Here is a 57,142-nt window from a genome sequence, read left to right as displayed (position 1 = left end):
TGACGCTCGATCCGTCAGACCCCCGTCAGGTTCTGGCCCGCATCCGCCTGAGCGATAGCGCACCGGTAACCCAGGACACCAAGGCCAGATTGACCTTTACCGGCATCACCGGCAACTCGGTCATCGAATTGGTACCCGGCGACCCGCAAAGCCCGCGTCTGGAAAGCAGTGAAGGAGAAGAGCCGCGCATCTATTCGGTACCCTCCCCCATCTCCAGCCTGCTGGCCAACGGCGAAGACCTGATGACCAACATCAATCAACTGGTGATCAGCGCACGCAATATGCTGTCGGATGAAAACGCCGAACGTATTGCCAGCACACTGGAGTCCATCGAGCTCGCCGCCGGCAGCCTGTCGAGCCAGGGCGATGATGTGAAGGCGCTGGTCGGCGAATTGACCCTCGCCAGTCAGCAGGCCAGCGAGCTGATGGGTAACATCAATACTCTGGTCAATGATCAGGGCAGTCAGACCTTGAACAGCGCCGAACAGACATTGGAGTCCATCGCCCGCGCCAGCGAGACGCTGGAAAACATGCTGCAGGACAACAGTGAAGCCTTTACCAATGGCATGCAGGGACTCGGCCAACTGGAGCCCGCCATCAATGAGCTGCGCGGCAGCCTGGGTGCTCTGCGCTCGATCACCCGCCGGCTGGAAGACAATCCCGCGCGTTTCCTGCTGGGCCGCGATACCTTCGAGGAGTATGAGCCATGACCCGATTGATTCTGGCCAGCAGCATGCTCGCCGGCCTGCTCACCTTGAGTGCATGTACGCTGATTCCCGAATCAGAGGCGCTGGCGGTCTATCAATTTCCGCAACCGACGCGACCAACCAGTACCCGCATCGAGCAGCCGCCGTCAGTATCACTACGGGTCGATACGCCGCAAGCCGGCTATGCCTACAGCGGCCCGCGGCTCATGGTACAGACGGAGGCTAACCAACTGCTCAGTTACAAGGGCGTGCGCTGGAGCGACCCTACACCGACGTTACTGCGGGAATATCTGGCGCTCGCGTTCCAGCGCCAGGGCGCAATGAGCACGGTTACCACTGATGAGAACGCGCTATATGCCGACGTGCACCTGGGCAGCGACCTGCGACGCTTTCAGGTGGTCGACAGCAACGAACCCCATATCCTGATCGAGTTACAGGCCCGCCTGATCAATCCCGAAAGCCGCCGCGTCTATGTCAGCCACCATTTTATCGTGCGACAACCGATCAGCAGCACCAGCATCCAGCAGGTGACCGAGGGCTATGAGCAAGCCAGCGCAGAGCTGGCGACACAGCTACTGGATTGGGCGGTACCGCAGCTGGCAGCGATGTCGAGAAACTGATCATCTGGATACAGAGTCGGCTGAGGGCTGAGCCGGAATCACCACCGGCTCGCCCACCGCTGGCCACGCAGGAAAACGCCTGATCAGCAGGGTCAAGCCAAACCCCGCCGTCGGCCCCACCAAGGTAAAGCCGAACGCGGCGTTAAACCCCCAATGGATTCGCTCAGCCAACCGGCAATAGCTGGGCCGGAATTGGCCGGCAGCAAGGACAGGTTCACAGCAGCAGATAAAGCCAGACAGGCAAGAACACCATCGCCAGCAACGTCTGCAAAGTGATGATGCCCGCCATCAGCTGCCCGTCTCCACCTAACTGGCGGGTCAACACATAGGCCGTCGGCGCGCAGGGCAAGGCGAAGAACAGTACCAGAATGGCGGCTTCCATCGCGGGCATTCCCAGCAAGCTGATCAGTAACCAGGCACAGGCAGGTACCACCAGCAGGCGCACCAGACTGTTGACCAGCAAGGTACCGGTTTCACCCAACAGATTCCGTGGCTCCAGCGCCGCACCCACGCATAACAGACCCAAGGGCAGACTGGCCGCAGCGAGCAAGCCGAGCAAGCTGTCCAGACCGCCACCCAGACTGCCGCCCGCCAGGTTGAAGGCACCACCCAGCAAACAGGCAAGGATCAGCGGATTTTTCAACAGGGCAACCAGCCAGGAACGGACCGATACCGCGCCCTGAGCCGTGAGTGCGTGCACCGACAGGATATTTACCAGGGGTACACTGAGGGCCAGCAGCACGGCAAACAGTGCCAATCCTTCACTACCGAAGATCGCTGCCACGGTGGCCAGCCCGATATAGGTATTGAATCTCAGACTGCCCTGCACCAGCACACCGAAACGTGACGCCGGCCAGCCGCGCAGTCGCCGCAGCACCAACAGCAGCAGCCATGCTGCGGTATACACCAGGCCCAGCACAAGCATCACTCGGGGCAAGGCCGCACTGTCCAGCGGCGCATTGGCCAGACTGGTGAACAGCAACGCCGGAAAAAGAGTGAAATAGTTCAGCCGCTCCGCACCCGGCCAGAATTCAATACTGGGAAAGCTCCAGCGACGCAACACATGACCAGCGAGGATCAAAGCAAAAAGCGGCCATAAGGAGGCAAGGAGTTGGCTCATAGGGCGTCCATTTCGAAAAGGCAGCAGCAGATTACCCCGCTTGCCCTGCCGCCGGCCAGCCTGACATTCCGCATGGCCGCTCGGTACAGGTTCACCCACGACGTTGCGCACGCTCCCGAGCAGGACCATCAACCCTCAACAGGTTATGTGCGGTATTGATCAATCCGATATGCGAAAACGCCTGGGGGAAGTTGCCCAGCATCCGCCCTGCGAGGGTGTCATATTCCTCCGATAACAGCCCCAGATCGTTACGCAACGCCAGCAGCCGTTCGAAGATGTCTACCGCCTTGTCGCGCTGGCCGCACAGCACATAAGCATCGGCAAGCCAGAAGCTGCAAACGAGAAACGCCCCTTCAACGCCGTCCATCCCATCCTCGGTATCCTCGGTGGAGTAACGCAGCACCAGGCCATCCTGCAACAGCTCATCCTCGATGGCAGCAATGGTGCCCAGTACCCGTGGATCATCCGGTGGCAGAAAACCGGTCTGCGGCATCAGCAACAGACTGGCATCAAGTGTCTTGCCGCCATAGTACTGGACGAAGCTGTTTTTCTGCCGGTCGAAGGCGTTCTCGCAGATATCGTCGTGAATCGTGGTGCGCAGCTGCTTCCATTCATCAATCGGACATTCAAGTTGAAACCGTTCCGCGGCTGCAATCGCTCGGTCAAACGCCACCCAGACCATCATCCGCGAATGGGTGAACGCCCGTGCCGGGCCACGAACTTCCCAGATTCCCCGATCGGGCGTCTGCCATTTCTTCGCCAGGGTGGTGAGCAAGACCTTCTGCAGTGACCAGGCTTCGTCATGTTGCTGCAGCTCAGCCAAACGCGCCCCGTGCAAGGTGTCGAACAGCTCACCATAGACATCAAGCTGCATCTGGCTCGCCGCCGCATTGCCGATGCGCACCGGTTTGCTCTGCTCGAACCCCGGCAGCCACGGCACCTCCAGTTCGGGCAGCCATCGCTCACCGGCAATGCCGTACATGATCTGCAACTGGTCGGGGTCACCGGCGACAGCGCGGAGCAGCCATTGCCGCCAGGCTTCCGCCTCCTCGCGATACCCGGTCTGAAGCAGCGCCAGCAGCGTGAGCGCGGAATCTCTCAGCCAACAGTACCGATAGTCCCAGTTTCGCTGCCCACCGATCCGTTCGGGCAGCGATGTCGTGGGGGCAGCGATGATGGCGCCCGTGGGTTCAAACGTCAGCAATTTCAGAGTGATCAACGAGCGCCCTAAAGCCTGCTGCCAATACTCCGGTCCGTCCGGGCATCGTCCTCGCTTGGTCCATTCGCGCCACCAGTTGATAGTCTGCTGCAAGCTCTCCTGACTGTCGGGAACAAAGCTCGGGGTGAGCGTGGAGGCATGGTATGAGAGCGTCACGGAGATACGTTCGCCTTCGTGAATAGTGAAACGGGAGCGGGTTGTCATACCTTCTCCCTTCAGCGGCAGCCTGGTATGCAAGTGCACGGTATCGGGGCCGGCGACAGCACTCAATCCATAGTCTCGGCGCTGCACCCACGGCACGGCCTGGCCATAGGAAAAGCGCAGAACCAGCTCCATCTCCATCTCGATATGACCGGCCTCACCGTGGATGATGCGAACCAGATTGGTTTTCCCCGTCTCCGCCGACCGCGGCATGAAATCAGTTATCGTGACGACCCCGGTAGCGGTCTCGAATCGTGTCTCCAGGACCGCGGTGTCGTCAAGGTACCGCCGGGAGCTCCTGATGCTTTCGTCGCGCGGCGCGATCTTCCATCGTCCATTGTCAGCTGTGCCAAGCAGGGCGGCAAAGGCGGCAGGAGAATCGAAACGCGGCAGGCACAGCCAATCGATCGAGCCGTCTTTGCCAACCAGCGCCGCGGTCAGCATATTGCCGATGATGCCGTAGTCCTCGATGTTCCGGTGGCAAGTGCCTCCGATGACATCAGGACACGGCTCCTTAGCCGCCATGGGCAAAAGCGGGATAGTCGGTCATCCCCCCGTCCACGTAGATGGTGGTGCCGGTCATATAGGCGGCCAAGTCGGATGCAAGAAACACGGCGACGCCCGCCACGTCTTCGGGCTGACCAATACGTCCCATGGGGATTTTCTGGAGCAGGTCCTCACAACCCTGAGGATCGCTCCAGACCGCCTCGTTGATCGGCGTCTGGATTGCGCCCGGAGCGATGCAGAGGATACGTACCCCGTATGGCGCAGCCTCGAGCGCCATGGTTTTGGCCATCATCGACAAGCCTGCCTTGCTGGCCGCATAGGCGCTGTAGCCGCCCCACGGGATGCGTTCATGTACGCTGGTAATATTAAGCACCACGCCACGGCGCAGAGCGATCATCCGCTGCAAAGCCTGGCGCGCACAGAGGTAGGCGCCGGTCAGGTTGATATCAACAACCTCTTTCCATCCCGCCACTTGCCCCTCCCACGCCGGAGCACGTGCACCATCAATACCGGCATTGTTGACCAGGATATCGATCCCGCCCCAGACGGCATCCGTCTGATCGAACATGGCCTCCACGGCCGCCGGATTGGAGACGTCGGCCTGCAGGGCGATTGCCTTGCCCCCGTCACCCCGAATCCTGTTGACGAGCGCGTTGGCATCCTCCTCGTCACCGCGATAATTTATTGCGACCTGCGCGCCACACGCCGCGAAAGCCAGGCACATCGCACGCCCGAGCCCCGCACTCGCGCCTGTCACAAGAACCCGCCGATCGTGGAGATCTATCTTCATCACCTTCACCTCCCACATAGCTGCTGTCGGCCTGATGCAGGCCGACAGCATAATGGTCAGTGTAGCGGCAATAATTGCCCATGATGGGTCCCTGATACCTGCGCATCAGGTTGCGCGCCCTCGTCGAGGGCTTCTTCCATTGACGCCATAGGGCACAGCGAAGCGTGTGACCCACCAGGCTCGTCGAGCAGGATATTAGACAGCAGCGGCAAGAGGGGCCCGCCCGACATGCCCCCGCTTCAACCTTCCGTTCTCCGTGAGATGTCGCCTATCGCGCTACGCGGGCTTCATCGCTTCCGCGATGAGTTCCACCGAACGCAATCGCGCCTGATGCTCGTAGATATCGGAGACGATCATCACCTCGTCGACCCCGGTCTCGGCAATGAACGCCTGCAACCCTGCACGCACCGTTGCGACAGAGCCAACAACGGAACGCTCCAGCATGTGCAGGGCCTGGACCTTTTCACGTCCTGCCCAATAGGTCTCGATATCGTCGATCGGCGGCCTGCTCAGCCCGCGCCGTCCGCTGACCAGGTCGGCAAAGGACATCTGCTGGGTGGTGGCCAGCCGCCTTGCCTGAGCATCGGTATCGGCGGCGATGACGTTGATGCCGGCAACCGCATAGGGCTCGGCCAGCTGCCTGGAGGGTTTGAAGCGACTGCGGTAGATCTCGAGGGCCGGTATCAGCATATCCGGCGCAAAATGCGAAGCGAAGGCATAAGGCAGCCCGAGTTCAGCCGCCAACGTCGCCCCGAAGCTGCTGGACCCCAGTATCCACAGGGGCACGTTAGTACCGGTAGCCGGCACGGCCAGGATACGCTGATCGGGCGTAGCCGGGCCGAGAAATGCCTGGAGTTCCAGTACATCCTGTGGGAAATGGTCCGACGCGTTGGGCGCACGCCGCATGGCCCGCACGGCTACCTGATCGGTACCCGGTGCACGCCCGAGCCCAAGATCGATGCGCCCGGGATACAGCCGCTCCAGGGTGCCGAACTGCTCGGCGATGATGTAGGGCGCATGGTTGGGCAGCATGATGCCGCCGGCACCGACCCGGATCGTCTTCGTCCCCCCGGCGATGTGGGCAATCACGATGGACGTCGCGGCACTGGCAATGCCTTCCATGTTGTGATGTTCGGCCACCCAGATGCGCTCGTAGTCCCAGCGTTCGGCATGGGCAGCCAGATCGCGCGCATTATGGAGAGCAGCCCCGGCGTCGGTATCCTCCGTGACGCGAACCAGTTCAAGGATGGAAAGTGCGGTCATTACAGATCACTCCTGTCAGCTAACGTTTGATCGTATCGAGTATCTCGTACAGTGCAAGCGCGTCGCACAAAAAAGCCCGCAGTTATGAACTGTGGGGTTGGTGCGGTCAGCTGCTCGTACAGTGTCCCGTGATCCAGCACCCTGCCCTCTTCGTCCATGACCCGCAGCGCATCCGCCGAGACCTCGTCGATGACTACGTCCTCGCAGGTGACGTCGTCCTTGAAGACGGGGTATATCAAGTCGGCAACTCCAACATCGAAACAAGCGAATTCAGTTGCATGCAATTAAATTGCGTACAATAACTATCTGGAGCCCCACTGGGGGCCACACGCTAACTGCTAATTTTTAGGAGCAATCATGAAAGCGTATCGTATCCCGCACGGTGGGACTATTGATGGTCTGCAGCTGGAGAGCCTTGTCGAGCGCCCTCTCGCCCCATACGAAGTACGGATCGAGGTGAGAGCCGTGGCGTTGAACTACCGCGATCTCATGGTTGCCAATGGTGCGTACCCTGTAAAAATAGATATTCCGATCATTCCCTGCTCCGACGGTGCCGGAGACGTGGTTGCTGTCGGCTCCATGGTCACCCGTGTTCAACCTGGTGATCGGGTCGCAGCCTCCTTCTTCCCGCACTGGCTCGAAGGCCAGGCCGACCAAGCCAAGGTCCGCAGCGCACTCGGCGGTGATACCGATGGAATGCTTGCCGAGGCAGTCGTACTGCATGAAGACACGCTTGTGAAAATCCCTGAGCAATTGAGCTACGTGGCGGCATCCACGCTTCCGTGTGCAGGCGTCACAGCGTGGAATGGCATCTTCGAGTCATCTGACGTAAAGCCGGGCGACACCGTTCTCCTGCTTGGCACTGGCGGCGTTTCGATCCTGGGCCTGCAAATGGCAAAGGCGGCGGGCCTGCGAGCGATCATCACATCATCCAGCGATGAAAAATTGAAGCGCGCTCGCGGCCTTGGTGCCGACGAGACAATCAATTACCGTGCAAACCCGGAGTGGCAGGACGAAGTACTGCGCATGACCGACGGCAAGGGGGTCGATGCAGTGCTGGAAGTCGGTGGGGAAGGAACCATCACTCGCTCTGTTACTGCTACAGCCGTGGGCGGCACCATTGCTACCATCGGCGGTGTCAGTGGTTTTGGTGGTGGGGTCAACCCGAGCACCCTTGCCATCGGTGCCAAGCGACTGATCGGCATCTACGTCGGTAGTCGGGCGATGCTTGAGCAAGCAGCCACACTTGCTGCTGGCGCTGGCATAGCGCCGGTGATTGACCGCGTGTTCCCATTTGCCAAGGCAAAAGAAGCCTACCGTTACCTTGAGTCAGGCGCGCATTTCGGTAAGGTCGTGATCGACCTGACGCAATAGTTGCAGCAACTTTTCGAGACAAAAAATCAGATGCCAAAGAGTAAAGCACCTCCGACATATGACGAACTCATGTCGCTCGACCAACAAGTGTGTTTCAGTCTCTATGCGGCATCCAACCTCGTCATCCGTCAATACCGGCCGTTGCTGGCAGAGCTCGGGCTCACGTTCCCGCAGTATTTGGTGATGCTGGTGCTGTGGGAATCCGAACCTCAAACCGTTAGCGCTATCGGTGAACGCCTCCACCTGGACAGCGGCACACTGACACCGCTTCTCAAACGTTTGGAAACTAACGGATTTGTGGTGCGGCGACGTGATGACGCCGATGAGCGACGGGTGTTGATCTCCCTCACGACGCACGGGCACGCGCTACGCGCGCCCGCACGCCAGATTGCTGAAACTTTCCGGGAAGGAGTCTCCTTCTCAGCGGCTGAGACTGAAACCCTCGCCAGCAGTTTGGCTCAACTCATCTCGGCGCTTGAACGCTGAGGCGCGCATAACAGCATTCGGGAATGCCGTATTTTCAAAGTCCACAAAAAAGCCCGCAGTTATGAACTGCGGGCTTCATGGGGTTGATGCTGTCAGCTGTGCCCCAGCACCCTAGCGGATCAACTGTTCGTACAGCGTACCGTGTTCCAGCACCTTGCCTTCGCCGTCCATGACCCGCATCGCATCCGCCGAGACCTCGTCGATGACCACGACCTCGCCGTCGACAAAGCCGATTTCGATCTTCATGTCGATCAGGATGAGGCCCTTGTCACGCAGGTCGGCTTCGACGATGCGACACACCCGGCGGGTGAGGTCCTTGGCCTGCTCAAGGTGCTGCTGGGTAAGCAGGCCGAGGGCAACGATGGTGTCGTCGTTGATAAGGGGATCACCGCGTTCGTCGTCCTTGATGGTGATCTCGACGAGGTAGTCGAACGTACTCGCGGTGTCGCCGATGTAGTTCTGGTAACGACGCTGGAAGCTGCCCCAGGGCCGGGTGCGGCAGATGAACTCGAGGCCGCCCTTGCCGCTGATATCCTTGCCCAGGGGCTCGGCGCGACGAACTTCCATGCTGGCCTGTTCGAGGTCGAGACGCACCAGGTGGGTGGGGATGCCGGCGGCGTGAAGGCACTTGAAGAAATGGTCGGTCATGGCGAGGGACTTTCGGCCCTTGCCTTCGACCTGGCCGATGACGGTGTTGGCACCCGGGTCGATGACGCCATCTTCACCACCGGTGACGTCGTCCTTGAAGACGAGGAGGATGTTGTCACTCGGCAGGGCGTACAGGTCCTTGGTCTTGCCGGAATAGATCTTTTCGCTGGTGTTCATCGGTTTACTCGCTGGTAGTTCCAATATCCCCTTCGGGGGCAAAGACGGGGCACCAGAGCGCCCCTCTGCTGCAACTCACTCCCACTCAATCGTCGCCGGCGGCTTGCTGGAGATATCGTAGGTCACCCGTGAAACACCACTTATTTCATTGATGATCCGGTTGGAGACCTTCTCCAGGAACTCGTAGGGCAGGTGCGCCCAGCGGGCGGTCATGAAGTCGATGGTTTCCACGGCGCGCAGGGCGATGACCCATTCGTAACGGCGGGCATCGCCGACCACGCCAACAGACTTGATCGGCAGGAAGACGGCAAAGGCCTGGCTGGTCTTGTGGTACAGATCAGCCTTGCGCAGCTCTTCGATGAAAATATGGTCAGCGCGGCGCAGGATGTCGGCGTACTCCTTGCGTACTTCGGCGAGGATACGCACACCCAGGCCCGGGCCGGGGAAGGGATGACGATAGACCATGTCGTAGGGCAGCCCCAGTTCCAGACCGATCTTGCGCACTTCGTCCTTGAACAGTTCACGCAGCGGCTCGACCAGCTCGAAGGCCATGTCTTCCGGCAGGCCGCCCACGTTGTGGTGCGACTTGATCACGTGCGCCTTGCCGTTCTTGGTGCCGGCAGACTCGATCACGTCGGGGTAGATAGTGCCCTGGGCAAGGAATTTGACGTCCTGCAGCTTGGTGGCTTCCTCATCGAAGACTTCGATGAAGGTGCGACCGATGACCTTGCGCTTGGCTTCGGGGTCAGTGACACCGAGCAAACGCGAGAGGAACTTCTCCTGAGCGTCAGCGCGGATCACCTTGACGCCCATGTTCTCGGCGAACATGGCCATGACCTGCTCCCCTTCGTGCAGGCGCAGCAGGCCATTATCGACGAATACGCAGGTCAGCTGGTCACCGATGGCACGGTGCAGCAGCGCAGCGACCACCGAAGAGTCGACACCGCCGGACAAGCCCAGCAACACCTTGGCATCACCGACCTGTGCACGCACAGTGGCGATGGCATCTTCAACGATTTTTGCGGGAGTCCACAGCGCCTCGCAGCCGCACAGCTCAAGAATGAAGCGCGACAGAATCCGCTGGCCCTGCTTGGTGTGGGTTACTTCCGGGTGGAACTGGACCCCATAGAAGCCGCGTGCTTCATCACCCATGGCGGCGATCGCACAGCTCGGAGTGCTGGCCAGCACCTGGAAGCCTGTCGGCAGCTCGATAACCTTATCGCCGTGGCTCATCCACACGTCCAGGGCCATTACGCCGTCATCCGCCACAGTATCCTCGATACCGTCCAGGAAGCTGCTTTTGCCGACCAGGTCAACGCAGGCATACCCGAACTCGCGCTCTTCGCTGCCCTGCACCTTACCCCCCAGCTGGGCGGCCATGGTCTGCATGCCGTAGCAAACACCCAGTACCGGGACGCCCAGTTCGAATACCAGTTCCGGCGCACGCGGACTGCCGTGCTCGGTTACCGACTCCGGGCCGCCGGCCAGAATAATACCCTTGGGCGCAAAATTGCGGATCGCCTCCGGCTCCATGTCCCATGCGTGAATTTCGCAGTAGACGCCGATCTCACGTACCCGCCGTGCAATCAGTTGGGTGTACTGGGAACCGAAATCCAGGATCAGGATGCGGTGAGCGTGAATGTCATGGGACATGGTGTGTTCTCAGTAATAGTGGGAGCTGCAAGCCGCAAGCGGCGCTGGATGGGGCGCCGCCTGCAGCATATGGCTTATGGCTGAACCGGATCAGCTGACCCGGTAGTTCGGCGCCTCTTTGGTGATCTGCACGTCATGCACGTGGGATTCACTCATGCCGGCACCGGTAATACGTACAAACTCCGGCTTAGTGCGCATTTCATCGATATCAGCGCAACCGGTATACCCCATGGCTGCGCGCAGACCTCCCATCAACTGATGAATGATCGCTGCCAGAGCGCCCTTGTAAGGTACGCGGCCTTCGATACCTTCGGGTACCAGCTTCTCGGCACCGCTGGATGTGTCCTGGAAGTAGCGGTCAGCTGAACCACCACCGGCGTTGGCCATGGCACCCAGTGAGCCCATACCACGGTAGGCCTTGTAGGAGCGGCCCTGGAACAGCTCGATTTCACCCGGTGCCTCTTCGGTGCCGGCAAACATCGAGCCCATCATCACGACCGAAGCGCCAGCGGCAATAGCCTTGGCCAGATCACCGGAGAAACGAATGCCGCCATCCGCGATCAGCGGTACGCCAGTATCTTTCAACGCCGCGGCCACGTCGGCAATCGCGGACATCTGCGGCACACCGACACCGGCAACAATACGCGTAGTGCAAATGGAGCCGGGGCCAATACCCACCTTGACCGCATCAGCACCGGCAGCCACCAACGCCAGCGCTGCTGCGCCAGTGGCAATATTGCCGCCGACCACCTGAATGTGCGGGTAGGTGTCCTTGACCCAGCGTACCCGATCAACCACGCCTTTGGAGTGACCATGGGCAGTATCGACGATGATCACGTCCACGCCGGCCTTGACCAGTGCGGTAACCCGCTCTTCGGTTTCGGCACCGGTGCCCACGGCAGCGCCCACGCGCAGACGGCCATGCTCGTCCTTGCTGGACAGCGGATAGGCCTTGGCCTTTTCGATGTCATTGACGGTCATCATGCCCTTCAGGCGGAAGGCATCGTCCACCACCAGTACCCGCTCGATGCGGTGCTTGTGCAACAACTTGCGCACTTCGCCGGTAGAGGAGCCTTCCTTGACCGTCACCAGACGTTCCTTGGGGGTCATGACATCACGTACACGGGCGTCCAGACGGGTTTCAAAGCGGATATCCCGTGAGGTGACAATACCCACGAGATCGCCGTTATACAGCACTGGCACACCGGAAATGTTGTTCTGGTGAGTCAGGTCGAACAGTTCGGCAACCGAGGCATCAGCCTCGATGGTGATCGGGTCCTTGACCACACCCGCCTCGAACTTCTTGACCTTGCGAACTTCATTGGCCTGTTGTTCGATGGTCATGTTCTTGTGGATGATGCCGATGCCACCTTCCTGCGCCATGGAAATGGCCAGGCGGGCTTCGGTCACGGTATCCATGGCGGCTGACACCAGCGGCATGCTCAGCTCGATCCCACGGGTCAGACGCGTGTTGAGACAGACATCCTTGGGCAGCACCTCGGAATAACCGGGCACCAGAAGGATGTCATCAAAAGTAAGGGCTTCTTGGCGAATACGCAGCATAGCGGGAGCTCCCGAGCGGGAAAAATGGAAGCGCGTCATTATACCCATGCCGCCAGCAGTACTCAATTGGAATCATCGAAGAGCCAAGGAATTATTCTGCCGGTCATGAACTGGTAAGATGCGCGCATGAACAATGATGACGCTATTTTTCAACGTTTAAGCACAGAACGCGATGTGCTCACTGTCAGTCAGCTTAACGCACGGGCACGCAGCCTGCTGGAGGAAGTCTTCCCGCGGGTGTGGGTGGAGGGCGAGCTGTCCAACCTGGCACGCCCCTCCTCCGGTCACTTGTACTTCACGCTAAAGGACAGCGGGGCCCAGGTGCGCTGCGCGCTGTTCCGGCAGAATGCAGCCCGCATCAGACTCGATCTGCGCGACGGCTTGCTGGTGCAGGCACGGGGTCGGGTGAGCCTCTACGAAGGCCGCGGCGATTATCAGATGATCATCGACAGCCTTGAGCCGGCCGGTGATGGTGCTCTGCGCCAGGCTTTTGAAGCTCTCAAGGCGAAACTGCAGGGCGAAGGACTCTTTGCAGCGGAACGTAAGCGCCCCTTGCCTTCGCACGCAACCCGTATCGGTGTGATCACCTCACCCAGCGGCGCTGCAGTAAGGGACATCATCAGCGTATTCGGCCGTCGCGCGCCCTTCATCGAGCTGGTCATCAGTCCGACCGCCGTGCAGGGCCGCGAGGCGGCACCGCAAATTGTGCGAGCATTGGAGCGCGCTGACCGCGCGGGCTTTGACGCATTGATTCTGGCGCGCGGCGGCGGCTCCCTGGAAGACCTCTGGCCTTTCAACGAGGAGATGGTCGCCCGCGCAATCGCCGCCTGCCAGACACCCATCATCAGCGCTGTAGGTCACGAGACGGATGTCTCGATCAGTGACTTCGTTGCCGATCTGCGGGCGCCCACGCCCTCGGCAGCAGCTGAGCTGCTGAGTCCGGACACTCAGGCGATGCTGGCCCAGCTGCAGCGCAGCCACCGGCAACTGCAACAGTGCATGAAAGTACGTCTGGCTCGCGAAAACCTGCGCCTGGACAACCTGCGCCGCCGGTTACGCCATCCAGGTGAACGCCTGGCGCAACAGAGCCAGCATCTGGATGAGCTGGACATGCGTCTGCAGCGCGCGTGGCGACATCGGCTGGAACAGCGTCAGCAGCAGTTGATCAATTTGCGGGGACGGCTCCAGCATCAACATCCAGAGCGTCTGTTACGCGTGCTCCACGAACGCCTCGAACAGCTACGCCAACGCCTGCCCCGCGCGATGAACCTGCAAGTGCAACAGCGCCGACAGCGCCTAGAGAGCGCCGCGCAGGGTCTGCACCTGATCAGCCCGCTGGCCACGCTGGGGCGCGGCTATAGCATTCTGCTGGACCAGCAGGGCAAGGCCATTCGCAGCCAGCAAGACACCCAACCCGGTCAGCAACTGCAAGCGCACCTCGCTGAAGGACAGCTGACACTGCGGGTGGAGTCAGAGCAGCCCCATACATTGCCGTTGCTGGACTAGGCTCTGCTGTCGTTTCATCACGCAACGGATCACGAACACCGTAACTGAAATGCCCACCGCTCTTTGTTAGGATGGGCCCGCGCCCCGCCTGGGGCGCCGCCATTCACCAACCATTCTGGATAGTCATGGAAGCGCAATACAACGACGTCATCAATTGGCTGGAGAATTATCCCCAGCTGCACACTCTCATCGCGCTCTGCCTGCTGGTCATCGGCGCCTGGCTTGCTAACTGGGTCGTCAAACGCCTTCTGGTGCGTGGTCTCGTTCGCCTCCTGCAAGCTACTTCCGTCGGCAAAGGTCAACTGCTGCATGACTCAAAAGTCATCTCTCGCTTGGCCAATATCGTCCCGGCGCTGATTCTGTCCGGCGGTATCGGGCTGATCCCGGGCCTGCCAGAAACCGTCATCATCATAGTACGCAACGTCTGCGGCGCTTTTATCATCCTCACTGTCGCGCTGGCCATCACCCATGCCCTGATGCTGGCCAACAGCGTTTATGAGCGACGCCCCAAGGCTCGCCACAAGCCGATCAAAGGCTACATCCAGCTGGCGAATATCGTTATTTATTCGATAGCCGCGATTCTCATCATTGCCACCCTGATCGACCGTTCACCGCTGATCCTGCTATCCGGTCTGGGTGCCATGGCTGCGGTACTGATGTTGATCTTCCAGGACACCTTACTGTCACTGGTAGCCAGCGTGCAGATCAACTCCAACGATATCGTCCGCGTTGGCGACTGGGTGGAGATGCCCGCCTTGAGCGCAGATGGTGATGTCATCGATATCTCGCTGCACACCGTCAAGGTACAGAACTGGGACAAGACCATCACCACCATCCCCACCAAGCGCCTGATCAGTGATCCGTTCAAGAACTGGCGTGGCATGCAGGAGTCCGGGGGCCGGCGAATCAAGCGCAGCATCATGCTGGATCAGCAGAGCGTGCATTTTCTCGACGATGAAGAATGCCAGCACTTGCACCGTTTCCGCTTGCTGGATGACTACCTGAAGGAAAAGCAGACAGATATTGACAAGTGGAACAAGCAGCTAAAGCAACAGGGCCAGGAGCCGGTGAATACCCGCAGGATCACCAATATCGGTACATTCCGTGCCTATGTGGATCGTTATCTGCGCAGCCATCCAGGCATTCATCAACAGATGACGCTGATGGTCCGCCAACTCAACCCAACCGCCGATGGCCTGCCAATGGAGCTGTACTGTTTCACCAATACCGTGGCTTGGGTCGAATATGAAGGCATCCAGGGGGATATCTTCGACCACTTGCTGGCGATCCTGCCGGAATTCGGACTGCGTGTATTCCAGCACCCAAGCGGCAATGACCTGCGGCAGATGAACCTGCCAGGCCAGGCCAAATCAGAGCCTGGCGTCAGCTCACTGGGCTAATCTTCATCGGCGCGCCTGCTCGGGCGCGCCGCATTCTGCTGTCAACCTTGGAAAAACCGCCTTACTTGGCAATAAAACACCAATCAGCCCCAACCTTACGAACATATATTGCTTTTCCATAAGACATATTGCGCATTAAGCGCGAAATATCTAAAGTTGAAGCATGAAAACACTTCAAACACAGATCACCCTCCGACAGCATGCCTGTCTCTGCCTGGTAAGCCAGCGACTGCGTCACTGACGCCCTTCTTTCGTCTGCCCGATATTCCCGGCCCACAAGGCCACCCAGAATACAGAACAGGATTTTCGCCATGACCATGCTCACCAACCCGTCCAGCAAGTACCGTCCTTTCACTTCGATCGCCCTGCCCGACCGCACCTGGCCGGACAAGATCATCGACCGCGCACCGATCTGGCTGTCCACCGACCTCCGCGACGGCAACCAGTCGCTGATCGAGCCGATGGATGCGGAAAAGAAAATGCGTTTCTTCAAGTGCCTGGTTGCCGTGGGCCTCAAGGAAATCGAAGTCGGCTTTCCTTCTGCTTCGCAGACCGATTTCGACTTCGTCCGCGAGCTGATCGAAGGCGGCCATATTCCCGATGACGTCACCATCCAGGTGCTGACCCAGGCCCGCGATGATCTGATCGAGCGCACTTTCGAGTCTATCAAAGGCGCGAAACAGGCCATCGTGCATTACTACAATGCCTGCGCGCCGGCCTTCCGCCGGATCGTCTTCGATCAGGACCAGGCCGGGGTGAAAGCCATTGCCGTGGCGGCGGGCAAGACCATCCGCCGGCTGGCCGAGGCCACCCCGGAAACCCAGTGGCGCTTCGAGTACTCCCCTGAAGTGTTCAGCTCGACCGAGACCGACTTTGCCGTGGACGTGTGCAACGCGGTGATCGGCGTGTTCGAGCCGACCCCGGACAACAAGCTGATCCTCAACCTGCCAGCCACCATCGAGTGCGCCACGCCGAACAACTATGCCGACCAGATCGAGTGGTTCGGTCGGCATATCGATCGGCGTGACAGTGTATTGATCAGTGTGCATACCCATAACGACCGCGGCACCGGCGTAGCCGCCTCGGAGCTGGCGGTAATGGCCGGTGCCGATCGTGTTGAAGGCTGCCTGTTCGGCAATGGCGAGCGCACCGGCAACGTCTGCCTGGTCACCCTGGCACTGAACCTCTACACCCAGGGCGTGGATCCACAGCTGGACTTCTCGGACATCGATGCCGTGCGCAAGGTAGTCGAGGATTGCAACCAGCTGCCGGTACACCCGCGCCACCCCTATGCCGGTGATCTGGTACATACCGCCTTCTCCGGCTCGCACCAGGATGCAATTCGCAAGGGCTTTACCCAGCAGGACCGAAACGGCGTCTGGGAAGTACCTTATCTGCCCATCGACCCAGCGGACATCGGTCGCAGCTACGAGGCAGTGATTCGGGTCAATAGCCAATCCGGCAAGGGTGGCATCAGCTACCTGCTGGAGCAGGAATACGGCATCAGCCTGCCGCGCCGTCTGCAGATCGAGTTCAGCCAGGTGGTACAGGGTGAGACCGACCGTCTGGGCCTGGAAATGACCGCCAGCCAGATCCATCAGTTGCTCGACCGCGAGTACCTGCAGGCCACCAGCCCATACGCCCTGATCCGTCATCGCCTGCAGGAAGAGAATGGCACCAGCGCGGTGGATGTCGAGGTGCTCAATGCCGGCATCACCCAACACTGGCGCGGCGTGGGCCGTGGCCCGCTGGAAGCGCTGGTCGCCGGCTTGCCGGAAACCCTGGAGATCATGGATTACCATGAGCATGCGATCGGTTCGGGCAGTGACGCCAAGGCCGCCGCCTATATCGAAATCCGCCTGGACAATGGGCGTCCGCTGCACGGTATCGGTATTGATGAGAACCTGACCGCAGCCAGCTTCCGCGCTCTGTTCAGCGCCCTGAACCGGGCACGGCGTCAGGCCGAAGCCCAGGCTGCCTGAACAGGCATAACGCCTCCGACCGCCGGCTTTGCGCTCCGCCGGCGGCAGGTTAGAATCAGCGCATGTCCATTCAACATGCGCTGCTTACTTCACTTCTGGAACGCCCCTCCTCCGGCTACGAGCTGGCCAACCGGTTCGATCACTCGATCGGTTATTTCTGGCAGGCAACCCATCAGCAGATCTACCGCGAACTGGGACGCATGACGTCAGCCGGCTGGCTGCTGGTCGAGCATGACACGGCCAGCACCGGGCGCCGGAAGAAGACTTACCACGTGCTGGAGGCCGGCCGACAGGAACTGGCCCGCTGGGTAGCCGAGCCTGGCAGCACCGGCAGTAACGATCAGGCCCTATTGATCAAGCTGCGCGCCGAAGCGGTCATGGGGCCTTTGGGTGCGGGTGAGGAATTGCGCCGATTGATCGAACAACACCAGCAGCGCCTGCAGATGTACCGTGACATCGAGCAGCGTGATTTTTCTGTTGCGGATAGGGACCATACGCAGAAGTTGCGTCATGCCGTGTTGCGCAAGGGCATCATGACTGAAGAGAACTGGCTGGCCTGGGCAAAGGAAACCTTGCCGCTGATGGAGTGACCGGCCTAGGACCTGTGGAGGGCCGGGACCCACCCCGGCTCTCCACTATTGAAACAGACTACAGAGCAGCCACGCGCTCGCGTGCAGCCTGATATTCGCTCTGCAGACGCTTGATCAGCTCCGCTGCAGACACTACCTGCTTCACCGCACCCACCCCCTGCCCCGCACCCCAGATATCCCGCCAGGCCTTGGCTTTATTACTCCCGCCGGAACCAAAATTCATTTTTGATGGATCGGACTCGGGAAGAGCCTCCGGATCCAAGCCACTGTTGATGACGCTCTTGGTCAGATAGTTACCGTGAACGCCGGTAAACAGGTTGGAGTAGAGAATATCCGACGCGGTGCTGTCGACAATCATGCTCTTGTAGGCTTCATCGGCATTGGCCTCATGGGTCGCAATGAAGGCCGAGCCTATATAAGCCAGATCTGCCCCCGCCGCCTGCGCCGCAAGAATGGCATTACCGTTGGAAATGGCACCGGACAGGAGCAAGGGCCCATCGAACCACTCGCGGATCTCATGAATCAGCGCAAATGGCGATAGCGTGCCTGCATGGCCACCTGCACCCGCCGCCACGGCGATAAGCCCGTCGGCACCTTTCTCAATCGCCTTCTTCGCATAGAAATTGTTGATCACATCATGCAATACAATGCCACCATAGGAATGCACCGCTTCGTTCACGTCTTCGCGCGCACCCAGCGATGTAATGACAATCGGCACCTTGTATTTGACGCACAGCTCCAGATCCTGCTCAAGGCGATCATTGGACTTGTGCACTATCTGGTTGACGGCAAAGGGCGCTGCCGGCTTTTCGGGATGCTGGGCGTTGTACTCAGCCAACTCGCTGGTAATGCGTTGCAACCACTCTTCGAAAACCTCGATCGGGCGCGCGTTCAGTGACGGAAAGGCACCTACTACCCCTGCTTTGCACTGGGCTATGACCAAGTCTGGATTGGAGATGATGAACAGCGGTGAGGCAACCACCGGTATGGACAAACAGCCCTTGAGAATAGCGGGTAAAGCCATGGAAACGCTCCTGAAGATAAAGTCCGGAAAAATAGGGTTCGTGTAGCCAATCAGACGTTCGAGGCAGGCCCACCCTGCAGCACTGCTGCATAGGGAGCCATCCGCTTGCCCATCTCCTCAGCCAATGCCTGCAGACCGCTGAGCGGTCGAACCATGACCTCGAACTCAAGGATCTTGCCCTGGGCATCAAAGCGCAGCATATCAATACCCTTGAGCTGCTTGCCGTTGACCTTGGCGCTGAATTCCAACACTACGCTGCTGCCGTCTTCACTGACGAAACTGCGGTAATAGGTGAAATCCTCAAATACCGTGTTGACCGTTTTGAGGACCAGCTTGATAGCGGCTTTGCCGGGATAGGGCCTGTGGGCTACAGGCGAGCGGAACACGATGTCATCTGCGAGCAAGGGATCCAGTTCTTCCATGGCGTTGCGCTGGAGAATCTCATGCCAGGCGGCCAGAGTATGCCGCGCAGCAGAAGACAGTTGTCGTACTTGCATGATTATTTCCTTTATTGGGCAAGATGATGCGACCACCTGCTCGATGACACAGGTCGTCCTGCAATCCAATACCAGAAACTAGCAAACCCCATGCTAAGTATGCAACTGGTTGCATACCAATAACGGCATAAAAAACCCGCCGAATGGCGGGTTTTTTATTACGACAGGGTTGCGCCTGAAGGCAGAACAGCCGGACTCAACGCTTGTCTCGGCGCTTCTTCTCGGCTTTCTTGTGGTGACTCATGAGTCGACGCTTCTTGTTCACCTGACGCTCGGACAGCTTGTTCTTCTGGTCCGCGAAAGGATTGTCGCCACTCTTGTATTCCACACGAACCGGCGTACCGGACAGTTTCAACACCTTGCGGAACACGTTCTCCAGATAGCGCGTATAAGAACGCGGCACGGCGTCCAGCTGATTACCGTGAACGACAATAATTGGCGGGTTGGAACCACCCAGGTGGGCGTAACGCATCTTGATCCGTCGACCGTTGACCATAGGCGGCTGGTGTTCGGACACTGCGGCTTCGAGGATCTCGGTCATGCGCTTGGTCGGGACCTTGGTCATGGCACTTTCATAGGCCTGGTCCACAGACTTGTAGAGCGACCCGACACCGCTGCCGTGCAGAGCAGATATGAAATGCTGATCGGCGAACTCAGTGAAGATCAGGCGGCGTTTCAGCTCGGTCTTGACGTAGTCCTTCTCCCCTTGCTCCATGCCATCCCACTTGTTGATGGCAATCACCAGTGCACGGCCTGCTTCCAGCGCAAAGCCCAGTAGATGCAGATCCTGCTCGACGATGCCGTCGCGGGCATCGACGACGAAGATCACCACGTTGGCATCCTGAATAGCCTGCAGCGTCTTGATCACCGAAAACTTTTCAATCGCCTCGAACACTTTACCGCGGCGCCGCACACCGGCGGTGTCGATCAAGGTGTAGGGCTTGTCATGCCGCTCATAGGGTATATAAATACTGTCCCGCGTCGTGCCGGCCTGGTCGAATACCACCACCCGGTCTTCACCCAGCATGCGATTGACCAGCGTGGATTTGCCGACGTTGGGACGACCGATGACGGCGATCTTGGTGCCGATCGGCTCAACCTGCAGCCGCTCGATGATTTCACCGTTCTCGTCCCGCTCTTCGGTCTCGATGTTGCCTTCGCCCAGTACCGCCTGCAGCATCGGGTTGATGTTGCGACCATGCGCGGCCGCAATACCGATCGGCTGACCCAGACCCAACGCGGCGAACTCGCCGACGATGGAATCCTGATCGGCACCATCGAGCTTGTTGGCAATCAGAAAAACGTGCTTATCGCGCTTACGCAGATGCTCGGCGATCATTTCATCACCGGCGGTGCGGCCGGAACGCGCGTCCACCAGAAACAGTACCGCATCGGCTTCTTCGATGGCTTGCAGCGACTGGCCAGCCATGATGTTGTCGATACCGTGCTCATCACCGGTCAGACCACCGGTATCGACGACAATATAGGGCTGCCCTTGCCAGACCGCCTCGCCGTATTGGCGATCGCGCGTAAGCCCCGCCACATCAGCGACTATGGCATCACGACTTTTGGTCAGACGGTTGAACAGTGTGGATTTACCGACATTCGGTCGGCCCACCAGGGCAATGACAGGAACCATGATTACTCCGCGCACCTTATCGGTGCCAAACAAAAACAAAAAGGCCGCTGCTCCGTCAGTGGGCAGCGGCCAAGAAAGTATAACCTGTTTCGGCTTCAGCGCAGCTGATAGGCCGCCAGATCGCCGCTGTTACCGTATATATACAGCGTATCGCCCTGCACGATAGGCGCGACGCGAACACCTTTGCTGTCAGCACGAACGCGGCCCACCAGACGACCGTCAGTCTGCGCCAGCAGATGAACATAGCCTTCGAAGTCGGCTACCGCCACGTAGCTGCTGAATGCAACCGGGCCGGTCAGTTGGCGGCGCTGCAGGCTGTCGTTGGTCCACAGTGGCGTTGCGCGGCCCTGATCATAGGCTTCAAGCGTACCGCCGGCCTGGCTCAGGTATACGCTACCGAAACCGACCGCCGGACCTGCATGACTGGAAGTAGGACGCTGCCAACGGATATTGCCGGTTTCACTGTCCAGAGCGACCAGATTGCCTTGGTAGGTAGCGGCATACAATGTCTGACCATCCAGCAGCAATCTGCCATCGATATCCACCATGCGCTCCAGCTCCGAGCGACCCTGAGGCTGGGCGATGCGCTGCTCCCACTGTGGAATGCCATTCTGTGCATCCAGTGCCACCACGCGACCGCTGGCCAGACCGGCGTATACGCGATGCAAGGTGACCACCGGCGCACTGTGTCCACGCACGGTCAATACCGGCAAACTGGACTCATAGATCCAGCGCTGCTCGCCGGTCCCGATATCCAGTGCCACCAACTTATCATCCTGGGTCTGCACGACCACCACATCGCCGTTGGTCTGCGGAGGAGCCAGCACTTCGCTGGATACCTGCGCGCGCCACAGTTCGCTGCCGTCGCTTTCATCAAGGACGATCACGTTGCCGTTCAGCGTACCCAGCATGACCCGTCCACCGCCCGCGCCAACCGCGCCGGACAGCGGCTCCTTGAGCTTGACCTGCCAATGGACCGAGCCGGTGTCACGATCCATCGCGACCACACGACCCTTGGCATCGGCGGCGTACAAGGTCAGTCCATCGACCGTCGGCTTCAGCTTATTGAACAAATCACCTTGGCCAACACCGATATTGCGTTTCCAGCTACGCTCGAGTTGCACTTCGGCATCAAACTTTTCCAATTCCGCCGGTGGCAGCTCCTTCTTGCCGGAACCGCTGCAGCCAGCCAGTAACAGGGCAGCAAGCCCGGCAACCAGAGTTCGGGACATCAGCTTCAAGAGGCTTCCTCCGCCAGGTCGTCCAGTTTCAGTTGCAGCTGCGGACGCGCGCGCGGGTCGCTGGTGGCGTCAAGCGCAGCTTGATAGGCCAGACGAGCATCTTCCACTCGTCCGAGGGTCAACAGCAGATCGCCACGCACTTCCTCGCGACCAGCCAGCAGTTCGCCGGATACGGGGGAACTGAACAATTCAAGTCCCTCTTCAGCACGCTCCAGCTGCGCCAGTACCCGCGCCAAGCGCTGACGGGCCACTTCCTGCAGAGCCTCGTCGCTGCCATCCTCGGCAACATCACGCAGGAGGGTCTCCGCTGCGGCAAAGTCCTCGGCCTCCACTGCCAGACGCGCCTGCATCAACGCAGCGAAACTGGCGTAACGAGTACCTGGATAATCCTTGCGCAGGGTCTCAGCCAATTCGGCGCCACGCGTGCGACCCGCTTCGCTATCATCCTGCAGCACGCTTTCAAGCATATTCTGGTATACGGCAGACGCGTTGGCGGCCTTGGTTTCCTGGAAGTTGGTCCAGCCATTCCAGCCAAACACACCCGCCAGCGCCAATACCACGCCAGTCAGCACGGGCACACCATGGCGGTGCCAGACTTCCTTGATCTTTTCTATCTGCTCATCTTCTGTCTGGTAACTCACCCTGCTCTCCTTATACCGCATCCAATCAATTGGTCGTTGTGACGAAACTTACAGCAATATCTTGCGCAGTTGCTCTGGTACTGCATTCCATGCCAGATTCAGCTGTTCGCCATCTCCGCGCAGAGGTTTGAGGCCAACCTGCCCCGCTGCCGCTTCCTCTTCACCGAGGATCAACGCACACAGCGCACCGGACTTGTCGGCCTTCTTGAACTGGCTCTTGAAACTGCCGCCGCCACAATGCACTACCAAGCGTATTCCGGGCAAGGCATCACGCAATTGTTCAGCCAGACGGATGGCAGCTTGCTGCGTCCCCGTCCCCAAGGCGACCAAATAGACATCAACCTGCCGGGACAGTTCGGCGGGCACTTTGCCGAGGGTTTCGATCAGCAGCAGCAGACGCTCCACACCCATGGCAAAACCGACTGCCGGAGCCGGCTTGCCGCCCAACTGCTCAACCAGTCCGTCATAACGACCACCGGCACATACAGTGCCCTGGGCGCCGAGCTTATCAGTCACCCATTCGAACACCGTCAAGCCGTAATAGTCCAGCCCACGCACCAGGCGCGGATTGATCACATAGGGAATACCGGCGACATCCAACAGCGTCTTCAGACCGTCGAAATGGGCACGGGCTTCATCATTCAGGTAATCGGCCAGCGCCGGCGCGGCGGCCAGCAAGGCCTGGGTGTCCGGGTTCTTGCTGTCGAGTACGCGCAACGGGTTGCTGTCCAGCCGACGCTGACTGTCTTCATCCAGCTGCTCGAAACGCTCGCGCAGATAAGCCACCAGATCGTCACGGTAGCGGGCCCGGTCAGCGCTGGAGCCAAGGCTGTTCAGTTCAAGAGTGACCGCGTCATCCAGCCCCAGCTGCTGCCACAGGCGCCAGCTGAGAATGATCAGTTCGGCATCGATGTCCGGGCCAGTCAGATTGAAAGTTTCCACCCCCACCTGATGGAACTGGCGATAGCGGCCCTTCTGCGGCCGTTCGTGGCGGAACATCGGCCCGGTATACCAGACCTTGTGGCTGACGCCACCACCCAGCAGGCCGTGCTCGAGCATGGCGCGCACGCAACCGGCAGTGCCTTCGGGGCGCAACGTCAGAGAGTCGCCGTTACGATCGGCAAAGGTGTACATTTCCTTCTCGACGATATCGGTCACTTCGCCAATGGAACGTTTGAACAACTCGGTAGACTCGACGATCGGCAGGCGGATCTGCTGATAACCGTAACCGGCCAGGACCTTGGCGACGGTACTTTCGAGGTATTGCCACAACGCGCTGTCGGCGGGCAGGATATCGTTCATGCCGCGCACGGCTTGCAGGTTCTTCAAAATCGTCTTTCCTTAATCTGCCGCTTATCCGCGGACGATGGTGTTGTCGTCCAGCGCCTGTTTGGCGGCGACTTTTTCGCGAATCATTTTTTCCAGGCGGTCTACCATGCCTTCATTGGTGATTTTCTGGCTCGGCGCGCCATCCACATACAACAGGTTGTTCGGTGAGCCGCCGGCCAGGCCGATATCAGCCTCCTTGGCTTCACCCGGGCCATTGACCACGCAGCCGATCACCGCCACATCCAGCGGCACCAGTACATCGTCCAGACGCTCTTCCAGCTCGTTCATGGTCTTGACTACGTCGAAGTTCTGTCGCGAGCAGCTCGGGCAGGCAATGAAGTTGATGCCACGGGAACGCAGCCGCAGGGACTTGAGGATATCGAAACCAACCTTGATCTCCTGGACCGGATCGGCCGCCAGGGAAATGCGGATGGTGTCACCGATACCCTCGGCCAGCAGCATGCCCAGACCGACCGAGGATTTCACGGTACCCGAGCGCAAACCACCTGCTTCGGTAATACCCAGATGCAACGGCTGTTCGATCTGCGCGGCCAGCAGACGGTAGGCGCCTACGGCCATGAACACATCGGAGGCTTTCACGCTGACCTTGAAGTCCTGGAAATCCAGCTTGTCGAAGTGGTCGACATGGCGCAGAGCCGATTCCAGCAGCGCTGCGGGTGTCGGCTCGCCGTATTTCTTCTGCAGATCCTTTTCCAGCGACCCGGCGTTGACGCCAATGCGGATCGGGATGCCATGATGACGGGCAGCATCGACCACAGCGCGGACTCGGTCCTCGCGGCCGATATTACCCGGATTGATACGCAGGCAGTCCACGCCCAGCTCGGCGACGCGCAGGGCGATCTTGTAATCGAAATGAATGTCCGCCACCAGCGGCATACTCACCTGCTTGCGGATTTTGCCAAAGGCTTCGGCCGCTTCCATACTCGGCACCGATACCCGGACGATATCCGCGCCCACTGCTTCCAGTTGCCGAATCTGCGCCACCGTTGCTGCGACATCACAGGTTTCGGTATTGGTCATGCTCTGCACCGAAATCGGCGCATCGCCACCCACCAGGACCGAACCCACACGTATCTGGCGGGATTTTCTGCGCTTGACTGGAGATTGCTGATGCATTGCGTTACCTCTTGGGGCCCGTTGACACTATTGACCCAGACGAAGCCGTGCAACACCCGACTGGCTGTTGACCTTGAGCTCCACTGGTTGCCCGTTGTATTCAATTCTGCTGACGGCGCCGGCTGCGCCGATCACCAGATCCAACGGTCCCTGCTGATCGATATTCAGGGTTTGTCCTTGCTGCATCTGACTGCTGTGCAGCACCCTGCCACCGGGAACACTGACCTGCACCCAACAGTTATCCGAGAATGCCATTACCAACCCACTCTGACTTGTTACCGCCTGGGCGTCTGAAGCTGCTTCGGGCTGTGGCTGCGCTGTCGTAACGGGTAGGTCGTTATCCGCGGCTTCCGCAGCGGGAGCAACAGACTCCACCGCGGCGTCCGGCTCAATGACACCCGCTTCGGTCTCGACCGGCTCGGCGGTGGCCTCTGCGGTATCCGGCGCAGGCACCGTCTCCGCGTCCGGATTGCTGAAGCTCTCCGGCAACGCCATTGCGTCTACTTGAACATCGTCCATGGCACCGGTTTCTGCAGCCTGGCTCGGCGCCTCGCGACTCACGTTCCACCACCACAGACCCAACGACACCATGATGGCAATGACCAGTATGGTGGTCAGCGTCATGACTGCTCGCGCGCCGCGCTTGGGCGCAACCACGACCTTGTCGATGGTATGAACCTGGCTTTCGCGCTTCTCGACGCCAACATAGCGATCATAGTCCTGCACCAACCGGTTCGGATCCAGTTTGAGCAGACGTGCATAGGCACGTACGTAGCCGCGGGCAAAGGTATCGCCTGGCAGGCGGTCAAACCGGCCGGCTTCCAGAAAGCCCAGCGTGGCCCGGCTCAGTCGTAGATGGGTGGCGACTTCCTCGGCGGTGAATCCGACCCTCACCCGCTCGTCATGCAGCAGTTGACCCGGATTGATGCGACCGGCGTCTTTGCCGGCGTCTGTTACCCGTTCCTCGACCATCAGGACTGCTCCGACTCAAGCAGGGCACGCGTCTCCGGCGTTGCCGGATACAGCCGGCGCAGCTGTAATGCGTAGCTGGCCGCCCTGTTGTGATCATTAAAGCGGCGCGCCAACTGCACACCCAGCCACAGGCTGGAGGCGTTCTGTGCGGAGCTCTGGCTGAAATTCAGATAATGGTTCCAGGCGGGCACATAGTTCTGTTCGCTGAACTCCATGCGCGCCAGTTCCAGCAGCGCCAACGGCTGGCGGCTACTCAGTCGCAGAGCGCGCTCGAAACTGACCTTGGCTTCCTCAGATTTGCCCAGCTTTTTATAGGCCAGGCCGAGGTTTTCGAAAACCCGCGAGCGCTCATGATAGAAGGTGTCTTCCGACGCCTTCTGGAAATAACCCAGCGCTTCGCTGTAACGCTTCTGTTCCATCAGGAACGCGCCGTAGTTGTTCAATATGCGAGCACTGCTCGGTGCGCTGGCCAAAGCGGCGCGAAAATGCTTGTCCGCCGATGCCGCTTCGCCTTCCTGCTGGAATACCAGCGCCAGGGCGACGTTTGCGGATTCGGAACGCGGATCGATTTTCAGCGCTTCGCTCAAGGGCGCCTTGGCGCGCTCGGTCTCACCATTCTGCAGATACCCCAACCCGAGCTGAACATAGGCGTCCCGCGCCTCGTTCGGATCAGTTTTGCGGGTCGGCTGATCGGAGGTGGTCACACAGCCACTGAGCACCAGACTCAATAACCAGATCACGACAATTTGCTTGTTCATCACAATCGTTCCTCGGCTGGATGTTATCGGCGATTTGTCGACGGCGTTACTTCAGCCTGCTCATCGGCAAGCTGGCGTACCGCGATGTAGCGTTCACTGCGCCGGGTCTTATCCATGACCTGGCCGACCAGCTGTCCGCATGCTGCGTCTATATCCTCTCCCCTGGGAGTGCGCACCGTGACGTTGTAGTCAGCGTTGTGCAACATGTCCTGGAAACGGCGGATGGCATTATTACTCGGCCGCTCGTAACCGGAATGGGGGAAAGGGTTGAAGGGAATCAGGTTGATCTTGCACGGCGTTTCACGCAGCAACTCGATCAGTTGTCGAGCGTGTTCCGGCTGATCATTCACATCCTTGAGCAAGGTGTACTCGATGGTCAGAAAACGCTTCTCGCCCAGCCCGGCAATGTATTTATTGCAGGCTTCCAGCAAGACCGACAGGGGGTATTTCTTGTTCAGGGGTACCAACTGGCTGCGCAGTTCGTCGTTCGGTGCATGCAACGACAGAGCCAGCGCCACGTCCGTGACTTGCCCCAGTTTCTCGATCATCGGCACCACGCCCGAGGTGGACAAGGTCACCTTGCGCTTGGATATGCCGTAACCCAGATCGTCCATCATCAACGTCATGGAATCGACCACATTGTCGAAGTTGAGCAGTGGCTCACCCATGCCCATCATCACCACATTGGTGATGGCGCGGTCGACTCTGGCCGGCACGGTACCGAAGGATTTGTTGGCAATCCACACCTGGCCGATGATTTCGGCGGCAGTCAGGTCGCTATTGAAGCCCTGTTTGCCAGTGGAGCAGAAGCTGCAGTCCAGCGCGCATCCGGCCTGGGACGATACGCACAGCGTACCGCGGCCATTCTGCGGGATGTATACCGTTTCGACGCAGCTGCCAGACGCCACACGCACCACCCACTTGCGCGTGCCATCTGTGGAAATATCTTCGCTGACCACTTCCGGGCCGCGAATTTCAGCACGGGCCTTGAGCTTGTCGCGCAGGACCTTACTGACATTACTCATGTCATCAAAATTGTCGACACCAAAGTGATGGATCCATTTCATGACCTGCCCGGCACGAAAGCGCTTCTCTCCAAGCTCTTCGAAAAAAGCTTCCAGTTTCGGCTGTGTCAGGCCCAGCAGGTTGATCTTGCCGGTGGTCTCAGTCATTGCAATCCATCACTCAGTTGGTGTCTGTAGCAGGGCTCAGCGGGTACGCTGGCACAGCTCGGTTTCGGCGAAGAAATAGCCGATTTCACGGGCAGCGGAAGCAGCGGAATCAGAACCGTGAACCGCGTTGGCATCGATTGATTCGGCGAAGTCAGCACGGATGGTACCGGCAGCCGCTTCTTTCGGGTTGGTAGCGCCCATCAGGTCGCGGTTCTTCAGTATTGCGCCTTCGCCTTCCAGAACCTGTACCACAACCGGGCCGGAAATCATGAAGCTGACCAGATCCTTGAAGAAGGGACGCTCTTTGTGCTCAGCATAGAAACCTTCAGCATCAGTCTGGGACAGTTGAACCATCTTGGCCGCGGCAATGCTCAGACCAGCCTGCTCGAAGCGGCTCAGGATCTGACCAACAACGTTCTTGGCAACGGCATCGGGCTTGATAATGGACAGGGTGCGTTCTACGGCCATGAAACTCTCCAGACGAAGTAAAAAATTGACAGGTAACAGGAATTGTTAACCCGCAGATTATACGCAGGTTGACTGCAAATACGTAACAGGCGCAACAATCAAGTTGAAACGCCTTATTACCCGGCTTTCCGCAGCTTCAGCACCGCATTGCAGAGCACTTCAGCCGCCTGCTGTATATCAACCTCCGTGGTGAAACGCCCCAGGGACAGACGAATGGAGCTGTGCGCCAGCTCATCCGACAAGCCGATAGCACGCAACACGTAGGATGGCTCGACCGAGGCCGAAGTGCAGGCAGACCCGGTGGATAGTGCCAGATCACGCAGGGCCAGTAACAAAAGCTCGCCGTCCACGCCGGCAAACGCCAGATTCAGGTTATGCGGCACGCGGCGCTCCGTTGAGCCGTTGACGAAGACGCCGTCCAGATTCGCCAGCCCCTCCAACAGCTGCCCATGCAGTGCGACCATGCGTTGATTTTCCGCCGCCATCTCTGCACCGGCCAAAGCAAAGGCTTCGCCCATGCCAACCAACTGGTGAGGCGCCAGTGTCCCTGAGCGCATGCCTCGCTCGTGTCCGCCGCCGTGGATCAATGCCTCGACACGTACATCCGGCGAGCGCCGCACATAGAGAGCCCCAACGCCCTTGGGACCATAGGTCTTATGGGCGCTGAAGGACATCAGGTCGACCGGCAACTGTTTGACATTAATCGCCAGCTTGCCGGTGGACTGCGCTGCATCAACATGGAACAACACGCCATGCTCCCGGGCCACTGCGCCCAGCGCAGCGATATCGTTGATCACGCCAATCTCGTTGTTGACCTGCATCAGCGACACCAGAATGGTGTCTTCGCGCAGCGCCGCCTGCAATTGCGGCACACTGATCAGTCCATCCGCCCCCGGCTTCAGATAAGTGACCTCGAAGCCCTCACGTTCCAGCTGACGGCAACTGTCAATGACCGCCTTATGCTCGATCTGCGAGGTAATGATATGCCGACCCCGCTCGGCAAACGCACGGGCAGCTCCTTTGATCGCCAGATTGTCAGACTCGGTGGCACCTGACGTCCAGACGATCTCGCGGGGGTCTGCACCCACCAGGTCAGCCACTTGACGCCGCGCCAGTTCGACGGCTTCCTCAGCCTGCCAGCCGTACAGGTGTGAACGCGAAGCCGGATTGGCAAAGTTGCCATCCATGGTCAGACAGGCGCACATTTTCTCCGCCACACGGGGGTCAACCGGTGTAGTGGCAGCATAATCCAGATAGATCGGCAATTTCATGGCACCCCCTCAGCGTGGCGCGGAAACGTCGGCGTCCGGGTCGGACGACTCGACATCCGTATCATCCCTGAGCGATTCAAAATCCTCGGTATCCAATTTCGGCAGATCCCGTGCGCAGTAATCACTACCCAGCTCGTTCAACGCCTCGCACATACCTTCGATTCGGCCATCCACCGCATGCATGTGATCCAGCATGAGACCGATGGCGCGGGCGACCGGGTCGGGCATGTCGCGGGTTTCACCGTAGGCATCAAAACCGATCTTCTCGGCCATGGCCTGGCGCTTGATGTGCTGCTCATCGACCACTTCCTCCTTGACGATGATACGACCGGGAATACCCACCGCTGTAGCCCCCGCCGGAACCGCCTTGGTCACCACCGCATTGGAGCCGATCTTGGCGCCCTTGCCCACAGTGAACGGACCCAGCACCTTGGCGCCAGCCCCCACCACCACACCGTCTTCGAGGGTCGGATGACGCTTGCCCTTGTTCCAGCTGGTGCCGCCCAGGGTCACGCCCTGATACAGAGTCACATCGTCACCAATCTCGGCAGTTTCGCCGATCACCACGCCCATGCCATGGTCGATGAAGAAGCGCCGCCCGACCTTGGCACCGGGGTGAAGCTCGATACCGGTCAGCCAGCGTCCCAGGTTGGATACCATACGTGCCAGCAGACGGGCATCGCGTACCCACAGACAATGCGCCAGACGGTGAAACCAGATCGCATGCAGACCGGGATAGCAAAACAACACTTCCAGCTTGTTGCGGGCAGCAGGATCACGATGGAATACGCTGGCGATATCTTCTTTCACTCGGTCGAACATGCTTAACGTCTCCGCGCACCGGACGCTTGCACGCCGATGGTTTTCTGAGTTTCTGTCAAGATGCCGCGCAGGATGTTCATCTCGACGACGTTGGGATGGATGCGCCCGAATAGGCGGCGCAAACGGGGCATCAGCTTTCTTGGGTGCTGTGGATCAAGGAAACCGATTTCAACCAGCACCTGCTGCAAATGTGCATAGAACTGCTCCATCTGCTCGGCGGTAGCGGGCACTTCGTTATCCAGCGCGGTGGTTTCAAGCTTCTGCATCTTGGTCGGCTGCCCTTGGCGCTGCAGGCTCTGCATGCGCAATTCATAGGCTAACACCTGGACCGCGGTGGCCAGATTCAGTGAGCTGAAGTCCGGATCCGAAGGGATATGCACGTGGAACTGACAGCGCTGCAGCTCATCACTGGTCAGACCCGAGTCCTCGCGACCGAACACCAGGGCCACCGGACCAGCGGCGGGGCCTTCAAGTTGGTCCAGCACTTTATCGGCCGCTTCCCGCGGATCGACTACCGGCCAGGGAATACGCCGATCCCGGGCACTGGTGCCAAGCACCAACACACAATCGGCGAGTGCCTCTTCCAGAGTAGCAACCACCCGCGCGTTGGCCAGTACATCATCAGCACCGGAAGCGCGGGAATTGGCCTCGGGATCAGGAAAGCGTTGCGGATCGACCAGTACCAACTGGTTCAAGCCCATGTTTTTCATGGCCCGCGCTGCGCCACCGATATTGCCGGGATGACTGGTATTGACCAGAACCACGCGAATTTTGTCGAACACGGACACTCCAGGGTTGCGCTACGGGCAGAAGAGCCCTGCATCTTACTAAAATCCACCCCCCACTGACTACGACGCTTTTTTTCATGTCGATAGACAAGTCTGCTATAATTTCCGGCTTTTCGTACCTATATCAGAGATGCCCCCGTATGCAGCCCATGTTGAACATCGCCCTGCGCGCTGCGCGCAGCGCCGGAGAATTGATCTATCGCTCCATGGAAAGGCTGGATGTCCTGACCGTCAGCGAGAAGGAAGCTAACGATTATGTCAGCGAAGTGGACCGGGCTGCGGAACAGGCCATCATCCAGCAACTCCGCAAAACCTACCCCGACCACGGTATTCATGCCGAAGAGTCCGGCTTCCAGCCTGGCCATGGCGAAGGCGCCGACATCGTCTGGATCATCGATCCGCTGGACGGCACCACCAACTTCCTGCGCGGCGTTCCGCATTTCGCAGTAAGCATCGCCTGCCGCATCAAGGGCCGCATCGAACATGCAGTGATCCTCGATCCGGTACGCCAGGAAGAGTTCACCGCCAGCCGCGGCCGTGGCGCCGCCCTGAACGGCAAGCGCCTGCGTGTCAGTGGCCGCAAGAGCCTCGACGGCGCTCTACTCGGCACCGGATTCCCGTTCCGGGAAGACCAGGTCGATGCACTGGACAACTATCTGGGCATGTTCCGTAGCCTGGTCGGCCAGACTGCCGGCATCCGCCGCTGCGGTGCTGCCAGCCTGGATCTGGCCTACGTTGCCGCCGGTCGTTATGACGCCTTCTGGGAGTTTGGTCTGGCCGAGTGGGATATGGCGGCGGGCAGCCTGCTGATCCAGGAAGCTGGCGGACTGGTGAGCGACTTTACTGGCGCCAACCACTTCCTGGAAAAAGGCCATGTGGTAGCCGGCAACCCGAAGTGCTTCAAGGCCGTGCTCACTGCTATCCAGCCGCACCTGACCCCAGCCATGAAGCGCTGATCGACGGCATAAGGGCGAAAGACCAACATCTGGCCTGGCTGGTTAACAGCTTGGCCGGTTGTCCGTTAGGCTGACGCCAGAAACTCCACCAGCGCAGCGTTGAATCGGCTCGGGTCTTCCAGGTAAGGCGCATGCCCCAGCCCGGACAGCGCGAGATGGCGCACATCGGGAATCGACGCCAGCAGCGGCTGAGCCTTGACCAATGGGGCAACCGTATCCTGATCACAGGTGATCACCAGCGTAGGCGCCTGGATACGCACCAGTTCCGGCTTGAGGTCGACCGTCTGGATCGCCCAAGCCGCTGCCGAGACGCCCTCCAGGCGCGATTCGGCAGCAATTTCGGCAACGCGCTGGAAGACTGCCGCAGCGGTGCCGGCCGGTAACATGCCTTTGGCCCGGCGCTGGCCGTATTCCTCCGGCGGCAGATTGCTCAGCTCATCCAGACGACGCTTGTAGCGCTCGCCGGCCTCGCCTTGACGGCTCAAGGCATGGCCAGGATGGGTGCAGGACAACACCAGACGCTTGACCAGCGACGGTGCCAGAATCGCCACCTTCATCGCCACCAGCCCGCCCATGGAGTGTCCCACCAGCGTAACCGGGACCACCGATACCCGACGAATAAAGGCAATCGCTGCGCGGGCCAGATCGGTGAGATCGTCACCGACCACATCCGAGCCACCGTAACCGGGCGCATCCCAGGCGATCACGCGCCCGCTGGCCGAGAAAGCTTCCAGTTGCGGCTCCCAACTGCTGGCATTGCCATTGATGCCATGCAGCAGCACCATGGGCTCGCCGTCGCCGCGTCCAAGATAAGTGATGCGGCCATGCTCGAGCATGACGCTGGAGCGCGCCGCCGGGTTGCTGACCTTGCTCGTTTGATTCATGTATGACTTCCTTACTGACGATGTTCTACCGACCTGGCATCGAGCCGGTTAACAATTCACAGTTGTTTGCAGGGTTTTGGAATGAAACGCCTACTGCTCTCGGCATTCCGCTGTAGTACTAATGGGTCGAGATCAACGCACGTTCGCGCTTACCCGCCAACAGCAGACGCGCCCCTGCCGGCGCCATGCGCCGCGCATCGTGACCGACGTCGTAGACGGTCTCGACCTCCCAATTGAACTCGGTGCCAAGTTCCTCGGCCTTGGCCTTGGAAACGGCGTAGAAGCGTTTGCCTCGCGCCAAGCGATGCGACCCCTGAGCCATCGCTACATCCGTGCGATTGAGAATGCGGTGATGGGGGTCGTCATCGGCCGTACCCAACATGATTACCAGACGCTGAGCGTAGGAACGCGCCAGGCTCTGGTCATCGATACCGGTGTTCTGCAGGCCGTAGCGCAGCGGCAGGCTGTCATCGGGAAAGGTGTAGTTACCGGCGTTGGCGGCCACCGCCGTGCGGATACGCGCTTCCGGCCAGAGCATCACCATCCGGTGAACGAACTGTGCACCACCACCGTGGCCGTAGATATCGTATTGCTCAGCCTCCAGGCCGAATTCCTGACGTACCTGATCGAAGGCGCGCTCCACCGCAGCAAAGGAGGATTGCTCGCGCGGAATTCGCTGGCCCTTGGACGCATCCAGCGATGACGAATCGTGGGTAACCCAGTTACCCGCCTGGTAGCCCCAACCCGTGGGAAAGTCCTGTTCCGAGATTTCCGGGGCCACCACCAGCACGTCATATTGCGTCGCGTAACGGGACCAGATATCGCGGTACACTTTCGCGTCGCGACGGCCGCCATGCATGACGATCACCACCGGCGTATCCGGGCGCATTTGCCGCGGCTGCGAATAGAAGACGCGCATGGTCACCGGCTTGTCCGGGGTACCCGCCGCCACCTCAATGGAGCCGTTACGATCACCGAAACTCAGCGGAACATAGGGTGTATTGATCGAGACCGACGAACAACCGGCCAGCAGGGAAAGAATACCAACGAACAACAAGGCGCGCATTTTCATGACAGGGGTCCTTTGTATTATTGTTTGATCACGCTGTGGGACAGTCACTGGAGGGCCGCGCCTTCCAGCATCTGACCAGGCTGCTACCGATGATTTCCGGTGCTGGCGTACGCTCGCGGCAGACCTGTTCGGCTATCGGGCAGCGCGGATTGAAGGCGCAGCCGGTAGGCCGATTCATCGGGTTGGGAAAGTCACCGGACAGGCCCAGGTCGGGCACTATCTCGCCCGGGGCAATACTCAGGGCCGAATCCATCAGGGCGCGGGTGTAGGGATGCCGCGGATTAAGCATCACATCATCGCGATTGCCGCACTCGACGATTTCACCCAGGTACATCACCGCCACCCGGTCAGCCATGTGCTGCACCACGGAGAGGTTGTGGGTGACGAACAGATAGGTCAGGTCCAGCTCATCACGCAGGTCGAGCAGCAGGTTGAGAATCTGCGCCTGCACCGACACGTCTAGCGCCGAAGTCGGCTCGTCGCAAATCACCACCTCCGGCCGCATGATCAGCGCCCGACCAATCGCTGCGCGCTGCCGCTGGCCGCCGGACAGCTGGTTCGGATAACTGTTGAATACCCGGCGCGGCAGGCCGACCAGCTCCATCATGCTGTAGGTCTTCGCCAGTTGCTCCTGGCGGCTGCCGAGCTTATGCACCGCCAGCGGTTTGCCGATGATCTCGCCAATTGTCTTGCGCGGATTCAGCGACGAATAAGGGTCCTGAAAGATCGGCTGAATCATCCGCGCCCGCTGCATCGCCGGCAGGCTTTCAATGCGCTGGCCATTGAGGATCACCGACCCGGTATCCGGCTGCTGCAAGCCCATGATGGTACGGGTCAGGGTGGTCTTGCCGCAGCCAGATTCGCCAACCAGCGCCAGCACCTCACCCTTGTTGACCTGCAGACTGATGTCATTCATCGCGCGCAGCGGTATGCGCTTGCCGAATATGCCGCGGCGTACCGAAAAGGTGCAACTGACCGAGTCCACAGACAGGATCGGCGTCCGACTCTGGCTCGGCGACACCAGGACGTCCTGGTTCGTGGGCACAACCGGACTGGGCTGCCAGCCGCGTGTTTCCTGCGGGTCGTGGCAGACGTACATGCGCTGCGGGCCGATTTCCTGACTAGGCGGCGTTTGCGTCCTGCAGGACTCCACCACACGCGGGCAGCGCGAGGCAAAAGCGCAGCCCTGAATGGTACCGGTCATCGAGGGCACGATACCAGGGATGGAGCCGAGGCGTTTCAACGCGCCATTGCGGTAACCGGGCACGCATTCCAGCAGCCCCTGGGTATAGGGATGGCGAGGGTTCAACAGCACCTCCTGCGTGGTACCGGTCTCGACGATATCACCCGCGTACATCACCGCAATCTTGTCCGCCGCCCGCGACACCACGCCCAGATCATGGGTGATCAGGATCATCGACATGCCCAGCTCCTGCTGCAGGTCGCGAAGCAGGCGTAGGATCTGCGCCTGGATGGTCACGTCCAGCGCCGTGGTTGGCTCGTCGGCGATCAGCAGCTCAGGTTCGTTCATCAGCGCCATGGCGATCATCACGCGCTGACGCTGGCCACCGGAGAGCTCATGCGGATACTGCTTGAGGCGACTGGCCGGGTCGGGCAGCCCGACCTTTTCCAGCAGATAAACCGCCCGCGCCTCGGCCTCGGACTCCGAGACCTTGCGGTGCAACGTCATGGTTTCCTTCAACTGCCGGCCAATGCTGTAGACCGGGTTCAGGCTGGTCATCGGCTCCTGGAAGATCATGCCGATGCGCTGCCCGCGTACCTGCACGGCAAAGTCATGCTCGCTGGCCTGCATCAGGTCCGCGCCATCGAAATTGATGCAAGCCGCAGAGCGCCGGGCCGCCGGGGGCAAGAGGCTCATCATGGCCAGCGCGGTCATCGACTTGCCCGAACCAGACTCGCCGACGATACCCAGGGTTTCGCCGCGCTTGAGCTCCAGATCGACACCCCGGACCGCCTTCAGCGTGCTCGATTCAGTCGGAATCTCGACCGACAGATTGCGGATATCCAACAGTGATTGCGTGTTCATATTAGTTTCTCCGGTCCGTGACAGTGACGTCGCGCACGCCATCACCGAGCAAATTGACTGCAATCACCAGCATGAACAGCGCCAGGCCAGGCAGCACCACCAGCCAGGGCTGGAAGAACATCGAGGTCTTGCCCTCGGCGATCATCAAGCCCCAGGACGGCATCGGTGAGGGAATGCCCAGACCGAGGAAGGACAGGGTCGCTTCGCTCAGAATCGCGATGGCCACTTCCAGGGTAAAGATCACCATGATCTGATTGGACAGGTTCGGCAGCACCTCACGCACCGCCACCTGAAAACGGCTGCAGCCCATCGACCGCGCGGCGGCAACGAAGTCCATCTCCCGCAACCGCAACGTCGCCGAACGCGTCACCACCAGATAGAACACCCAGTGCGTGGCGCCAATCACGAAGATCACCACGGTGATCGATTGGCCGATCACGAATACCAGCGCCATGATCAGCAGCAGGCTGGGAATTGCCAGTTGGCAGGTCACCAGAAAGTTGACCGCCTGGTCCAGCCAGCCGCCGAAGTAACCGGCCAGCAGGCCGAGTGTCACGCCGATGATGGCGCCCACGGTGGCCGCGCCCACACCAATAGCCAGGGAAATGCGGGCGCCGTAGATGATGCGGCTCAGGTAGTCGCGGCCCAGGTGGTCGGTACCGAACAGGTAGCGCCACTCGCCGCCCTCGACCCAGGCCGGCGGTAAAAGACGCATCGGCAGGTTCTGTACGTAGGGGTCATGCGGCGCCAGCCAGGGCGCGAACAGCGCCAGGAAGACCATGAGCAGAATGATCCCGAAACCGATCTTCAGTCCGGTGTGGCCGCGGGCGCGCTTGAGCGCCGCTTTGGCTGGGCTCAGACCCAGGCCGGTATCGACCTGCTCGCCGTCGGTCTGCGACTCGGCCATGAAACGCGGATTCTTCACTGTGTTAGTTGTCGTCATCATTCACCCCATCCGGATCCGCGGGTCAAGCCAGGCGTTGATCAGGTCAGCCGCCAGCGTGAGCAGTACAAAGGTCAGTACAAAGATCAGAATCAACGATTGCACTGTCGGAATGTCCGAATTGAAAATCGATTCCACTGCCAGGCGCCCCAGTCCGTTCATGCTGAACACCGACTCGGTCACCACCGAGCCACCCAGCTTGTGGCCAAGCTGTACCGCGAGCACGCTGACCACCGGTAACAGCGCGTTGCGCAGCGCCTGACGGAAGATCAACTGATAGCCCATGAAGCCCTTGGCCCGGGCCGTGCGAATGTAGTCGGCGCCCAATACCTCGAGCAGGCCGGTGCGGGTCAGGCGCATGACCGCCGGCACCGAGCTGGCGCCCAGCACCAGAGCTGGCAGCACGTAATGGCGCCAGGTCGCATCACCCGAGACCGGGAAGATCGGAAACATCACCGCGAACAGGATGATGACCATCAGGCCTAGCCAGAAATTGGGAATGGCCTGGGCCGAGACCGCCGTCGAGAGTGCGAACCTGTCCACCCAGCTGTTGGGTCTGAGCGCCGCACCAATGCCCAACGGCAGCGCGATCAGAGTGGTCACCATCAGCGAGGACAGGGCCAGAATGATGGTCACTCCGGCATGCTCGCGGATCAGCTCACCGACCGGCTGCTTCCAGAAGTAGCTTTCACCGAAATCGCCCCTGAACACGCCACCCAGCCAGGCCACGTACTGCACCGACACCGGGCGGTCGAAGCCGTACTCCTGACGGATTTCCTCCACCATTTCCGGCGGGGCATCCTCACCGGCAATCGTCTGTGCCGGATCGGTAGCGAAATAGAACAGCGCGAAGGTACCGAAGGACACCACCAGCGCTACCAGCAGAGCGAGCAAGCCCCTGCGAAGGATATAACTCGCCATAATCAATTACTCCAACGGGCCTGCCAGAGACGGGGAACACCGTCCCTGGGGACCGACAGGTCGAGGCCGGGCGCCAGCAGGAAATTCTGGCTGTAAGAAAACATCGGTACCCAGTAGGCCTGATCGGCAATGCGATCCAGGGCCTGACGGTACAGTTCACGACGCCGCTCGGGATCGATGGTGCGCTCGGCGGCCAGCACGGTGGCGGCCAGCTCCTCGTCGCCGGAATAGTTGCGTGGGGTATTGGCCACGAAGTGCACGCCGGTGATCGCTGACGCATCGGCGGTGCCGCCACCGCCGTAGGAGGCGAAGAAGGCCGACATATCGCGGTCGTTACGGACCTTGGAGAACACGTTCAACTTCACGTAGCGCAGGTTCGCGTTGATGCCCACGGCCCGCAGATCGTTGACGATGGCCTCACCTATGACCTTGTCGCGGTAGGCCCACAGATCGAAGCTGAAGCCATTCGGATAACCGGCTTCAGTCAGCAGTGCGCGGGCCTTGTCCGGGTCGTAGGCATAGGCCGGGCCAGTACCTTCGCAGCCAAACTGCAGCGGATGGCAGGCGAAGTCCAGAGCCTGGGCACTGCCGCGCACCAGATACTGGGTAATGGCCTGACGGTTGATCGCATGATTGAGTGCACGGCGCACCCGCACGTCCTTGAACGGCGTATTGGGATCGGAGTAGCCGGCCGCATCCAGGGTGATGTAGCCGATACGAATGTCATCCCCTTCCAGGCGCTCGACATTCGGTAGATGACGCACGTTATCCGCGATATCTGGCGGCACGTCCAGCATCAGGTCGATGCCGCCGCTGAGCAGCTCCGCCTGCTGCGTACCCTGGTCGGGGATGACCCGGAACCGCATGTACTTGATCGCCGGATTGGCCTTGGGGCTGGCCTGATAGTAATCCTCGAAACGGGTCAGCTCGATCTCGCGTCCGGCGCGAAAGCCAGTGACCCGGTAAGGGCCGATGCCGTTGAGCTGCTGCTCGACTGCCCGGGTGCCGGTATGGGCATAGGTGCCCTGCTTGCGCAACGGCACGCTCACGGCCATGTCGCGCAGCGCCATCGGGTAAGGCACCTTGAGGTGGAAGGACACGCGGTGTTCGTCGATCTTCTCGACCCGATCCAGCCAGCCACGGATAACCGGGCCACGGCTGGTACCCGAGTCGCGAGCCAGTACCCAGTCAAATGTGTAGACCACATCATCGGCGGTCAGCGGGCTGCCGTCGTGAAACGTCACATCGTCACGCAGCACGACGTCCAGACGCGTCTCGCCAACCCACTCATAGGAGGCGGCCGCCAGCGGGACGAATTCCAGGGTATCGGGATCCACATGAAACAGGCCGTCATCGGTCAATTGGGCCAGGACCAGTCCTTCGCGCTGTACAGAATAGAGCCGGTCGACGGTCGTCAGCGGCATGGCCAGAGCAACGATCAGTGAATCGCTGCGGGCATCGGCATGGGCAAACAGCGACAGTGCCCAGGCGGCGAGCAGACTCGCCAAGCCGATACCAACCCGGCGTGGGTGGTTGATCCTCATTTCCCCTCCTGTTGTAATTATTGGGAGATCAAGCAATGAGCAGAGTGTAGGGAGGAGAAATGCTTTTTAAAATTGCATATAGTCGATAGACATATGCAATTAACGCACGCATTGGCGCGAGCGCTTCATTCGCCGCCAGTCATGGTCGCGTGATCGCCCAGGGCGGCCATGACCTCGTCCCGCAGGCAGCGTACCAGGCTGGTGGTCGCGGGCGTCTCTTCGAAACCCGGAGGGAACAGCAACACGAACTGCAGGCGATAGCGTGGCGCCAGAGGCCGCAGGCAGAATCGTGAGGTATCGACCGCCAGCGCGGTCAGGCGGTCGATGATGGTCACGCCCAACCCTTCAGCGACCATCTGGCAGGCCAGTACGCTGGAGGTGGTTTCGATCTTGCTGTTGAGCTCCACGCCGGCCGCCTGGAATATCTCCTCCATCTGCAGGCGCGGTCGCAACCCCGACGCCAGTGCAATGATGTCGTGCTCTGCCATCTGCCGGGCGGAAACCGCATCGGCTGCCTCCAGCGGATGGCCTCTGGGGATCATCGCCATCGCATCGGTATCGAAAAACGGCCGCTGGATGACCGCGGGATGGTTGCAGGGTTTGGTCAGCGCCACGGCGATATCGTAGTGCCGGCCGGCGACCCATTGTTCGATGTCCCGATGCCCGCGTACATCCACACTGAAGCGCTGGCCGGGATGCTCCTTCACAAAGCGCGCCAGCGCCGGTGACACCAGACTGTTGGCCAACCTGGCCAGCGCCACGATGCGCAGGGTGCGGGTGCCGCCCTCCTTGATCTCGCGCACGATGCGCGGCAGATCTTCCAGGTTGGAGAGGATCTTTTCCGTCTCGCGGTAGAACTCCTTGCCCTCGGGCGTGAGTACCAGACGCCGCTTCTCGCGCTTGAACAGCTTCAGCTTCAGCTCGTCCTCCAGGGTGGAGATCAAGCGGCTGGTCGCGGGCTGGCTCAAGTTCATGATCGAGGCCGCCGCGACCAACGAGCCATGTATCACCACTGCCCTGAAGCACCTCAACTTTTTGATATTCAAGTAATTATCCCAATTACATGCAGAAAACGCATATATCTATCCAATGTTTCGAATTTACATAACCACCTATACTAGCCGATAAATTGTGCCAGGAAAGCCTCTTTCCCCATGCATTCGCCTGAAGCGAAAGCGCCAAAAATAAGAAACCGGAGGGAATATGGAACTGTCGAAAGCAGGGCTCCTGTCGAGCATCATCAGCCTGTCGGCGCTGTCGGTCACGCCGGCGATGGCACTCGATATCAAGGTCGGTGGTCAAATCAACCGTGCGTTCATGCATGTTGACGACGGATACAGTGAAAACAGCAGGGGTCTGGGTTCAAGTTCAGAGTATTACCACGTCGACAACAGAAACAGCCCGACCCAGATACACCTGAGCGTCACTCAGAAACTCCTGGAAGGCTGGACCGCCGGTGCCTATATTGAGCGCGGATTTTACGAAGACCCCTCAACAGAGGTATCACCCGACGACAAAAGCATTGCAGGCGAACTGGATCAACGTATCACCGAAGGTTTTGTCGATTCACCCTTTGGCAAACTTACTGTCGGGCGTGGCGAAGGCGCCGCTTATGGAGCCGGCAGGGCGGACTATTCTGGTACCGGCGTCATCAGCTTTCGCCACCCCGCGCTGATCGGCGGCGGAATGTATTTCAACGAAACCAGAAAATCGCTGGTCACCAGTACCAACCGCGCAGGCGCTATTACCAGCATCGAAGCGCCGGCGCCCGACAGCAACCCGAACAAAGTGTCCATTGTTGGCAGCATCCGCGACTTCAACTTCGAAGGCCGTCACGATCGCATCCGCTACGACAGTCCCCGTATCGGGCCCGTGACGCTGTCCGCGAGTGCGGGCAAGGGCACTGACGACGCGAGCAAAGACGACATTTACGAAATCGGAGCCAGATCAGGCTTGCGCACGCCGGGTGGCAGAGCGCTGGTCCGCATCGGCTACTCCCTCGCGAAAAGAGACCTGGAAGGCCCGAACGCGCCCCGTGATACCGATGTGAGCAACTACGGTGGTTCGATCTCCTGGCTTGCCGATAACGGGATCAACGTCACCTTCGCCGCCGTCAACCGGGTAGAGAAGCAGAGTGAAGCGTCCAAGACCGCCAACCTCACGCACAACCGCTCGGAGCTGGCCAAGTTCCGCTACGTGAAACTGGGCTACCGCCCCAGTCGCCAGCATGCCTTCGACGTGCACTGGGGTGTCACCAAGGACAGGAACAAGGTGGGCGACGTGGGCACCGTAATCGGGGCAGGCTATGTCTGGAGCCCGAAGCAAATGCTTGATATCTACGCCGGCGCGAAGATCCACAGCTTCGAGCGCAAGAACTGGGCTACCTTCAGCGGTCGTACCTCCTATGACCTGAAATACGATGACATCACCATCGTGACCACGGGTGTCAGACTCAAGTTTTAAATAAGGTTCGTCGTACTTTACGGGGAAACGCTGCTTTGATCTTGTGGAAGAAGTCAGGCAGATCAGCCCTCATGGCAACGGTGGCAGTTGGGTCAGATGGGTGTTGTGGTAACCAAAACTTAACACCAGTCTGACCGCCATCCCTACCCTCTCACGCTAATCCGCGCTGAACCTTTTGGTTACACTCCAACTCCATGCAGCCATTAAAAAACCCGACACACGCGAACGTGGTCGGGTTTTTCAGCTCCGGCTGTCGACTCAGGGCCGGTCGTCGACCTCTTCGAGCTGCGTCGGGATCAGGTCTTCCCGGGTCAGCTTGAGATTGATCAGCAGACCGTTGGAGACGTAGATGGACGAATAGGTACCGACAACGATACCGACGATCAACGCCAGGGCGAAGCCGCGAATGCTTTCGCCGCCGAACCAGTACAGCGCCGACAACACCAGCAAGGTAGTGACAGATGTCGCCAGGGTACGGGCCAGAGTCTGGGTGGTGGACACGTTGATGACGTGCTCCAGATCCGCATTGCGCATCAGCCGCAGATTCTCACGCACCCGGTCAAACACCACGATGGTGTCGTTCAACGAATAACCGATGACCGCCAGCACCGCCGCCAGCACCGTGAGATCGAACGGCAGACCCAACAGGGAAAAGAACCCCAGTACGAAGATCACATCGTGCAACAACGCAGCGAGCGCACCCACGGCAAATTTCAACTGGAAACGCAAACCGACGTAAACCAGAATCCCCGCCATCGCCAGCAACATACCCAGGCCGCCTTGGTCGCGCAGTTCTTCACCGACCTGCGGGCCGATGAACTCGACCCGCTTGACCGATACCTCGCTGCCGTCCTGCTGCTTCACTACGCGAGCGATCTCGTTGCCCAGTTCGGAATCGTCACTGGACAGGCGGATAATCACATCGGTGCTGGCACCGAAGTTCTGCACAATGGCATCATCCCAGCCGCCCTCACGCAGGGTGGTACGCACCGAATCCAGATCAGCCGGCTCACTGTAATTGAGCTCAACCAGCGCACCGCCGGTGAAGTCCAATCCGAAATTGAGCTGCTTGACTGCCAGCGACGCAATGGAGCCGATCATCAGGATGGCGGCCAGGACGTAGGACGCCTTGCGGAGCCGCATGAAATTGATGGTTTTAAGATTGATCATGATCTGCTCCTCACAGCCATAGCTTCCAGGACTTCTTGAGGTCGCGCCCGCCGACGGACAGGTTGACCAGTGCGCGAGTGACCATGATGGCGCTGAACATGGAGGTGACAATACCCAGCGACAGGGTGACCGCGAAGCCTTTGATCGGCCCGGTGCCCATGGCGAACAGGATCACACCCACCAGCAAGGTGGTCAGGTTACCATCGAGAATGGCCGAGAAGGCCTTATCGAAACCTTCATGCACCGCTCGCTGGATGGAGGCACCATTGGCGATTTCTTCACGAATCCGCGAGAAGATCAGCACGTTGGCATCCACCGCCATACCCAGGGTCAACACGATACCGGCGATACCCGGCAGCGTCAGAGTCGCGCCCAGCAAGGACATCAGAGCCAGCAGCAGAATCAGGTTGAAGCTCAACGCGATGCTTGCCAGCACGCCGAAGCCGCGATACACCACCACCATAAAAGCAACCACCAGCAGGAAGCCGATCTGCGTTGCAGTGACACCGCTGCTGATGTTCTCCGCACCCAGACTTGGCCCAATGGTGCGCTCTTCCGCGAAGTACATGGGGGCCGCCAGACCACCGGCGCGCAACAGCAACGCCAGCTCAGACGCTTCAGCGGGCGAATTCAAACCCGTGATGCGGAACTGATTGCCCAGCGTGCTCTGAATAGTAGCCAGACTGATGATCGACTTTTCTTCAACGAAGGTCGGGGTAGTGACTTCCTGCATCACACCGTCGACTTCCTGCATGACAGTTCTGGGCACCTCACGCTGCTCGATGAACAATACCGCCATGCCACGACCAACGTTATTACGCGTGGCACGCGTCATCAGCTCGCCGCCATGGCCATCCAGACGGATGTTCACCTGCGGACTGCCATTTTCATCGAAGTTGGACTGGGCGTCAGTCACCTGGTCGCCAGTGAGGATGATGCTGCGCTCCACATCGGCTGCCGGACGGCCCAGGCCATCACGAAACTCGAAGGACTCGACCGTTGCGCGTGCGGCATTCGGCTCAGCAGCCAGGCGGAACTCCAGGTTGGCGGTCTTGCCCAGAATCCGCTTGGCTTCGGCAGTGTCCTGCACACCAGGCAGCTCCACGACAATGCGGTTGGCACCCTGGCGCTGAACCAACGGCTCGGCGACGCCCAGCTCGTTGACCCGGTTGCGGACCGTAGTCAGGTTCTGGCTCACCGAGTACTCGCGAATTTCGCTCATCTTGGCATCAGTCAATGCCAGACGCAGCACATTCATATTGTCGCGACGTACCGTATCGATCTGGAATTCGTTGTATCTACTGGAGATCAAGCGCTGCGCCGAACTCAGCTCGGCATCGTCGGTGAACCCGAATTGCAGCACATTGCCCTGTGCAGGCAGACTGCGATAACGGATGCGCTCGTTGCGAAACACCGTACGCAACTCGCTCTCGTAGACATTCACCCGAGCCTCGATAGCCTTGTCCATATCCACTTCCAACAGGAAGTGAACACCACCAGCCAGGTCAAGACCAAGCTTCATCGGGCCGGCGCCGATATTCAGCAACCAGTCTGGGGTGGTAGCGGCGAGGTTCTGCGCCACGACGAACTGATTACCCAGAGTGCGACGCACAATGTCCTGCGCCGGCAACTGATCTGCCTGGTGCACCAGACGTACCAGGCCGGAACTGGCATTGCTATTGAGCTCCACGCCTTTAGTGACAATGCCGGCGTCGTTCAACGCCTGCTCCATACGTTGCAGATCGCTCTGCTCGATGGTTTGGGTGGAACTGCTACCGGAGATCTGAATGGCTGGATCGTCAGGGTAAAGGTTGGGGGTTGCATATATCAGGCCGAGCGCAAGCACAGCCACGATAAGCAGGTATTTCCATAGAGGGTAACGATTGAGCATGTCAGGGCCCGATAACGACCCGGGCGCTGAATGCGCCCGGATACAATGTTTTGAAGGGGTTAGATGGCTTTCAGAGTGCCTTTGGGCAACGCAGCTACGACAGCTCCCTTCTGGAACTTGAGCTCCTGACCTTCGCTCACTTCCAGCACGATGAATTCATCACTGACCTTCTTGACCTTGCCCAGGATACCGCCGCCAGTCACGACCTCATCACCCACGCCCAGGCCGCCGATCAGGTTCTTGTGATCCTTGGCACGTTTGGCCTGCGGACGCCAGATCATCAGATAGAAGATAACCACAAAACCAACCAGAAAAATCATGCTCATCGGATCAAAGCCGCCCGGAGCAGCGCCCTCAGCGGATTGAGCCATGGCCTCGGAAATGAAAAAACTCATGTAGAACTCCTGTTTTATAGTGTCGCAAGAAAAGAATAATGGGGCTTCCTGACCGTTATTCAAGCCTCCAGAGGAGGTACCGGTTGGCCGAGACGTGCATAGAAGTTATCCACAAAGGCGGTCAATGTACCTTGTTGAATCGCACCACGCAAACCATGCATTACCCGCTGATAATGCCGCAAATTATGGATAGTATTGAGCATGCTGCCGAGCATCTCGCCGCACTTGTCCAGATGGTGCAGGTAAGAGCGGGTGAAATGGCGGCAGGTATAGCAGTCACAGCCCGGATCCAGCGGCGAGTCATCATGACGATGGACCGCGTTGCGGATCTTCACCACGCCGGTATCAGTAAACAGATGGCCGTTGCGCGCGTTACGGGTGGGCATCACACAGTCGAACATGTCCACACCCCGACGCACGCCTTCCACCAGATCTTCCGGCTTGCCAACGCCCATCAGATAACGTGGCTTTTCCGGCGGCATCAGCGGCGGCAGATAATCGAGGATGCGGATCATGTCTTCCTTGGGCTCACCCACCGACAGGCCGCCGATGGCCAGGCCATCGAAGCCGATCTCACACAAGCCATCCAATGAACGCTGGCGCAGCGACTCGTGCATACCCCCCTGAACGATACCGAACAGCGCCGAAGGGTTGCCTTCATGGGCTGCCTTGGAGCGTTTGGCCCAACGCAGCGACAACTCCATGGAGCGGCGCGCCACATCCTCGTCAGCCGGGTATGGTGTGCATTCATCGAAAATCATCACCACATCCGAGCCCAGATCGCGCTGCACCTGCATGGACTCTTCCGGCCCCATGAACACCTTGGCGCCATCCACCGGAGAAGAGAAATACACGCCCTCCTCCTTGATCTTGCGCATGGCACCCAGGCTGAACACCTGAAAGCCGCCGGAGTCGGTCAGGATAGGACCCTGCCACTGCATGAAGTCATGCAGGTCACCGTGCTTGCGGATCACCTCGGTGCCCGGACGCAGCCACAGATGGAAGGTGTTGCCGAGAATCATGTGCGCGCCAATATCCTTCACATCACGCGGCAGCATGCCCTTGACCGTACCGTAGGTGCCCACCGGCATGAACGCCGGGGTTTCCACCACGCCGCGGGGAAAGGTCAGACGACCGCGGCGGGCCTTGCCGTCGGTGGCCAGTAATTCAAATTGCATGTGACTCATTGCATGTCCTCGGGCCCGCAGGCAGCCGGATTGCGGGTGATGAACATGGCATCACCGTAACTGAAAAATCGATAATCGTTATCCACCGCTGCCTGATAGGCAGCCATGGTTTGCGGATAGCCGGCGAAGGCCGAGACCAACATCAACAGCGTGGATTCGGGCAAGTGAAAGTTGGTCACCAGCGCGTCCACTACATGGAAGGGTCGACCCGGATAAATAAAGATGTCGGTATCACCGCTGAACGGCTTGAGGATCCCGTCCCGCGCGGCGCTTTCCAATGAGCGTACACTGGTGGTGCCCACCGCGATCACCCGACCGCCGCGCGCCTTGCAGGCGTTGACCGCATCCACCACCTGCTGGCTGACCTCCAGCCACTCGCTATGCATGTGATGGTCTTCGATGCGCTCGACACGGACCGGCTGAAAGGTGCCCGCGCCCACATGCAAGGTCACCTGCGCAGTAGCGACACCTTTGGCCTCGATAGCTTGCAACAGCTCATTATCGAAGTGCAGGCCTGCAGTTGGCGCTGCAACAGCGCCAGCCTTCTGCGCGTACACGGTCTGGTAACGCTCGCGGTCAGCGCTTTCGTCAGGGCGGTCAATGTAGGGCGGCAGGGGCATATGGCCGATCCGGTCCAGCAGCGGCAATACCGGCTCGTCGAACTCCAGCTCGAACAGTGCGTCGTGACGGGCCAGCATGGTCGCGCCGCTGGCCTCTTCAAACACAATACGGCTACCCGGCTTCGGCGACTTGCTTGAGCGTATATGTGCGAGCACCCGACAATCATCCAGCACCCGCTCTACCAGCACTTCCAGCTGGCCACCGGTTTCCTTGCGCCCGAACAGCCGCGCCGGAATCACCCGGGTATTGTTGAACACCATCAGATCGCCGGGACGCAGGTATTCCAACAAATCAGCGAACTGTCGATGCATCAGCTCACCGCCCGGCCCGTCCAGGCACAATAGCCGGCTGGATCGACGCTCGGCCAATGGATGGCGGGCGATCAGCCGATCAGGCAGGTCGAATCGAAAATCGCTGACGCGCATACAGAGGAAATCCGCAGATGACAAAAAGGGCGCATATAGTAGCGGAAATATGACTTTTCGACCACGCAAAGCATTGACCTGGACGCCCAACGGTTCGTATACTCCGCGCGGCTTGCAAAAAGCCTCGATGGCGGAATTGGTAGACGCGGCGGATTCAAAATCCGCTTCTGGTGACAGAGTGGGAGTTCGATTCTCCCTCGAGGCACCATTCGATGAACCGAATGGTGAAAAAACAGAGTGGCAAGCATGACAGAACCGGCCTTCAGCCGGTTTTTTGTGCCCAGGGTTCGGGCGTGCCATCGCACGCCGTCACCGAAGGCCAGCTACTTACTGCTGATCCAGAAACCGCTCGGCATCCAACGCAGCCATACAACCGGCGCCAGCCGAGGTGATCGCCTGACGGTACACATGGTCAGCCACATCACCGGCAGCAAATACGCCAGGAATGTTGGTCGCAGTGGCATTCCCTTCGGTGCCGCTGTTGATCTTCAGGTAGCCGTCCTTCATGTTCAACTGACCGTCGAACAGCCCGGTGTTGGGTGTGTGGCCGATGGCGATGAATACACCAGCCAGGGCGATATCTGCCTTCTGGCCATCATTGAAAGCCAGACGCATACCGGTCACGCCGCTGTCATCACCCAGCACTTCGTCCAACGTGGCGTTGAGTTTCAGCTCGATCTTGCCTTCGGCGACCTTGGCCATCAGCTTGTCGACCAGAATCTTCTCGGCGCGGAAGGTATCGCGGCGGTGCACCAGGGTGACTTTCTTGGCGATATTGGCCAGATAGAGTGCTTCTTCTACGGCAGTGTTACCACCCCCCACCACGGCGACGTCCTGATTGCGGTAGAAGAAACCGTCACAGGTAGCGCAAGCAGATACGCCCTTACCCATGAAGGCCTCTTCGGATGGCAGGCCGATGTAGCGGGCGGAGGCGCCGGTAGCGATGATCAAGGCATCACAGGTGTACTCACCCTGGTCGCCAGTCAGCACGAAGGGGCGCTGGTTCAGCTCGACCTTGTTGATGTGATCAAACAGGATCTCGGTCTCGAAGCGCTCGGCGTGCTTACGCATGCGCTCCATCAGATCCGGGCCCTGCAGGCCTTCCACATCCCCCGGCCAGTTGTCGACGTCGGTGGTGGTGGTGAGCTGACCGCCCATCTGCATACCGGTGATCAGCAGCGGCTTGAGGTTGGCCCGCGCGGCATAGACAGCGGCGCTGTAGCCGGCCGGGCCGGAGCCCAGAATGATCAGACGGGAGTGGCGTGCTTCAGACATTGATTCCTCCAGATCGCCGCCGGGGCGGCGTTATGATAGTCAAAACGAAAAAACTTCTGAACCAGAGCCGCTTGGCTCTGGTCATTCAATCTCGGCGGCCATCGCTGGGCAGTGCCCTGAAGGCAAGGTCATTCAGCGGTGGCGGCGGGTAATCCGCTGCAGTGATCTCGGGTGGAAGTCCACTACAATGAGGCCGTTCAGAATCCGGGCGATGTATCTGCTGACCGTGCCGGCACTCGATATTGACCGCAAAGGTAAGAGTGCTTGGTGCAGCACACTACCTGACGGTGGAAACTGCTGTCACTATATCAGGCGGATAGTCTATCTCTATAGTCTCGAATCAACACTCGCATCAAGGACACGACAATGGCCAACGCCCTGACCCCGTTACGCGGGCCTGAATATCTGAGAGAAGGTTGGCAACGTATTCGCCAGCCGGGGCTACGACGCTTTCTGATCATCCCGCTGATATTGAATCTGACCCTGTTTGTAGCCCTGATCGGCTGGGGTGCCCGGCAGTTCAACTACTGGATGGACAGGCTGATGCCGCACCTGCCCGAGTGGGCCGGCTTCATCGAGTGGTTGCTGTGGCCGCTGTTCGCGCTGGTGGTATTGCTGGTGCTGTTCTTCGGCTTCAGCATCATCGCCAACCTGATCGCCTCGCCCTTCTACGGTTTTCTTGCGGAAAAGATCGCCGAGCAGGAACGCGGACTGGTCAGTCCACCGACCGGTTGGCAGGAGATTCTCATGGTGGTGCCACGTAGCCTGGGCCGCGAGTTTCGCAAGATCGGCTATTACCTGCCGCGCCTTCTCGGCCTGTTGCTACTGACACTGATTCCGGTGGTCAACCTGGTTGCTTCGCCTCTGTTGCTGGTATTCGGCGTGTGGATGATGGCAGTGCAATATATCGATTATCAGGCCGACAACGATCAGGTCGACTTCCGCGACATGCTGCGCTGGATGCGTGGACGTCGCGGATTGTCACTGGGATTCGGCCTGCCGGTATATGTGGGGATGCTGATTCCACTGGTCAATCTGCTGGTCATGCCTTCGGCAGTGGCGGGGTCAACACTGTTGTGGGTACGGGAAGGCCCCGGCTCTCTGCCATGAATTGGTCACACATTCGTCACCATGCAATAACCGACGGGCGCCATGCTGGTGCCCATGAACACAACTACATCTCGTCCGCACAATCGCCACTACGCGCTGGTTACCGAAACCTGGAAACCACAGATCAACGGCGTCGCCAACACCCTGGGGCGCCTGTGTGATGGCTTGCTGCAGAACAACAACCGTATCCAGCTGGTGCGTCCCGCCCAACCCGGTGAGTCGACTGGCCTGATCGATAACGGCCTGACTCAGGAAGTACTGGTGCGCGGCTTGAGCATTCCGGGATACAGTCAGCTGCAATTCGGTCTACCGGCCTCGCGCCGACTAAAAGCACACTGGCAGCAGAATCGTCCCGATGCGGTTTATCTGGCCACCGAAGGCCCGCTGGGCTGGTCGGCGCTGCGCGTCGCCCGGCAACTGCGCATCCCCGTGGTGAGTGGCTTTCATACCAACTTCCAACAATACAGCGAGCTTTACGGCATGGGAGTGCTCTACCGCCCCGTGCTCGCCTGGCTGCGCTGGTTCCATAACCAGACACCGCTGACCCTGACGGCCAGTACAAGCCAACACCGAGAGCTGTCACGCATGGGCATCAACAACCTGATGCTGCTGGGGCGCGGGGTGGACTGTGAGCTGTTCCACCCCGCTCGTCGTGATCAGACCCTGCGCGCCAGCTGGGGCGCGGGCAAGCAGGATCTGGTACTGCTGCATGTTGGTCGGCTGGCGGCGGAAAAGAACCTGCAACTGCTCCAGCGCAGCTGGGATCAACTGCGCGGGCTCAACAATGACCAGGTGCGTTTGCATATGGTGGTAGTCGGCGACGGTCCCCTGCGCGACTCGCTGGAACGGGACATGCCCGACGCCATATTCACCGGTGCACTGACAGGCACGGAGCTGGCCAGAGCATACGCCAGCGCGGATATCTTCGTATTTCCCAGCCTGACAGAAACCTTCGGTAATGTGGTGACCGAAGCCATGGCCTCAGGACTGGCAGTAAACGCCTTTGACATGGCCGCAGCACATCAACACATTCGCGACCGTTACAGCGGAGGACTGGCGCCGGTCGCCCATGAGCAGATATTTCTGGATAATCTTCGTTGGCTGGTGAGCAACAAGGAAGGCCTGCGCAGCATTCGAATGCATGCACGACACCGTGCTTGCCAGCTGGGCTGGCCGACGGTACTGCGGCGTTTTGAAGAGTCTTTGCAACGGGCATGCATGACATCCCGTCCATTGATCAGGGCTATCCCCGGTAATCAGGGATAGCCGGCAGCGACTCTTATGCCAGCTGCTTCAAGGCCTCGCGACTGTACGGCAACACCTCATCAAAACGCCCTTGCCGCAGCTTGCTTGGCCACTCAGGGTCGACGATCAGCGCCCGACCAATGGCGACCAGATCGAACTCCTTGTTGCCCAACCGCTGCAGCAGGTCATCGATATTGGCCGTCTTGGCCACCTTGTCGGTCTTGACCATGTACTCCAGAAACTCGCTGTCCAGCCCGACACTGCCGACGGTAATGCAGGGCTTGCCGGTAATGTTGCGGGTCCAGCCGGCCAGGTTCAGCTGTGAACCTTCAAACTCCGGCTCCCAGTAACGACGCTGCGAACAATGGAAGATATCCACACCGGCTTCAGACAGTGGCTTAAGAAACTGCTCAAGCAATGCCGGTGTCGGCGCCAGTCGTGCGTTGTAGTCCTGCTGCTTCCACTGGGAAAAACGGAAAATGATCGGAAGGTCCGGACCTACTGCGGCGCGCACAGCGCGAATGATCTCGACAGCGAAACGACCACGCTTCTCCATGCTGCCGCCGTACTCGTCATCACGCTGGTTGGTGCCCTCCCAGAAGAACTGGTCGATCAGGTAGCCGTGAGCGCCGTGCAGCTCCACCGCATCACAACCGATGGCCTTGGCATCCTGCGCCGCCTGGGCAAAGGCATTGACCACATCCTGGATGTCTTCCCGGGTCATGGCATGCACCAGGACCTTGTCATCCTTGCGTTTTTCCATCGGCCCATAACCCGGCACGCTACCGTCCGGCCCAGTGCCCAGACGGCGTACATTGCCGACGTGCCACAGCTGCGGCGCGAACTTGCCACCAGCTGCGTGCACGGCATCCACCACCTTCTTCCAGCCGGCCAGCGCATCCTCACCGTGAAAGCGTGGCACATCGGGATAGCCATTGGCTGCACAGTGATCGACCGTGGTGCCTTCGGTGATGATCAGACCGACACCTTCGGCCGCGCGGCGACGATAGTACTCAACCACCTGGTCGGTGGGGACGCCGTTGGGCGAAAAGTTACGCGTCATGGGCGCCATGACCAGACGACTGGGAAGACTCAGCGAACCCAGTACAACGGGTTCGAACAGGGGGCTGGTATGTGCCGACATCATTAACTCCTGCGGAAATATTTCGGACCATCACTATAAAGGCTGAATAACGATTCAGAAGCTGAATTGATTTGATTGATGACAGGATAGAAACCGTTGGCATCAGAATGCCCCATCAAAAAAGGCCGGCCCCTTGCGGGAACCGGCCTTTGGTGCAACTCACTTATGCCGAAGCTTAGTGATGCACTCCGCCTTCGCCATGGATATGACCATGGGCCAGCTCGTCTTCGGTAGCGTCGCGAATATCAGCAACCTTGACTTCAAACGTCAGTCGCTGACCGGCCAGCGGATGGTTGCCGTCGACGGTGACTTCGTCGCCGTCCAGCGCAGTAATGGTCACGATCTGCATGCCGCCATCTGGAGCGGAGGCGTGAAACTGCATGCCTTCTTCCAGCTCATCGACACCTTCGAACATGTTGCGTCCCAGTACAGCAACCAGCTCAGCGCTGAATTCGCCGTAGGCGTTTTCCGGCTCGACAGTCACTTTCAGCTCGTCGCCAACCTGTTTTCCGACCAGCGCCTGCTCAAGACCGGGAATGATATTACCTGCGCCGTGCAGATAGACCAGCGGCTCGCCGCCCGCGGAAGTATCCAGCACTTCGCCCGCATCGTTGGTCAGTGTGTATTCAATCGATACGGCTTTGTTGGCAGCAATCTGCATAATTAAATCCTGTGCTCTCCGAGTTGTGATCGCTCAGTTTACGCATAAACAGCCGGAAACGCACGGCTGGATCCACAAGGGGTCTGCACTAAGGTATAAGTTGACCATTAAGGGTTGCCCCCAGAAGATGCGCAACTCTTGAGAGCCTGAACAGGCTACACCTACCCTATACAAACAACAGTGGACCACCATGACCGATCGCCTGGTACTCATCATCAATTGCGGAAGCTCATCCATCAAATTTGCCCTGCGCAGCGAGTCCGCGCCCAGCCCGCTGCTCAGCGGCCTGGCGGAACGCCTTGGCACCCCGGAAGGGGTGATGAATTGGCAAGCGGGCGATATACGTGAGCAAGTGATGATCGGTGATGGCAAACACAGCACCGCTCTGGCCAGTTTGCTACCGCTGATCGAGCGGTTCGCCGAACAGCCGCTGACCGCGGTAGGGCACCGCGTGGTGCATGGCGGCGAACACTTTACCGGCGCACAGATCATCGATGATGAGGTGATTGCCGCCATTGAAGACAGCTCACCTCTGGCGCCACTGCATAACCCGGCGCACCTGGTCGGCATCCGCGCCGCCATGGCGGTACTCGACGACATCCCGCATATCGCTATCTTCGATACCGCCTTCCATCAGTCAATGCCGCCCCATGCTTACCGCTATGCGTTGCCGGAAGCCCTGTACCGCGACCACGGTGTACGCCGCTATGGTTTCCACGGCACCAGCCACCGCTTCGTCGCCAGCCAGGCCAGCTTGCTGATGGGGTTGGAACCCGGTCACGGCGCCTGGTTGACCGCGCACCTGGGCAATGGCTGCTCGACCTGCGCCATTCTCGACGGCAAAAGCCTGGATACCAGCATGGGCATGACGCCACTGGAAGGCCTGGTCATGGGTACCCGCAGCGGTGACGTGGATCCCAACCTGCACTCCCATCTGGCCCGCACGCTGGGCTGGGATCTGGAACGCATCGATCACATGCTCAACCGTGAAAGCGGGCTGCTGGGGTTGTCCGGCCTGTCCAACGACATGCGTACCCTGGTGGCCGCACGCGCCGACGGTCATCCCGGCGCCACCCTGGCGGTCGAGGTATTCTGCTATCGTCTGGCACGTTCGCTGGCTGGGCTGGCTGTCGCGCTGCCGCGCATCGACGGTCTGATCTTCACCGGCGGCATTGGTGAAAACTCGCCGCTGACCCGCGAGCTGACGGTGCGCCACCTGGCCCTGTTCGGGCTGGCCATCGACCCCGCCACCAATGCCACCCCGCCCGGCAACCCGGCGCGCCAGATCCAGGCCGGCAACTCGCCGGCGATTCTGGTCATTCCCACCGACGAGGAACGGCAGATTGCCGAAGAATGTCTGGTGTTGCTCGACCTTGCCGACACTCAGCCCATGGAAAAGGAAGACTGATCAATGCATACTTTTTTTCTTGCACCCTCCGGATTCGGTGTCGGCCTGACCTCAGTCAGTCTGGGTCTGATCCGCGCTCTGGAGCGCACCGGTCTGCGCGTGCACTTTCTCAAGCCAATTGCCCAGCCGCACCCCGGCGATGATGGTCCCGAACGCTCCACTGCCCTGATCAGTCACACCATGGGGCTGGAGCCACCCGCTCCTCTGGAATTACATGAAGTGGAGCGGCGCCTGGCCAACGGCGAGCTGGATGAGGTGCTGGAAGACATCGTCAGCCGTTACCGTGAAGCTGCCCGAGATGCCGATGTTGTCGTGGTCGAAGGTATGGTCCCGACACGCCAGGCAGCCTATGCGGCGCGCATCAACCAGCATCTGGCCAAGAGCCTGGATGCCGACGTTATCCTGGTCAGCGCACCGGATGACGACAACCTGGCGACGCTGGCTCATCGCATCGAACTGCATGCCCACGGCTTCGGTGGTCCCCAGGACCCCAAGGTACTGGGCGTGATCATCAACAAGGTGCAGGACCTGGACCTCGGCGGCGATGTCCCGCATGATCCCAGCCAGCTCAAGCGCACCCTGAAAGAATATGCCGCTGCGCTCAAGCAGCATTCCAAAGTATTGGATACCGAAGCCTTTCGGCTGATCGGCTGCGTGCCCTGGCAGAGCGAACTCAGCGCGCCGCGCAGCTCAGACGTGGCGGCGCTGCTGAATGCAAAGATTCTGCATCCCGGCGAAATGCAGCAGCGCCGCGTGCTGGACATCATTCTGTGCGCCCGCACCGTACCCAACACGCTGCACCTGTACCGTCCCGGCACCTTGCTGGTGGTACCCGGCGACCGGGATGACATCATCATCTCCAGCAGTCTGGCTTCGCTGTCCGGAACGCCACTGGCCGGCCTGCTGCTCACCGGCGATATCATGCCCGATGAACGCGTCATGCAGCTGTGCCAGCCCGCACTGGATAACGGCCTGCCGATCTTCCTGGTCGGCACCGGCAGCTTCGCCACGTCCTCGCAACTGGACCGCATGAACCGGGAAATCCCGGTCGATGATACCGAGCGCGCTGCCTTGGTGACCGATTTTGTCGCCTCGCATATCGACCACAGTTGGCTGCAACACCGCTGCGGCATGCCCAACGAGCGGCGCATGTCGCCCCCAGCCTTTCGCTATGATCTGGTTAACCGCGCGCAGCAGGCCGGCAAGCGTATCGTACTGCCGGAAGGCGACGAGCCACGCACTGTCCAGGCGGCGGCCATCTGTCAGCGGCGCGGCATCGCCCAGTGCATCCTGCTGGCCAAGCCCGAAGCAGTAGAGGCGGTTGCCCGAGCCCAGCACATCACATTGCCCGAAGGCCTGCAGATCATCGACCCGGACGAGGTTCGCCAAAGCTATGTCGCGCCCATGGTTGAACTGCGCAAGGACCGTGGTCTAACCGCACCGGTTGCCCTGCAGCAACTGGAGGATAACGTGGTGCTCGCCACCATGATGCTGGCTCTGGATGAGGTCGATGGTCTGGTATCCGGTGCGATTCATACCACTGCCAATACCATTCGCCCTGCGTTCCAGCTGATCAAGACCGCGCCAGGCTATAGTTTGGTCTCTTCGGTATTCTTCATGCTGCTGCCGGATCAGGTGCTGGTCTATGGTGACTGCGCGGTAAACCCTGATCCGAACGCCTCCGAGCTGGCCGAGATCGCCATCCAGAGCGCCCGCTCCGCTGAGGCCTTCGGCATTCCGGCGCGAGTGGCCATGATCAGTTATTCCACCGGCAGCTCCGGCACCGGCGAGGATGTTGAAAAGGTGCGCGAGGCCACCCGCCTGGCCCGTGAACGTCAACCGGGCCTGTTGATCGATGGTCCACTCCAGTATGATGCCGCCGCGATTGCCAGCGTCGGCCAGCAGAAAGCGCCGGATAGCCCGGTTGCCGGCAAGGCCACGGTATTCATTTTCCCGGACCTGAACACCGGGAACACAACCTACAAGGCAGTGCAGCGCAGCGCCAACGTGATCAGCGTAGGGCCCATGCTGCAAGGTCTGCGCAAACCGGTGAATGACCTGTCCCGGGGTGCGCTGGTGGACGATATCGTGTTTACTATCGCACTGACCGCCATACAGGCCGAATCTGACGCGATCTGATTGACGTCGGGATGATTGGCCTGTCTGGTTAGTGCACAACCTTACAGGCCACCAGGCCCTCGGACGAGTCCTCAGA

52 protein-coding genes, 1 tRNA gene and 2 pseudogenes (1 of these 55 cut by a window edge) are annotated in these 57,142 nt (G+C 59.7%); 15 read left to right on the top strand and 40 right to left on the bottom strand.

The genetic code is table 11. The annotated features are described in order from the left end of the window. Both INT39_RS09635 and INT39_RS09630 read left to right on the top strand, forming a co-directional pair. Positions 1-710, top strand: the 3' portion of a protein-coding gene (locus tag INT39_RS09635) for an MlaD family protein (RefSeq protein WP_193073683.1). 208 nt of this gene lie to the left of the window's left edge; 710 of the gene's 918 nt are visible here — the last part of the coding sequence; its start codon lies off the left edge, out of view; it ends in the stop codon at positions 708-710. After that, positions 707-1,327, top strand: a complete 621-nt coding sequence (locus INT39_RS09630; RefSeq protein WP_193073682.1) for an ABC-type transport auxiliary lipoprotein family protein — start codon at positions 707-709, stop codon at positions 1,325-1,327. Before INT39_RS09635 ends, INT39_RS09630 begins: the two co-directional genes overlap by 4 nt. 214 nt (positions 1,328-1,541) lie before the next feature. Here INT39_RS09630 and INT39_RS09625 read toward each other — a convergent pair whose 3' ends face one another. From INT39_RS09625 to INT39_RS09605, 6 genes and pseudogenes are all read right to left on the bottom strand, one after another. Continuing rightward, positions 1,542-2,447 (bottom strand): AEC family transporter, encoded by a 906-nt coding sequence (locus INT39_RS09625; protein WP_193073681.1) that lies wholly within the window; start codon positions 2,445-2,447, stop codon positions 1,542-1,544. 91 nt (positions 2,448-2,538) lie between these two features. Further along, a complete protein-coding gene (locus INT39_RS09620) occupies positions 2,539-4,392 on the bottom strand; it encodes a glycoside hydrolase family 15 protein (protein WP_193073680.1) in 1,854 nt (617 codons plus the stop codon). Next, entirely contained in the window at positions 4,382-5,164 is a 783-nt protein-coding gene (gene fabG / locus INT39_RS09615; protein ID WP_193073679.1) for a 3-oxoacyl-ACP reductase FabG, read from the bottom strand. Before fabG ends, INT39_RS09620 begins: the two co-directional genes overlap by 11 nt. A gap of 100 nt (positions 5,165-5,264) precedes the next feature. Next, positions 5,265-5,339, bottom strand: a pseudogene (locus tag INT39_RS22505) (maturase); the annotation flags it as partial. Positions 5,340-5,440: 101 nt separating this feature from the next. Continuing rightward, a complete protein-coding gene (locus INT39_RS09610; protein WP_193073678.1) occupies positions 5,441-6,427 on the bottom strand; it encodes an LLM class flavin-dependent oxidoreductase in 987 nt (328 codons plus the stop codon). Continuing rightward, positions 6,427-6,666 carry a hypothetical protein gene (locus tag INT39_RS09605; RefSeq protein ID WP_193073677.1) on the bottom strand — a complete coding sequence of 80 codons (240 nt, stop codon included), beginning with the start codon at positions 6,664-6,666 and terminating at the stop codon, positions 6,427-6,429. The genes INT39_RS09610 and INT39_RS09605 overlap by 1 nt, the downstream gene beginning before the upstream one ends. Before the next feature lie 118 nt (positions 6,667-6,784). Between INT39_RS09605 and INT39_RS09600 the strand changes: the two genes are divergently transcribed. Both INT39_RS09600 and INT39_RS09595 read left to right on the top strand, forming a co-directional pair. After that, entirely contained in the window at positions 6,785-7,801 is a 1,017-nt protein-coding gene (locus INT39_RS09600; protein WP_193073676.1) for a zinc-dependent alcohol dehydrogenase family protein, read from the top strand. A 69-nt stretch (positions 7,802-7,870) separates the two neighbouring features. Beyond that, positions 7,871-8,287: a MarR family transcriptional regulator gene (locus INT39_RS09595; protein ID WP_319021340.1), complete on the top strand. Its 417-nt coding sequence runs from the start codon at positions 7,871-7,873 to the stop codon at positions 8,285-8,287. 111 nt (positions 8,288-8,398) lie between these two features. On the opposite strand, the gene INT39_RS09590 is transcribed toward INT39_RS09595, so the two are convergent. From INT39_RS09590 to guaB, 3 genes are all read right to left on the bottom strand, one after another. After that, complete coding sequence (locus tag INT39_RS09590; protein WP_193073675.1) at positions 8,399-9,112, bottom strand: phosphoribosylaminoimidazolesuccinocarboxamide synthase; 714 nt, start codon at positions 9,110-9,112, stop codon at positions 8,399-8,401. A 75-nt stretch (positions 9,113-9,187) separates the two neighbouring features. Further along, positions 9,188-10,765 (bottom strand): glutamine-hydrolyzing GMP synthase, encoded by a 1,578-nt coding sequence (gene guaA / locus INT39_RS09585; protein ID WP_193073674.1) that lies wholly within the window; start codon positions 10,763-10,765, stop codon positions 9,188-9,190. Positions 10,766-10,855: 90 nt separating this feature from the next. Then, positions 10,856-12,328: an IMP dehydrogenase gene (gene guaB, locus INT39_RS09580; RefSeq protein ID WP_193073673.1), complete on the bottom strand. Its 1,473-nt coding sequence runs from the start codon at positions 12,326-12,328 to the stop codon at positions 10,856-10,858. A gap of 126 nt (positions 12,329-12,454) precedes the next feature. On the opposite strand from guaB, the gene xseA reads away from it, so the two are divergent. Together xseA and INT39_RS09570 are read left to right on the top strand one after the other, a co-directional pair. After that, entirely contained in the window at positions 12,455-13,834 is a 1,380-nt protein-coding gene (gene xseA / locus INT39_RS09575; RefSeq protein WP_193073672.1) for an exodeoxyribonuclease VII large subunit, read from the top strand. 125 nt (positions 13,835-13,959) lie between these two features. Continuing rightward, entirely contained in the window at positions 13,960-15,234 is a 1,275-nt protein-coding gene (locus tag INT39_RS09570; protein ID WP_193073671.1) for a mechanosensitive ion channel family protein, read from the top strand. A 61-nt stretch (positions 15,235-15,295) separates the two neighbouring features. On the opposite strand, the gene INT39_RS09565 is transcribed toward INT39_RS09570, so the two are convergent. Beyond that, positions 15,296-15,547, bottom strand: coding sequence for a hypothetical protein (locus INT39_RS09565; RefSeq protein WP_193073670.1), 252 nt, complete (start codon positions 15,545-15,547; stop codon positions 15,296-15,298). Between INT39_RS09565 and leuA the strand changes: the two genes are divergently transcribed. Both leuA and INT39_RS09555 read left to right on the top strand, forming a co-directional pair. Next, complete coding sequence (gene leuA / locus INT39_RS09560; protein WP_193073669.1) at positions 15,546-17,216, top strand: 2-isopropylmalate synthase; 1,671 nt, start codon at positions 15,546-15,548, stop codon at positions 17,214-17,216. The genes INT39_RS09565 and leuA overlap by 2 nt on opposite strands. A gap of 62 nt (positions 17,217-17,278) precedes the next feature. Further along, positions 17,279-17,806 carry a PadR family transcriptional regulator gene (locus INT39_RS09555; RefSeq protein WP_193073668.1) on the top strand — a complete coding sequence of 176 codons (528 nt, stop codon included), beginning with the start codon at positions 17,279-17,281 and terminating at the stop codon, positions 17,804-17,806. A gap of 58 nt (positions 17,807-17,864) precedes the next feature. Here the strand turns inward: INT39_RS09555 and INT39_RS09550 are convergent, their stop codons facing one another. The 14 genes from INT39_RS09550 to trmJ form a co-directional block, all read right to left on the bottom strand. Beyond that, a complete protein-coding gene (locus INT39_RS09550; RefSeq protein WP_193073667.1) occupies positions 17,865-18,830 on the bottom strand; it encodes an NAD(P)H-dependent flavin oxidoreductase in 966 nt (321 codons plus the stop codon). Positions 18,831-18,880: 50 nt separating this feature from the next. Next, positions 18,881-19,327, bottom strand: coding sequence for a nuclear transport factor 2 family protein (locus INT39_RS09545; protein WP_193073666.1), 447 nt, complete (start codon positions 19,325-19,327; stop codon positions 18,881-18,883). A gap of 196 nt (positions 19,328-19,523) precedes the next feature. After that, positions 19,524-20,966: a ribosome biogenesis GTPase Der gene (gene der / locus INT39_RS09540; protein WP_193073665.1), complete on the bottom strand. Its 1,443-nt coding sequence runs from the start codon at positions 20,964-20,966 to the stop codon at positions 19,524-19,526. A gap of 95 nt (positions 20,967-21,061) precedes the next feature. Continuing rightward, positions 21,062-22,198: an outer membrane protein assembly factor BamB gene (bamB, locus tag INT39_RS09535; protein ID WP_193073664.1), complete on the bottom strand. Its 1,137-nt coding sequence runs from the start codon at positions 22,196-22,198 to the stop codon at positions 21,062-21,064. A 5-nt stretch (positions 22,199-22,203) separates the two neighbouring features. Next, positions 22,204-22,848: a YfgM family protein gene (locus INT39_RS09530; protein ID WP_193073663.1), complete on the bottom strand. Its 645-nt coding sequence runs from the start codon at positions 22,846-22,848 to the stop codon at positions 22,204-22,206. Positions 22,849-22,896: 48 nt separating this feature from the next. Then, a complete protein-coding gene (gene hisS, locus INT39_RS09525; protein WP_193073796.1) occupies positions 22,897-24,180 on the bottom strand; it encodes a histidine--tRNA ligase in 1,284 nt (427 codons plus the stop codon). Positions 24,181-24,201: 21 nt separating this feature from the next. Then, the gene (gene ispG / locus INT39_RS09520) at positions 24,202-25,314 is read right to left on the bottom strand and encodes a flavodoxin-dependent (E)-4-hydroxy-3-methylbut-2-enyl-diphosphate synthase (RefSeq protein WP_193073662.1); all 1,113 of its coding nucleotides are present in this window, start codon (positions 25,312-25,314) and stop codon (positions 24,202-24,204) included. A 27-nt stretch (positions 25,315-25,341) separates the two neighbouring features. Continuing rightward, positions 25,342-26,286, bottom strand: a complete 945-nt coding sequence (locus tag INT39_RS09515; protein WP_193073661.1) for a helix-turn-helix domain-containing protein — start codon at positions 26,284-26,286, stop codon at positions 25,342-25,344. Then, positions 26,286-27,044 (bottom strand): type IV pilus biogenesis/stability protein PilW, encoded by a 759-nt coding sequence (pilW, locus tag INT39_RS09510; protein WP_193073660.1) that lies wholly within the window; start codon positions 27,042-27,044, stop codon positions 26,286-26,288. The genes INT39_RS09515 and pilW overlap by 1 nt, the downstream gene beginning before the upstream one ends. Positions 27,045-27,067: 23 nt before the next feature. After that, on the bottom strand, positions 27,068-28,216 hold the full coding sequence (gene rlmN, locus INT39_RS09505) for a 23S rRNA (adenine(2503)-C(2))-methyltransferase RlmN (protein ID WP_193073659.1): 1,149 nt from the start codon (positions 28,214-28,216) through the stop codon (positions 27,068-27,070). A 36-nt stretch (positions 28,217-28,252) separates the two neighbouring features. After that, entirely contained in the window at positions 28,253-28,684 is a 432-nt protein-coding gene (gene ndk, locus INT39_RS09500; RefSeq protein WP_193073658.1) for a nucleoside-diphosphate kinase, read from the bottom strand. Between the two features lie 116 nt (positions 28,685-28,800). Next, positions 28,801-29,955 carry an IscS subfamily cysteine desulfurase gene (locus INT39_RS09495; protein WP_193073657.1) on the bottom strand — a complete coding sequence of 385 codons (1,155 nt, stop codon included), beginning with the start codon at positions 29,953-29,955 and terminating at the stop codon, positions 28,801-28,803. A 9-nt stretch (positions 29,956-29,964) separates the two neighbouring features. Continuing rightward, complete coding sequence (gene cysE / locus INT39_RS09490; protein WP_193073656.1) at positions 29,965-30,777, bottom strand: serine O-acetyltransferase; 813 nt, start codon at positions 30,775-30,777, stop codon at positions 29,965-29,967. 2 nt (positions 30,778-30,779) lie between these two features. Further along, positions 30,780-31,559 (bottom strand): tRNA (cytosine(32)/uridine(32)-2'-O)-methyltransferase TrmJ, encoded by a 780-nt coding sequence (gene trmJ, locus INT39_RS09485; protein WP_193073655.1) that lies wholly within the window; start codon positions 31,557-31,559, stop codon positions 30,780-30,782. A gap of 146 nt (positions 31,560-31,705) precedes the next feature. Here trmJ and suhB point away from each other — a divergent pair, with 146 nt between their 5' ends. Then, complete coding sequence (suhB, locus tag INT39_RS09480) at positions 31,706-32,521, top strand: inositol-phosphate phosphatase (protein ID WP_193073654.1); 816 nt, start codon at positions 31,706-31,708, stop codon at positions 32,519-32,521. A gap of 65 nt (positions 32,522-32,586) precedes the next feature. On the opposite strand, the gene INT39_RS09475 is transcribed toward suhB, so the two are convergent. The 8 genes and pseudogenes from INT39_RS09475 to INT39_RS09445 form a co-directional block, all read right to left on the bottom strand. Beyond that, positions 32,587-33,405, bottom strand: a complete 819-nt coding sequence (locus INT39_RS09475; RefSeq protein WP_193073653.1) for an alpha/beta fold hydrolase — start codon at positions 33,403-33,405, stop codon at positions 32,587-32,589. A 118-nt stretch (positions 33,406-33,523) separates the two neighbouring features. Further along, positions 33,524-34,477: a hypothetical protein gene (locus INT39_RS09470; protein WP_193073652.1), complete on the bottom strand. Its 954-nt coding sequence runs from the start codon at positions 34,475-34,477 to the stop codon at positions 33,524-33,526. 28 nt (positions 34,478-34,505) lie between these two features. Beyond that, positions 34,506-35,576 carry an oligopeptide/dipeptide ABC transporter ATP-binding protein gene (locus INT39_RS23005; RefSeq protein WP_413468916.1) on the bottom strand — a complete coding sequence of 357 codons (1,071 nt, stop codon included), beginning with the start codon at positions 35,574-35,576 and terminating at the stop codon, positions 34,506-34,508. 36 nt (positions 35,577-35,612) lie between these two features. Further along, positions 35,613-36,524 (bottom strand): annotated as a pseudogene (locus tag INT39_RS23000) (ABC transporter ATP-binding protein); the annotation flags it as partial. 1 nt (position 36,525) lies between these two features. Then, entirely contained in the window at positions 36,526-37,470 is a 945-nt protein-coding gene (locus INT39_RS09460; protein ID WP_226944650.1) for an ABC transporter permease, read from the bottom strand. After that, entirely contained in the window at positions 37,471-38,388 is a 918-nt protein-coding gene (locus tag INT39_RS09455; protein ID WP_193073650.1) for an ABC transporter permease, read from the bottom strand. Positions 38,389-38,390: 2 nt separating this feature from the next. After that, on the bottom strand, positions 38,391-39,932 hold the full coding sequence (locus tag INT39_RS09450) for an ABC transporter substrate-binding protein (RefSeq protein ID WP_193073649.1): 1,542 nt from the start codon (positions 39,930-39,932) through the stop codon (positions 38,391-38,393). Positions 39,933-40,057: 125 nt separating this feature from the next. Then, positions 40,058-40,978 carry a LysR substrate-binding domain-containing protein gene (locus INT39_RS09445; RefSeq protein ID WP_193073648.1) on the bottom strand — a complete coding sequence of 307 codons (921 nt, stop codon included), beginning with the start codon at positions 40,976-40,978 and terminating at the stop codon, positions 40,058-40,060. Positions 40,979-41,135: 157 nt separating this feature from the next. On the opposite strand from INT39_RS09445, the gene INT39_RS09440 reads away from it, so the two are divergent. Continuing rightward, positions 41,136-42,395 (top strand): porin, encoded by a 1,260-nt coding sequence (locus INT39_RS09440; RefSeq protein WP_193073647.1) that lies wholly within the window; start codon positions 41,136-41,138, stop codon positions 42,393-42,395. 258 nt (positions 42,396-42,653) lie between these two features. On the opposite strand, the gene secF is transcribed toward INT39_RS09440, so the two are convergent. Genes secF through queA form a run of 5 tightly spaced genes read right to left on the bottom strand, consistent with a single transcriptional unit; the run spans position 42,654 to position 48,084 of the window. Further along, complete coding sequence (secF, locus tag INT39_RS09435; protein ID WP_193073646.1) at positions 42,654-43,565, bottom strand: protein translocase subunit SecF; 912 nt, start codon at positions 43,563-43,565, stop codon at positions 42,654-42,656. Positions 43,566-43,575: 10 nt separating this feature from the next. After that, entirely contained in the window at positions 43,576-45,456 is a 1,881-nt protein-coding gene (secD, locus tag INT39_RS09430; protein WP_193073645.1) for a protein translocase subunit SecD, read from the bottom strand. A 59-nt stretch (positions 45,457-45,515) separates the two neighbouring features. After that, entirely contained in the window at positions 45,516-45,851 is a 336-nt protein-coding gene (gene yajC, locus INT39_RS09425; RefSeq protein ID WP_193073644.1) for a preprotein translocase subunit YajC, read from the bottom strand. 59 nt (positions 45,852-45,910) lie between these two features. After that, positions 45,911-47,029, bottom strand: coding sequence for a tRNA guanosine(34) transglycosylase Tgt (tgt, locus tag INT39_RS09420; RefSeq protein WP_193073794.1), 1,119 nt, complete (start codon positions 47,027-47,029; stop codon positions 45,911-45,913). A gap of 5 nt (positions 47,030-47,034) precedes the next feature. Next, the gene (gene queA, locus INT39_RS09415) at positions 47,035-48,084 is read right to left on the bottom strand and encodes a tRNA preQ1(34) S-adenosylmethionine ribosyltransferase-isomerase QueA (protein WP_193073643.1); all 1,050 of its coding nucleotides are present in this window, start codon (positions 48,082-48,084) and stop codon (positions 47,035-47,037) included. A gap of 121 nt (positions 48,085-48,205) precedes the next feature. On the opposite strand from queA, the gene INT39_RS09410 reads away from it, so the two are divergent. Beyond that, a tRNA-Leu gene (locus tag INT39_RS09410) sits at positions 48,206-48,292 on the top strand. 119 nt (positions 48,293-48,411) lie between these two features. On the opposite strand, the gene trxB is transcribed toward INT39_RS09410, so the two are convergent. After that, a complete protein-coding gene (gene trxB, locus INT39_RS09405; RefSeq protein ID WP_193073642.1) occupies positions 48,412-49,359 on the bottom strand; it encodes a thioredoxin-disulfide reductase in 948 nt (315 codons plus the stop codon). 366 nt (positions 49,360-49,725) lie between these two features. On the opposite strand from trxB, the gene cysZ reads away from it, so the two are divergent. Next, positions 49,726-50,469, top strand: a complete 744-nt coding sequence (gene cysZ, locus INT39_RS09400; RefSeq protein ID WP_193073641.1) for a sulfate transporter CysZ — start codon at positions 49,726-49,728, stop codon at positions 50,467-50,469. 54 nt (positions 50,470-50,523) lie between these two features. Continuing rightward, positions 50,524-51,735, top strand: a complete 1,212-nt coding sequence (locus tag INT39_RS09395; protein ID WP_193073640.1) for a glycosyltransferase family 4 protein — start codon at positions 50,524-50,526, stop codon at positions 51,733-51,735. Between the two features lie 13 nt (positions 51,736-51,748). Here INT39_RS09395 and INT39_RS09390 read toward each other — a convergent pair whose 3' ends face one another. Both INT39_RS09390 and INT39_RS09385 read right to left on the bottom strand, forming a co-directional pair. Continuing rightward, complete coding sequence (locus INT39_RS09390) at positions 51,749-52,858, bottom strand: NADH:flavin oxidoreductase (protein WP_193073639.1); 1,110 nt, start codon at positions 52,856-52,858, stop codon at positions 51,749-51,751. A gap of 175 nt (positions 52,859-53,033) precedes the next feature. Next, positions 53,034-53,519 (bottom strand): FKBP-type peptidyl-prolyl cis-trans isomerase, encoded by a 486-nt coding sequence (locus INT39_RS09385; protein ID WP_193073638.1) that lies wholly within the window; start codon positions 53,517-53,519, stop codon positions 53,034-53,036. Between the two features lie 190 nt (positions 53,520-53,709). On the opposite strand from INT39_RS09385, the gene INT39_RS09380 reads away from it, so the two are divergent. Together INT39_RS09380 and pta are read left to right on the top strand one after the other, a co-directional pair. Continuing rightward, the gene (locus INT39_RS09380) at positions 53,710-54,927 is read left to right on the top strand and encodes an acetate kinase (protein ID WP_193073637.1); all 1,218 of its coding nucleotides are present in this window, start codon (positions 53,710-53,712) and stop codon (positions 54,925-54,927) included. A gap of 3 nt (positions 54,928-54,930) precedes the next feature. Then, positions 54,931-57,066, top strand: a complete 2,136-nt coding sequence (gene pta, locus INT39_RS09375) for a phosphate acetyltransferase (RefSeq protein WP_193073636.1) — start codon at positions 54,931-54,933, stop codon at positions 57,064-57,066. The last annotated feature ends 76 nt before the right edge of the window (positions 57,067-57,142 follow it).

The sequence above is a fragment of the Pseudomonas sp. FME51 genome (genome assembly GCF_014897305.1).
This window is presented reverse-complemented; position numbering and strand designations above follow the sequence as displayed.

What these genes read in the sequence shown, in the direction of transcription:
- INT39_RS09630 (WP_193073682.1), top strand. Translation starts at nt 707, where the DNA reads ATGACCCGATTGATTCTGGCCAGCAGCATGCTCGCCGGCCTGCTCACC.
- INT39_RS09625 (WP_193073681.1), bottom strand. Translation starts at nt 2,447, where the DNA reads ATGAGCCAACTCCTTGCCTCCTTATGGCCGCTTTTTGCTTTGATCCTC.
- INT39_RS09620 (WP_193073680.1), bottom strand. Translation starts at nt 4,392, where the DNA reads ATGGCGGCTAAGGAGCCGTGTCCTGATGTCATCGGAGGCACTTGCCAC.
- fabG (WP_193073679.1), bottom strand. Translation starts at nt 5,164, where the DNA reads ATGAAGATAGATCTCCACGATCGGCGGGTTCTTGTGACAGGCGCGAGT.
- INT39_RS09610 (WP_193073678.1), bottom strand. Translation starts at nt 6,427, where the DNA reads ATGACCGCACTTTCCATCCTTGAACTGGTTCGCGTCACGGAGGATACC.
- INT39_RS09600 (WP_193073676.1), top strand. Translation starts at nt 6,785, where the DNA reads ATGAAAGCGTATCGTATCCCGCACGGTGGGACTATTGATGGTCTGCAG.
- INT39_RS09595 (WP_319021340.1), top strand. Translation starts at nt 7,871, where the DNA reads ATGTCGCTCGACCAACAAGTGTGTTTCAGTCTCTATGCGGCATCCAAC.
- INT39_RS09590 (WP_193073675.1), bottom strand. Translation starts at nt 9,112, where the DNA reads ATGAACACCAGCGAAAAGATCTATTCCGGCAAGACCAAGGACCTGTAC.
- guaA (WP_193073674.1), bottom strand. Translation starts at nt 10,765, where the DNA reads ATGTCCCATGACATTCACGCTCACCGCATCCTGATCCTGGATTTCGGT.
- guaB (WP_193073673.1), bottom strand. Translation starts at nt 12,328, where the DNA reads ATGCTGCGTATTCGCCAAGAAGCCCTTACTTTTGATGACATCCTTCTG.
- xseA (WP_193073672.1), top strand. Translation starts at nt 12,455, where the DNA reads ATGAACAATGATGACGCTATTTTTCAACGTTTAAGCACAGAACGCGAT.
- INT39_RS09570 (WP_193073671.1), top strand. Translation starts at nt 13,960, where the DNA reads ATGGAAGCGCAATACAACGACGTCATCAATTGGCTGGAGAATTATCCC.
- leuA (WP_193073669.1), top strand. Translation starts at nt 15,546, where the DNA reads ATGACCATGCTCACCAACCCGTCCAGCAAGTACCGTCCTTTCACTTCG.
- INT39_RS09565 (WP_193073670.1), bottom strand. Translation starts at nt 15,547, where the DNA reads ATGGCGAAAATCCTGTTCTGTATTCTGGGTGGCCTTGTGGGCCGGGAA.
- INT39_RS09555 (WP_193073668.1), top strand. Translation starts at nt 17,279, where the DNA reads ATGTCCATTCAACATGCGCTGCTTACTTCACTTCTGGAACGCCCCTCC.
- INT39_RS09550 (WP_193073667.1), bottom strand. Translation starts at nt 18,830, where the DNA reads ATGGCTTTACCCGCTATTCTCAAGGGCTGTTTGTCCATACCGGTGGTT.
- INT39_RS09545 (WP_193073666.1), bottom strand. Translation starts at nt 19,327, where the DNA reads ATGCAAGTACGACAACTGTCTTCTGCTGCGCGGCATACTCTGGCCGCC.
- der (WP_193073665.1), bottom strand. Translation starts at nt 20,966, where the DNA reads ATGGTTCCTGTCATTGCCCTGGTGGGCCGACCGAATGTCGGTAAATCC.
- bamB (WP_193073664.1), bottom strand. Translation starts at nt 22,198, where the DNA reads ATGTCCCGAACTCTGGTTGCCGGGCTTGCTGCCCTGTTACTGGCTGGC.
- ispG (WP_193073662.1), bottom strand. Translation starts at nt 25,314, where the DNA reads ATGCATCAGCAATCTCCAGTCAAGCGCAGAAAATCCCGCCAGATACGT.
- INT39_RS09515 (WP_193073661.1), bottom strand. Translation starts at nt 26,286, where the DNA reads ATGGTCGAGGAACGGGTAACAGACGCCGGCAAAGACGCCGGTCGCATC.
- pilW (WP_193073660.1), bottom strand. Translation starts at nt 27,044, where the DNA reads ATGAACAAGCAAATTGTCGTGATCTGGTTATTGAGTCTGGTGCTCAGT.
- rlmN (WP_193073659.1), bottom strand. Translation starts at nt 28,216, where the DNA reads ATGACTGAGACCACCGGCAAGATCAACCTGCTGGGCCTGACACAGCCG.
- ndk (WP_193073658.1), bottom strand. Translation starts at nt 28,684, where the DNA reads ATGGCCGTAGAACGCACCCTGTCCATTATCAAGCCCGATGCCGTTGCC.
- INT39_RS09495 (WP_193073657.1), bottom strand. Translation starts at nt 29,955, where the DNA reads ATGAAATTGCCGATCTATCTGGATTATGCTGCCACTACACCGGTTGAC.
- cysE (WP_193073656.1), bottom strand. Translation starts at nt 30,777, where the DNA reads ATGTTCGACCGAGTGAAAGAAGATATCGCCAGCGTATTCCATCGTGAT.
- suhB (WP_193073654.1), top strand. Translation starts at nt 31,706, where the DNA reads ATGCAGCCCATGTTGAACATCGCCCTGCGCGCTGCGCGCAGCGCCGGA.
- INT39_RS09475 (WP_193073653.1), bottom strand. Translation starts at nt 33,405, where the DNA reads ATGAATCAAACGAGCAAGGTCAGCAACCCGGCGGCGCGCTCCAGCGTC.
- INT39_RS09470 (WP_193073652.1), bottom strand. Translation starts at nt 34,477, where the DNA reads ATGAAAATGCGCGCCTTGTTGTTCGTTGGTATTCTTTCCCTGCTGGCC.
- INT39_RS23005 (WP_413468916.1), bottom strand. Translation starts at nt 35,576, where the DNA reads ATGTACGTCTGCCACGACCCGCAGGAAACACGCGGCTGGCAGCCCAGT.
- INT39_RS09460 (WP_226944650.1), bottom strand. Translation starts at nt 37,470, where the DNA reads ATGATGACGACAACTAACACAGTGAAGAATCCGCGTTTCATGGCCGAG.
- INT39_RS09455 (WP_193073650.1), bottom strand. Translation starts at nt 38,388, where the DNA reads ATGGCGAGTTATATCCTTCGCAGGGGCTTGCTCGCTCTGCTGGTAGCG.
- INT39_RS09450 (WP_193073649.1), bottom strand. Translation starts at nt 39,932, where the DNA reads ATGAGGATCAACCACCCACGCCGGGTTGGTATCGGCTTGGCGAGTCTG.
- INT39_RS09440 (WP_193073647.1), top strand. Translation starts at nt 41,136, where the DNA reads ATGGAACTGTCGAAAGCAGGGCTCCTGTCGAGCATCATCAGCCTGTCG.
- secF (WP_193073646.1), bottom strand. Translation starts at nt 43,565, where the DNA reads ATGATCAATCTTAAAACCATCAATTTCATGCGGCTCCGCAAGGCGTCC.
- secD (WP_193073645.1), bottom strand. Translation starts at nt 45,456, where the DNA reads ATGCTCAATCGTTACCCTCTATGGAAATACCTGCTTATCGTGGCTGTG.
- yajC (WP_193073644.1), bottom strand. Translation starts at nt 45,851, where the DNA reads ATGAGTTTTTTCATTTCCGAGGCCATGGCTCAATCCGCTGAGGGCGCT.
- tgt (WP_193073794.1), bottom strand. Translation starts at nt 47,029, where the DNA reads ATGCAATTTGAATTACTGGCCACCGACGGCAAGGCCCGCCGCGGTCGT.
- queA (WP_193073643.1), bottom strand. Translation starts at nt 48,084, where the DNA reads ATGCGCGTCAGCGATTTTCGATTCGACCTGCCTGATCGGCTGATCGCC.
- trxB (WP_193073642.1), bottom strand. Translation starts at nt 49,359, where the DNA reads ATGTCTGAAGCACGCCACTCCCGTCTGATCATTCTGGGCTCCGGCCCG.
- cysZ (WP_193073641.1), top strand. Translation starts at nt 49,726, where the DNA reads ATGGCCAACGCCCTGACCCCGTTACGCGGGCCTGAATATCTGAGAGAA.
- INT39_RS09395 (WP_193073640.1), top strand. Translation starts at nt 50,524, where the DNA reads ATGAACACAACTACATCTCGTCCGCACAATCGCCACTACGCGCTGGTT.
- INT39_RS09390 (WP_193073639.1), bottom strand. Translation starts at nt 52,858, where the DNA reads ATGTCGGCACATACCAGCCCCCTGTTCGAACCCGTTGTACTGGGTTCG.
- INT39_RS09385 (WP_193073638.1), bottom strand. Translation starts at nt 53,519, where the DNA reads ATGCAGATTGCTGCCAACAAAGCCGTATCGATTGAATACACACTGACC.
- INT39_RS09380 (WP_193073637.1), top strand. Translation starts at nt 53,710, where the DNA reads ATGACCGATCGCCTGGTACTCATCATCAATTGCGGAAGCTCATCCATC.
- pta (WP_193073636.1), top strand. Translation starts at nt 54,931, where the DNA reads ATGCATACTTTTTTTCTTGCACCCTCCGGATTCGGTGTCGGCCTGACC.